Source organism: Paraburkholderia bannensis NBRC 103871, assembly GCF_000685015.1.
In the GTDB taxonomy this organism is placed as follows: Bacteria; Pseudomonadota; Gammaproteobacteria; order Burkholderiales; family Burkholderiaceae; genus Paraburkholderia; species Paraburkholderia bannensis.
The window spans coordinates 57,672-111,503 of the sequence record NZ_BAYA01000030.1 but is presented as its reverse complement, the minus strand read 5'-3'; the positions used below and the strand labels follow the sequence as shown (position 1 = coordinate 111,503).

Here is a 53,832-nt window from a genome sequence, read left to right as displayed (position 1 = left end):
CATCAAAGCCAAACCGCTTAACACGACTGCGTCCGACATCGAGGGATTGAGGAAGCTGTTCGACGGACTCAAGGGATTCCACTGCGCCAATTGGTAACTTCGCCACCCATCCCGGTATCTCAAGGCTATCCCACAGTACCGGCTGTGCCGCGACTGCTGCCGTTGATGTCCGACCAGTTGCGCGGCTGCACCGCGGAACGGGCAGCTGTGTGTATACATTGGAATACGCGCGTTGGCGGTCTCCACGTCAAGATTAAGCCCTGACCGGCGGCTCAGCACGGCAGCCAGCAGCACAACGAAGCTCTCCTTCAAACCCTCAGGCTTTACGTTCGAACTCCCACATCGCCGACTGCGGTCGGTACGCACCACTTCTGTCGGGCGCGAAGACATCCGGCATCACGTCCCCCTGATTCACCAGCACACCGGGTACGTTGTGACCTTGTGCTTTCCAAACGCCGGTTTCCGGGCACGGCTGCCCCGTTCGTACCGTCATTGGTCCACCGTCCCGGCGCGTCCGCGCACCGTCTTTCGCAGCATCGAAGTTGCGCGCAAAATCAGCAAGGTCCTTCGGATACAACAGATGGTCGCGAAAGGCACTGTCGTCGAGCTGCAGCAGGAATGCAACCGCCGCTGCCTCAATAGCCCAATAGCCGACGTAGGTGCCCTTGCCATTCTTCTGGGCTTCCAGATGCCCGTCGTGCCATGGAGCTGCGGCCATTCCCGGATACCACGCTTCGAGGTATTCCGTCATGTCGTCGACAGACTCCTTCTTCGTCTCGCGATAGAGACTGAAAACGAGAGGCCTATACGGCACGTCGTGAAACCAGCTGTCTACGTTGATTCGACCTTCGAGTTCATAAGCCAGCAGGTCCTCATACAAAGTGTCCGTCCCCCGGTAAGACGGGTCGAACATCTCGACAATGCGCGGCAGCAGGTCGCGCCGATGCAACAGGTAGCAAAAGCCGATTAGCTGCATCGCCGTTTCGTACTCGTCAATTACTTCGAAGGCCAACGGCGGTTCGCCGGCATCCTGTCGATTCAGCCGTTGAGCTTGCGCGTACCGTTCAAAGGCTTCGAGAACCGGCTCGAGTTCACCACGCAGCAGCTTGAGGTCCGCTCCGCTCGTGTACTGGAGCAGAAAGCGTCGATAGACATCGGAAACAAGGTAGCGCTGCGTCAGCGCCTTCCGCTCGTTCTCGTTGCTGCCGGTTGGTGCAGTATTTTCGGACCAGTAGGCGATGCCTTCATCCAGGAGGCCCAAACGCCACTTGAAGTAGTCCTCGCCAAGAAAGCGTTGCCGCCGCGTCGAATCGAAGTCTTCGTTCATATCCATAATCTCGTAGCCTCAGGCTATCTTATCCTGCTCGCTTTCAGCTCGACCGCTTCTTCAACCTCTCCTTCCTTGTAGTGATGAGTGAAAGGAAGGTCGTGGTCAGCATGGTCATGTTCAGCGCCCGTAGTTAGCGCTTCGACGTGTTGCACCGCGGACGGAAGATAGAACGGGACGTACAGCAGATGTCGCGAATACCCGGACCTTAATATCGTGTCGACCAGGCCCTGGTCCGAAACGGCTCCAGAGAGTTTGGCTTCAATCCACTCGTGACTCATCTGGACCCGGGCGATTTTTGCACCGCTCGGTCCGGTCGCGGTGGTCTTGTCCTTCGACGTTGTGTCCGCTGTCGGCTGTGCAGCGTCGGCTTGCTGCTTTCTCGCCGGGCTGCTGTCATTGGTGGAGCCACCCGGTGTTGGCTTCCCACCGCCAGGAGCGGGCTTACCGCCACCAGGCTTGCCGCCACCTTTGGTCGGCAACGCTTCTCCCGCGTCGTCCGGCGGCTCTAGCAGGTCCTAGGCTGGGGGGCGCACCGCCTCCTTGATTGTTCCGAGTTTGCTAGCGATATTGTGCTTGGCGTTCGGGTCTTGCAGCTTTCGTGTTGTCGTCGATGATTTCATTTCGACGATAGCGAAATCCTTCATCTGGTTGCTAAACGGGGCGGCACGCCAGACACCATCGATGCCGTGACCACGCGCCTTGAGGTCGAAGAGCTTGTTCAGTCTGCCCTTATCGTTGAGCTTCCCCAAAACCCGCAGCCCTGGCTGCTCTTTCCACTTGCCGCTCAGGCCCTTGTCGTGGCCCATCCATCCGTTTCCCCATTTAAGCTTTTCATAGCAATAGTAGTCGCCGATGTGCTCACCCAGAATGCCCGTGATATTCGTTGTAATGTCGGTGACAGCAAGTTTGGCATTGACGACGCCGCGCGAGGGCGTCGGCACAGGTCGGCCCTGGCCTGCTTTGGCTTCTTCGCCCTTTGCACCTGGCTTGTCAGTCGTTCGGCGCTCCTCGAGCTTGCTGACGGCTGACGAGTTCGGCTGCTTTTTGCGCCAATGAAGCAGCTTCCGCTGGACAAACTGCGCGAGCCAGTATGGCAGGTTCGTTTCTACGAAGGCCAGTGCCTGCATGAACGTGGCTTGAACACTCGCAGGCATCTCGCGATACAGCCAAGACTTCTGGATATGTTCACGAGCCTCCGTGAGGTACGTCTTGACGCCCGTTGCATCGAACAACCTGTCGATGAGTGCATCCGGGCTGGTCTGGATATGCGCACGCTGAAGCACCAGACGCAGAATGTCGTACAGCAGCGGGCCATAAATTTCGGACTTGTGGTTGACCAGGCGAAACGTCCGCTTGACTCCGGCGCCGACGACAGGAACCCAGCCCACGACGGCAAATACCAGGTCGATGCCAGCCTCGATTTTCGTTACCTCGTCCACACTTTCGCGAGCGTTCCAGACAGTCCAGACGCTTTCCGTCGTGTCGTAGACGTTCTGCGCGACGTAGAAAAGCGGGAAGGCGTTAGATGCCATCGACAGCCCAATCTCCTTGGCCGCATCTTCAATTGCCTGCTGGTCGTTTGCGTTCATGTCACGTCCGGTCGGCCAGAGAATTTATTGAACAAGCTGAATAGGTTTTCGTCCGTGATGCCGTCATGGCCGCCTGCGTGGAGTTCCTTGAGGATGTCGTCCTGCTCAAGCGCCTTCGCAGCCTGCACGGGCTGTGGGGTGAAGGGTCGCGTGTCTTCTCCGAAAAAGACCTTGGCAGGCCCGTCTGGCACGTCCCGAAGCAGGGCATGGCCGTTGCCGTCGAGCTTGCCCGCCAATGCTCTTGCGACCTCGGTACCAAATAATGACTCAGGAGTTGCCGGCACGATTCCGGCCCGGCGAATCGTGTCCAACGCCTCCCGGCTATATCGGTGAGCCACAAAAAATTGCAGGCAACGACCAACGCCGCGCTACTGCCGCAACGAGGTGCACTTGTAAACGAACGGGCGGATAACCTCCTACCTTTGAGCGTTCCGACGCTGACGTAAGAGCCGCTTCAAGCGTGTGAAAGCCCGAGGCGAAAGAAGCGTGCCGGGTGGATTTTGGGGAGGTTTGCTGCCAACTGAGGGGAGTCATGCCCCCCTCTTTTTCAGAGACACGCTGTGTGTTTGAGAAGCGTGCCATGCCCTGTTGACAAGGGATTGCGGGCAGGTTGCCCCCTTCCATGTAGCGCTTCTAGAAGGGGCCGCGGCGAGCTTTCATTTCCGGGGAGCAGCACGTTGCGAAGCAACGACCTTGCTTAGTCCACCGTCACCGAGTTCGCCAGATTCCACGTTTTGTCTACACCGCGTAGAAGGACGTCAACGATTGCATTGTTGGACGTCGCAGAAAAGCAAAAGTGTATTTATAAAAACTATTGATATATAAATCATATAATTAATAATTATTGGATTCTCGCGTTATTGAGGCCATTGGCATTCACGCCCAAAACCCGACAGACTTTATCGTCGCCCGACAGACTTAATTGTTTCCTATCATAGCTATCCCCCTATTGCAATCAGTGCCTTCGCCCATATCGTAAAAGCACGATATAAGATTCGGACAGTAACGATGCAAACCCAATGAACTACCCAGGCACTCCAACCATCGACCTCGACGCTATCTATAAGGCGCTAGCCAATCCCGTGCGCCGCGAGATCCTCGCCTGCCTGCGCGAGCCGCAAGCGCATTTTGCCGATCAAGAACTCCCGCTCGACCACGGCGTCTGCGCTGGACGGATCGACGCGCACTGCGGGCTATCGCAATCGACGGTCTCCGCGCATCTGGCCGCGCTCCAGAAAGCGGGACTGGTGACGTCGAAGCGGGTTGGCCAGTGGGTGTTCTTCAAGCGCAACGAACCGGTCATCGAGGCGTTCCTCGCCCACATGCACCGGCAGTTGTGACGGCGCGCATCGTCGGAAACGTCTGTTTCTTCCCCCTTTACGCTTCAACGCTGCGGGCCGCGCCCGCCACAAGGTACTCATATGGCAACGCTTTTCGACCCCATTCAGATCGGCGATCTCACGCTCCCTAACCGCGTCATCATGGCGCCGCTCACGCGCCAGCGTGCAGGCGTTGCGCGCGTGCCCAACGAACTGATGGCGAAGTACTACGCCGAGCGCGCGGGCGCCGGCCTCATCGTCAGCGAAGCGACGTCGGTGACGCCGCAAGGCGTCGGCTACGCCGAAACGCCGGGCATCTGGTCGCAGGAACAGGTCGAAGGCTGGAAGCTCGTGACCGACGCCGTCCACGCAGCAGGCGGCCGCATCTTCCTGCAACTGTGGCACGTCGGCCGCATTTCGGATCCGATGTTCCTCGACGGCGAACTCCCCGTCGCGCCCAGCGCGATTGCTGCGCAAGGTTTCGTGAGCCACGTACGCCCGCAGCGCGCGTTCGTCACGCCGCGCGCGCTCGAACTCGATGAGCTCGCCGGCATCGTCGCCGCCTATCGCCAGGGCGCGCTCAACGCGAAGGCAGCGGGCTTCGACGGCGTCGAAGTTCACGGCGCCAACGGCTACCTGCTCGACCAGTTCCTGCAAGACAGCACCAATCAGCGCACCGACGCCTACGGCGGCCCGATCGAAAACCGCGCGCGCCTGCTGCTCGAAGTGACCGACGCGTGTATCGACGTCTGGGGTGCGAACCGCGTCGGCGTCCATATCGCGCCGCGCGGCGACGCACACACGATGGGCGACTCGGATCCGGCTGCGACGTTCGGCTACGTTGCGCGCGAACTCGGCAAGCGCAAGATCGCTTTCCTGTTTGCACGCGAATCGCTCGGAGAAAATCGCCTTGGCCCGCAATTGAAGGCTGAATTCGGCGGCCCGTACATCGCAAACGAGAAGTTCACGCTGGAAGCGGCGCAAAAGGTGCTGGCCGATGGCGAAGCCGATGCTGTCGCCTGGGGCCAACTGTTCATCGCCAATCCCGATCTGGCACGTCGCTTCGAATTGAACGCGCCGCTCAACGCGCCGAATCCGTCGACTTACTATGCGCGCGGCGAAACGGGCTACACCGATTACCCGTCGCTGGAAAACGTCGCGTAAGAAAAGCGGCGCAATAGGCGGTTTGCCCACTATATAGACAGGGCAACATCGCTCCAGAAAAAGCCCCGGCCCAGGCAATCGCCTTCGCCGGGGCTTTTTTGTCGTGCGGCCGCCGTATTCAGCCGAACTAAGCACAAGCCTCATTTGCAGCAGCCCATTCCCAATAGGGCGTTTCAATTGGCATCGCGCACGCCGATGTCCTTCAATTCGAAATCTGTCTGCCCGCCCAACCCGCTGACCGGAGGACTGTCATGCCGCAAGTCGACGCCGCGCAAATCGTTCACAGCATCGCCGAAGAGACGCACACGCCTGAGGAAACGGTAGCCCGCATCTACGCCGACACACTCGATCACTACCGCGCCGACGCGCGCATTCACGACTATCTCCCGCTTTTCGCCGCCCGCAAGGTACGTGCAACGCTGCGGCAAAATGGCACAGACAAGCACTGAAATCGCGCCACATCCTCACGGATTTCGCACCGTCTGATTTCTTCAGTTCGATTCACCTGGTTGCAGCGCCCCGCACGGATTGACCGTCCGCGCGGGCGCCTGCGCGCGCGAAAGTCCTTGCTGGCAGGCGTCGCACGCGCTGGCGCTCTTAAGGCTCGTTTAATTCTTCGCTGCAACCATACGCTCACCCCTGTTGAGCCGCCGGAACATCGGCGGCGTTTTTTTATGCGGTTAGTCGAGGAGGAGCGAAGCCATGGCTGAAGACAACGACGTGCTGGTGCACCTGCAATCCCTGCTGCGCGACAGCTCGACTACACGCGTGGCGTCGTGCCGGGTCTCGACGCCATTGCAGCATCCGTGGGGCCGCGCCTATCGGCTGGTCGAGTGGACGACGCCGCTCGATGACGGCGCGCGCCGCCAGGTGGTGCCGGCAGAAAGTTCGGCGTTCGAAATTGCGCGCCTCGTCGCCGAACACATTCCCGGCCGCCGCATTCTGCTCAATGGCGAACCCGTGGATGCCGAGCGTCCGCGCACGCGGCGTCGTGCACGCAGCAGCGCGAGCGCACGCGCCCCTCGTTAAGCACGTTCCAGTCGATCGCCGACGATCGAAGCGCGGCGCGTCCCATTCCGGGGCCGCCGCGCTTGAGCATTTCAGGCCACCAGTTTCCCCAGCATCGCGTCCAGTTCGTCGCTCACGCGCGTCATGGGCGCGCGCAATTCGTTGCGCAGCAAGCCTTGTCGCGCGAGTGCGGCCTTCACTGGGCCCGGATTCGGCTCCTCGAACATCGCACGTACGAGCGGCACCAGCGTGTGCCAGATCGCGCGCGCCTCGTTCAGGCGCCCTTCGCGCAACGCACGCTCCATCGCCACGAAGCGCTCGGGCAGCACATGCGCCGATGCCGCGATCGCCCCGCTCGCGCCCGCACACATCATCCCGAACATATCGAGATCCTCGCCGCACAGCACCTGCAAGCGGCCATCGAGGATCAGCGCCAGCGTCTTGTCGAGCGAGCCGCCGCAATCCTTCACGGCGACGATGCGCTCGTGCCCCGCGAGTTCGAGCAGCGTCGGCAGCGCGAGCGTGACGCCGGTGCGCGCGGGAATGTCGTAGAGGATCACGGGCTTGCGGCTTGCGTCGGCGAGCGCCGCGAAGTGGCCGATCACGCCCGCCTGCGACGGCCGGATGTAATACGGCGCGGCCGCCAGCACGCCCGCGACGGGCGTGTCGTTGAGCGCCGCGATGCGTTCGCAGACCGACTGCGTGTGATTGCCGCCCACGCCTGCCACCACCGGCAAAGCGCCAGCACTGGCAAGCACGGTGGCGAGCACGGCATCCTGCTCGCGCTCGTCGAGCGCAGCGGGCTCGCCGGTCGTGCCGAGCGCGACGATACCGGCCACGCCCGCCTGCACGTAGTGACGCACGAGTGCGTCGAGCGCCTCATGATCGACGGCGCCACCGTTGAACGGCGTGACGAGCGGAATCCAGATACCCGAAAACGAAGACATGACTATCCCTTGAACGCGACCGTATGAAGAGTCCGTCGAGCAGTGCGCGGGAGTCAGCGAGCCAGGGAGAAGAGTAAGGCGGGGTGCCGGCAGGCCGTTCCATCGCAACATCCGACGGAACAGCAAGCTCCGGTCAGATGAGCGACTGTTTTTTGGCTTTGGCTTTCGCGCCGACCGGGGCTGCCTGCACGTGCGACGTCACCGCGCGCGATGCAGCGGCGAAGGTCGAGGCGAGGAGGTTCGGTTGGCGTGACATGTCCGGCAGTGTAACCGGAAACCGCCCGAATCACGAAATTGCGAGATAGCGTGGCGCGCGCACGCAGTACGCCGATTCGTCGATAGAAGTACCTCAATCCAGCGCGTGCACATCGACGATCGAACTATCGAGCAACAGGCTCGGCGCATCGGCGGGGTCGCGCCGCGTGAGCTTGCCGTCGACGGTCGCGCCGCACTCCATCTGCAACTGCTGATAGTAGATGTTGCCGACCACATGCGCATTCGCTTGCAGTTCGACGAAATGATCGGCGATCACGTCGCCGACAATGCGACCGTTGACGACGATGTCGTAGCCATGCACGTTGCCGTTCACGACGCTGCGCTCGCTCAGCACGAACAGCGTCTGCGTGCCCGGCTTGCTGCTGACACTGCCCGTGATCTGGCCATCGAGCCTCACGCCGTCGGCGAATTCGACATCGCCCTTGATGCGGATATCTTCGGATATCAACGTCGCGAGCTTGGTTTGCTGGATGCCCGGCTGGGGCTTTTTCTTGTTGAACATGGGAGTAACCGTAGCTTCAGGTAGTGGGATTTCAATCTGCTGCAATGGACTGCTTCAGTAGTGCCTGTTTTCAACGCGCGCCTTCGCGGCCACCGTGGCCGCGCAGGAACAGCACTTCGGTTTGCAGCGCGGCGGCCTGGGCCTGCGCCGACGATGCCGACTTCTGCAACGCATCTCGCGCCGCGCGCTCCTGCTCCAGCGCGAGTTCGGCGTTGGTCAGGCGAATCTGCAAGGCGTCGGGCGCGACGACTGGACAGCGCCCGGCATCGTTGACGTGATGGATCCACGCCACGGCGCCCGCGCCTGCCCCGGCGGCCAGCACCGTCCACACGAGCGCCATGCTCCAGCGCCAGCCGCGCGAGCGCACCGGTTGCAGTTCGAAAGCGCGCTGTGCGTCCATGCGCGCGCGGACGGTACGGCGCGCGTCAGCCATTGTGGTAAGCGCCGAACAGCGCAAGATAGCCGGCCGGATTGACCTGGGTGCCGTTCACGATGACCTCGAAGTGCAGATGCGGCCCGGTGGAACGCCCAGTCGAGCCGACGTCGGCGATATGGTCGCCCGGCAGCACGATCTGCCCGACCTGCACGTCGATCTTCGAAGCGTGCCCATAACGCGTCGCGAAACCATTGCCGTGGTCGATCTCGACGCAATTGCCGTAACCGGACTTCAGCCCGGCGAAAATCACGCGCCCGCCCGCTGCGGCAAGAATCGGCGTGCCGGTGGGCGCGACGATGTCGAGGCCCGGATGGAAGCTCAGGCGCTCGGTAAACGGATCGATACGATTGCCGAATGGCGAGCCAAGGCGGCCCGCCCCGGTCGGCCGCCGGCCCGGAAACGCCTGCCAGGCCGCCTCATGAAGCGCGACGGCCTGCTCAAGCGTGGACAGCGTCGCGGCCATGCAGTCCACCGCGCCGCTCACCGCGTGCGCATTGGTTCGCGATGCCGACGCCTCCACACAGCGGCGCGGCGCAAGCGCCGGGCCGCCCTCGCCGCCCGCCGTCGCGCCGTGGTCGTGGCTCTCTTCGTCGTCATCGCCCGAACGCGTGGTCGGCGCCACGGGCACCACCGCTGCACCGCGCTGCGGCTGTGCGCGCAGGCGCTGGTCGAACTGGCGCAATTCGGCAATCTGGGCGGACAGGCGCTCGATACGCGGATCGAGCAACGAAATCGACGCGCTCATCCGGCCGATCTCGCCGACGACATAGTGATGCGTCGCCACGCCCTCGGCGCCCGGGCCGGTGGGGACATCCACGACACTGCTATAGCGGCCGATGGCGACGCCGCCCGCAAGCGCGGCGACGCCCACGGCGCACGCCGTGCAGACAACCGTGCGGCGCGCGGCGCGATGCGTGACGAAACGGGTGTCGCCGCTCGACAGCTCATCGACCGAGCTCGTCCAGGGCATTTTCATGAGCGGCCCCGGCGGCGGCGTTTCGCGCGCACGAGCGAGGCGCACGAGATCAGGGTGCAAAACAGTGCATACATCGGGCTGCGGCGGCCAGCGCACGCCAGCCCGTCCAGAATCAAAACGGCGATTATCGCGGCGTCTGAAAAATCGCCATCCCGATAAAACGGCTCGCCTGAACAGGAGAATCGGGCCTGCCCGGACGCAGTCACCTGCGCCCGGGCGCTCCGCCCTACAAGGGCGCCAGCCATCGCCTACACTCCGTTCGTCCGGTGCGAGCGCGCGAACGTCGAGGATCCGCGCTGTTGCGCCAGATTGCCGCATGGCATTGCGCCGATGAAACGCAAAACCGCTTGACTTCTCGCGCCACCGAACTAATATACGCACCGCGTATATCAACCAGCTATCACGGGTGCCAGCATGAGCGTTCCGCAACAAGCCTTTCTTCGTGACGCCATGCGGCGTCTGAACATGACCCGCGACGCCTTCGCGAGCCGTATCGGCGTATCGCGCCGGGCGCTCGACACCTGGCTGCTGCCGGAAGAATCGCAGGAATCGCGCGCCATGCCCGAGATCGTCGAGCGTTTTGTCTCGGAGATCGTCGGTAATGTCGAGCCGCGCGAAGGCTATACGCAAAGCGTAGACTCGCACTCGCTGATCAGCCAGATCCAGTTCGAAGGCCGCCCGCAACTGCTGTCGACCAACCAGTTCTCGCGCGACTCCGTGGAAGCGCTGTTCCGCGTCGCCGACATCATGCAGCCCATCGCGCGCCGCCGGAAAATCTCGCGCGTGCTGGAAGGCGCGGTGCTCGGCAACCTGTTTTTCGAAGCCAGCACGCGTACCCGCGTGAGCTTTGGCGCAGCGTTCTGCCGTCTGGGCGGATCGGTGTGCGACACGACCGGCTTCACGTTCTCGTCGATGGCCAAGGGTGAATCGATCTACGACACGAGCCGCGTGATGGCCGGTTACGTGGATGCGATGGTGATTCGGCATCCTGAACAAGGCTCGGTGGCGGAATTCGCGCGCGCCGTCAACATTCCCGTCATCAACGGCGGCGACGGCCCCGGCGAGCACCCGAGCCAGGCGCTGCTCGACCTCTACACGATCCAGCGCGAGTTCTCGCGCCTGGGCAAGATCGTCGACGGCGCGCACATCGCGCTGGTGGGCGACCTCAAGTACGGCCGCACGGTGCACTCGCTCGTGAAGCTGCTCGCGCTCTATCGCGGCATCAAGTTCACGCTCATTTCGCCGCCGATGCTGGAAATGCCGACGTATATCGTCGACCTGATTTCGACCAACGGCCACGTGGTCGAGCAGACGACCGACCTGCGCCAGGGCCTGCGCGGCGCGGACGTCGTGTACGCGACGCGCATCCAGAAGGAGCGCTTCACGGACGAATCGTTCGAAGGCTACACGCCCGACTTCCAGATCAACCAGGCGCTGCTCGACGAATGCTGCAGCCCGGAAACGCTCGTGATGCACCCGCTGCCGCGCGACAGCCGCCCGGGTGCGAACGACCTGTCGACCGACCTGAACCACGATCCGCGCCTGGCGATCTTCCGCCAGACCGACAACGGCATCCCCGTGCGCATGGCGATTTTCGCCGTGCTGCTGGGCGTCGAAAACCTGGTGCAGCATTCGATGCGCGATGCGGCATGGCGTCCGCCTGCGTACCTCGGCCCGGACGATGCGGTGTTCCACGGCATCGACTGATACCGCATCCAGTAAAAAAGCCGGGAATGTCGATTTCCCGGCTTTTTTATTTTCGGCGATTTAATTCGCCATCCTGACGTTATTAAAACAGCGTAAATTTGCCGCCACGCGCCAGAGCGCGCTGATAGGCCGGCCGCGCACGAATACGATCGAGATAGTCGCGAATCGAGGGCAACGATTCCGCGCCCGCGCGCTTCGCTCCCGCTTCGACCGGGAAGCTCATCTGCACATCGGCGGCCGTGAATTCATTGCCCGCGAACCAGCCCGTCGCCTCCAGTTCCTTCGCGATATAGGTGAAATGCAGCTTGAGCTGCGGATCGACGAAATCGCTTTCGAGCGAACCTGCGATCTTGCGCGTGATCGGCTTCACGAAAAACGGCACCTTCGCATTGGCGATGCGGCTCGCGACCAGCTTGAGCAGCAGCGGCGGCATTGCCGAGCCTTCGGCGTAGTGCATCCAGTAGCGATAGCGCAGATATTCCGGCGTATCGCGCGGCGGCACGAAGCGGCCGTTGCCATAGCGCTCGACCAGATATTCGAGGATCGCGCCCGATTCGGCGAGCGTGAGATCGCCGTCCGTGACGACCGGCGACTTGCCGAGCGGATGCACGGCGCGCAGCGCGGGCGGTGCAAGCATCGTGTCCTTGTTGCGTTTGTATTCCACGATCTCGTAGTCGACGCCCAGCTCTTCGAGCATCCAGAGGATGCGCTGCGAGCGCGAGTTGTCGAGGTGGTGAACCGTCAGCATGGGGTCTCCTCCCGGTTGCATGAACCGCAAGCATTGTAGGGTGCGTAGCGCTCCTCAATGACGTGTCCGAGTTAAACCTCTAATGCGTGCGCTTCATGCGGTCATGCTGCCTTCGCCATCAAACTGGCCATTGCGCCAGCCCTGCGACGGCCTCCCGTCAGGCGCCGGACAGCCTGGCGACAGACGGCGCGCTGTCACGAAAGTTTCGCTCGCAACGCCCAGCAAACGCTTTACTTTCGCGCTTGGCGCGCGCAACGTGCAGGTCTGCACAGGCCGCCATGGCATGAAAACTGGCGGCTTCGCGGCACCGGAATTGCTTCAAAGGCATTGCTTCCCAACAAGCTGCTGCAAATCGAGACCCGCACGCTGCGCGACAACGGCTCACGCGGCATCGCGTCATACGCGTGCGCTTGCGAAATCATCGCCATCCCGTCCCTCGATGGAAGCGGATGGCACCAGATGGAGCCTGCGAACGCCATGTCCCCCACTCCCCACGACTCGCCCGCCGACGCTTCAAGCGAACCTGCGGAACCGGCCCGCCGCCGTTTTCTTCAATCGGCGGCGGCGGCTGCCGCGCTCGGCGCCGCGCCGCATCTGCGCGCACAGAACGCGCCCGAACCCACGCCTGCTGCCGATACGGACACGCCAGTGCCCGTCCCCGCCCAACCGGTGCGCCTCACCATCAACGGACGCGAATACGCGCTGCACATCGAGCCGCGCGTGACGCTGCTCGACGCGCTGCGCGACTACGCGGGCCTCACCGGCACGAAGAAAGGCTGCGATCGCGGGCAATGCGGCGCGTGCACGGTGCTGGTCGAAGGACGGCGCATCAATGCCTGCCTCACGCTCGCGATCATGCACGAAGGCCAGCGCATCACCACGGTCGAAGGGCTGGCCAGCGCGAACGCGGCCAGCCCGATCCAGCGCGCCTTCATCGAGCGCGACGCCTTGCAGTGCGGTTTCTGCACGCCTGGCCAGTTGTGTTCGGCGACGGCGTGCCTCACGGAATTCAGCGCGGGCATGGCGAGCGCCGTGACCGCCGATGTGCGAATGCGTCCGCCAGCACTGAGCGACGCGGAAATACGCGAGCGCATGAGCGGCAATCTCTGCCGCTGCGGCGCCTACGCGAACATCGTGGCCGCCGTGCGCGACGCGCACTCGGCCAGCGCATGAACGCGGAGGTGACGACATGGACGCACTCGCCTACCAGCGCGCTACCGATATCGACGCTGCCCTCGCCGCCGCGCAGCAACCGGGCGCGGCCTTCATCGGCGGCGGCACGAATCTGCTCGACCTCATGAAAGGCGGCATCGCGCACCCGCTCAAGCTCATCGATATCACGCGCATCGCGGCGCTCGACGGCATCGAGGCATTGCCCGACGGCGGCCTGCGCATCGGCGCACTCGTGCGCAATAGCGACGCCGCCAACCACACGCTGGTGCGCACGCGCTACCCTCTGCTCACACAGGCGCTGCTTGCGGGCGCGTCGCCGCAATTGCGCAATATGGCGACCGTGGGCGGCAACCTGATGCAGCGCACGCGCTGCGGCTACTTCTACGACACCGCGTTCGCGCAATGCAACAAGCGCGTGCCCGGCAGCGGCTGCGCCGCACGTGAGGGCTTCAACCGCATGCACGCGATCCTCGGCGCGAGCGCGCAATGCGTGGCCGTGAATCCGTCCGATATGAGCGTGGCGCTCGCCGCGCTCGACGCCACGGTGCAGGTGCGCGGCGCGAACGGCGCGCGCGCCATTCCCATCGCGCAGTTTCATCGCCTGCCCGGCGAGCGGCCCGATCTCGACACCACGCTCGCGCGCGGCGAACTCATCACCTCGGTCGACCTGCCGCCGCCCGCGTTCGCCGATCACGCGCACTACCTCAAGCTGCGCGACCGCACGAGCTACGCGTTCGCGCTGGTTTCCGTGGCGGCGGCGCTGCAACTGGACGGCCGTCGCGTGCGGGCCGCGCGCATCGCGCTGGGCGGCGTCGCGCACAAGCCGTGGCGCGCGAGTCTTGCCGAACAGCGGCTCACCGGCCAGACACTCGATACCGCCACGCTGCGCGCCGCAGCCGCCGCCGAACTCGCGCGCGCACAGCCGCTGCAGGACAACGCGTTCAAGGTCGAACTCGCGCAGCGCGCCATCGTGCGGGCCGCAATGCAGGCCGCGGGCGGCAGTGAAAACTTCGCGGGAGAACTCACATGACCGAACCCACGAGCCAACTGATCGGACAGCCCGTCGACCGCATCGACGGCATGCTCAAGGTGACGGGCGCCGCGAGCTACGCGTCGGATTTCCCGGAGGCGCGTCTCGCACACGCCGTCCTCGTCACGAGCACGGTGGCGAGCGGCACCCTCGCGTCGATCGACGCGCGCCGCGCGCAAGCCATGCCCGGCGTGCTGCTGGTGATGACGTGGCAGAACACCATGCGCCTGCCCAACGGCGGCCGCGCGCCGCTCGCGCCGCCTGCGGGCCGACACCTCACGCTGCTCCAGGACAACGTCGTGCGCTACAGCAACGAGCCCGTCGCGGTCGTCGTCGCGGACACGCTAGAGCACGCCATCGACGCCGCCCAGCACGTCAACGTGACCTACGCCGCCACACCGGCCACGCTCGATTTCGCGCGCGCGAAAAGCCAGGCGCACACGCCGCCGGGCCAGCCGGGCAGGCCGATCGATTCGCTGCGCGGCAACGTCGAAGCGGGCCTGCGCGAAGGCGCGGTGCGGCTCGACGCGGTCTACACCACGCCCGTGCAGTTCCACAATCCGATGGAGCCGCACGCGACCATGGCGCGCTGGGACGGCCCCGAACTCACGCTCTACGACTCGACGCAAGGCGTGTCGGGCGCGCGCACGGCGGTAGCCGCCGTGTTCGGCATCCCTGCCGACAACGTGCGCGTGATCGCGCCATTCGTCGGCGGCGGCTTTGGCTGCAAAGGCTCGTCGTGGTCGCACGTGAGCCTGTGCGCGATGGCCGCGAAGCAGACCGGCCGCCCCGTGCGCCTCGCGCTCGCGCGCCCGCAGATGTTCGGCCCGGTCGGCTCGCGTCCGCGCACGGAGCAGCGCTTCTCGCTGGCCGCGCAGCGCGACGGCACGCTGACGGCGATCCGCCACGACACGCTCTCGCACACCTCGACATTCGAGGACTGGACGGAGATGTCGGGCCTCGTCACGCGCATGATGTACGCCACGCCGAACCTCGCCACGAGCCACCGCGTCGTGCCGCTCAACGTCGGCACGCCCACCTTCACGCGCGCACCCGGCGAGACGACGGGGTCGTTCGCGCTCGAATCGGCGCTCGATGAACTCGCGTGGCAGCTCAGGATGGATCCCATCGCGCTGCGTCTGAAGAATTACGCCGAAGTCGAGCCGCAGGACAACAAGCCGTGGTCGTCGAAGGCGCTGCGCGAATGCTATGCGGCGGGCGCGGAGCGCTTCGGCTGGTCGCGCCGCGTGAACACGCCGCGCGCGATGCGCGAAGGCAACACGCTGATCGGCCTGGGCATGGCGGGCGCAACCTATCCGGCCAACCGCAGCGAGGCGGCCGCGCTCGCGCGCATCCTGCCCGACGGCACGGCAATGGTGGCTTCGGGCACCCAGGACATCGGCACCGGCACTTATACGGTGATGACGCAGGTGGCCGCCGACGCGCTGGGCTTCCCGCCGGGGCGCATTCACTTCGCACTCGGCGATTCGAGCCTGCCGCGTGCGCCGGTCTCGGGCGGCTCGCAGTCGGCCGCGAGTGTCTCGCCCGCCGTGCAGGCGGCGGCGAGCGCGGCGCGCGACAAGCTGATCGCGCTGGCCGTGGCCGATCCGGCCTCGCCGGTTCACGGCGCTGCAGCCGCCGATGTCACCGTCGCCGACGGCTGGGTCGTGCTGCGCGCCGATACCTCGCGGCGCGACCCCGCCGCCGCCATCATCGCGCGCGCGGGCGGCCAGCCCATCGAGGCGCAGGCCACGGCGAAACCTGGCGCAGAAAAGCAGCAGTACGCGTTCCACTCGTTCGGCGCGGTGTTTGTGGAAGTCCATGTCGATGCAGACCTCGGCACGCTGCGCGTGGCGCGCATCGTCGGCGCGTACGACGTGGGGCAGGTGCTCAACGCCAAGACCGCGCGCAGCCAGTTGATGGGCGGCATGGTCTGGGGCGTGAGCACGGCACTGCACGAGCAGGGCCTGCTCGATACGCGCACAGGGCGTTTCGCGAACGCGAATTTCGCCGAATACCACGTCCCAGTGAACGCCGATATCGGCGACCTGGACGTGCTGTTCGTGGGCCAGCCCGACCTGCGCTTCAATGCGCTGGGCGTGCGCGGTATCGGCGAAATCGGCATTACGGGCGTGCCCGCGGCCATCGCAAACGCCGTCTATCACGCAACCGGCGTGCGGGTGCGCGACCTGCCGCTTACGCTCGATAAAGTGATGACGCCGATGCGTGCCACGACGTAGCCGCTTCTTAGTCGCTTCGTTTTCGCTTCGTAGCCGCTTTGGTGCGAGGAAAGCGCGCGAGAACCAACGGGTAAGCAACGCTTGCCTCGCGCGCGGTTGCGCCGCACAATCGGCGCGTTCACCTCTTTCGCGCGGTACTCCCCATGGCCTATGCATCGCTTGCCACCGGCGTACTGCTCGCCGCCGGCACCGGTTCGCGCTTCGATCCCGAGGGTCTGCGCAACAAGCTCCTCGCTCCGCTTCCCAACGGCGTCGCCGTCGCCCACGAGGCCGCGCACCGGCTGCTGCTGGTCGTGCCGAGGGTGATCGCGGTCGTGCGCCCCGGCGCCGAAACACTCGCGCACACGCTCAACGAGGCGGGCTGCGACGTGGTGTTCGCGGCCGGTTCGGTGCGCGGCATGGGCGCGAGCCTCGCCGCCGCCATTGAAGCCGATACCGAAGGCGAAAGCTGGATCGTCGCGCTTGCGGACATGCCGCGCATCGCAGTCAGCACCATCGAGGCGGTCGCGCGCGAACTCGACGCAGGCAAGCCGCTGGTCGCGCCGTTTTACGAGGGCCAGCGCGGCCACCCCGTGGGCTTCGGCCTCGGGCACCGCGAAGCGCTGCTCGCGCTGGACGGCGACGCGGGCGCGCGCGCCCTGCTCGCCTCGCAGGCTCCCACGCGCATCGACGTGAACGATCCCGGCATCCTGCGCGACGTCGATACCCCCGCCGATCTCGACGGGCTCTGACGCTGTGCCTGCCCAGAAACTCCGCACACGCGGTTTTTCCATCGCCTACGCTATTAGCACCACCCACACGTCCTGCGCGGCTCACGCAGCCGCACGAGGTAGCCGCGATGATCTGCTCGCACACCAACCCGCTTCCCGATCCGCTTGCCGATCCGACGCGCGATCCCGAACGCGATCCGCTCACGCCCCCGCCGCCGGGGCATGTCGAGGAACCGCAACGCCCTGACGGGCCGCCGAACAAAGATCCGGTCTAGACACCGTCCCCGCCTGTCTCACGCCGCGCCGCAACGCCCTTCGCCGCGCGGCGGCCCTCTCGCACGCCTCCCGTCGTGCGTCAAACGCGCTCCTTGATCCACACCCGTTTAATGCTTTCGCAAAGCTTTCATCGAAGCTTGCGCGCGTTCCATTGACTCCGTAAAATGAAAACGATTCGCATTTGCGATCAATAATTTACGTCCGCATTCACCTCCATCAGACCGCCGAAGCCATCGTGACCGCTTTGACCACCGCGCCGCTTTCCGTCCACCGGCGCAGCCGCCGCCAAGCCGCATGAGACCGCTGCTGGTACGCCTGCATCGCTGGTTTGGCCTGGGCATCGCGGCCTTCCTGTTTCTCGCCGGCCTGACGGGCGCCGTGATCGCGTGGGATCACGAACTCGACGCCGCGCTCAATCCGACCTTCTACACGGCCGCCATGCCCGGCGCGCCGCTCGCGCCGCTGGAACTGGTCAAGCGCTTCGAAGCGGCCAATCCGCACGCTGTCGTGTCGTTCATGCCGCTCGCGGCGCAGCCGGGTGAGACGTTCATCGTGCGCGCGTCGCCGCGCGTCGATCCGCAGACGAACGCGCCCTACGCGCTCGACTACAACCAGGTCGCGCTGAATCCCGTCAATGGCGATGTGCAGAGCCGCCGCATGTGGGGCGCACCGTCGCTCGCGCGCCTGAACCTGATCCCCTTCCTTTACCAGCTCCACTACACGCTGTTCCTGCCGACGAAAATGGGCATCGACTTCAGCGTCTGGACGATGGGCGTCGTGGGGATGGTCTGGCTGCTGGACGGCTTCATCGCGATCGTGCTCGCGTTCCCGAATTTCAAGAGCTGGCGCAAGTCGCTGGCGTTTCGCGTCAAGCGCGGCGGCTATGCGCTCACGTTCGACCTGCACCGCTCGGGCGGCGTCTGGTTGTGGGGCATCCTGACCGTGGTGGCGCTGACGTCGGTGTCGATGAACCTGGGCGCACAGGTCGTGCGACCCGTCGTGTCGGTGTTCTCGACGCTCGCGCCGGATCCGTTCCGCACGGTCGCCCCCGGCCCCGCGCTCACGCTCGACGAAGCGATCCAGGCGCGCGATCGCATCATCGCCGAAGCCGCCGACGCGGGCCGCCGCGAAGGCATCGCCGCGCCGCCGGGCGGACTGTTCGCGGTGCCGTCGCTGGGCTACGTCGGCGTGGGTTATTACGAGCCGGGCAAGGATCACGGCGACGCGGGGCTCGGCAATCCGTGGCTGATTCTGAGCGCGCGCACCGGCCAGGTGCTGGCGAAGCAGATTCCCGGCGAAGGCAGCGCGGGCGACATCTTTATCCAGGCGCAGTTTCCGCTGCACTCGGGCCGTATCGCCGGTTTGCCGGGACGCATCGCGATCAGCTTCACGGGCCTCATGGTTGCGGTGCTCAGCGTGACGGGCGTGCTGATCTGGCTGAAGAAAGCGCGCGCGCGGCGCAAGTCGGCGAAAAGCGCGAAGCCGTCGAAGCAGGCGGCAACCGTGCGTGCCAATGAACGCGTGACGAGCTAGCAACAAAAGAGCGTCGCAGAAACACAAAGGGCCTTGCAGCGATTGCTCGCTGCAAGGCCCTTTTTCATGGCTCCGATGAGCCAGCAAGATTACTTCGCGATTTCGTCGAACGATGCGAGCAGGCGCTCGACGTCGGCGGCATGAATGTCGCCCATCGTCGAGATACGGAACAGCTCCTTCGACAGACCGCCCTGGCCTGCGTAGATCACGAAGCCGCGCGCCTTGAGCGCGTCATGCAGCTTCGGATAGTCGATGCCCGCAGGCAGACGGAACGCGCGCAGCACCACCGACGATTCTTCCTTCGGCAGCGCGCTGTCCATGCCGCGCGCGGCGAGACCTGCACGCACCTGCTCGGAAAGCGCTGCATAGCGCGCGTGACGCGCCTTCCAGCCGCCTTCGTCGGCGAGTTCGCGCAGCGCCTCGACCAGCGCGTAATACGCGTGCACCGACGGCGTGAACGGCGTGTTGCGCTGATCCTGCAAGGTCGCGAGACGCTTGAGGTCGAGGTAGTACGTGCGGCTCGCAGCCGTTGTGAGCGCCGCGCGGCGCACCACCACAAAGGCCGCGCCGGGCACGCCGTGCAGGCACTTGTTCGCGGTCGCGGCCACGGCGGCGATGCTCGTATCGTCGAAATCGATCGCTTCCGAACCGAAGCTGCTCACGCCATCGACGAGCATCTGCACGCCGCGCGCACGGCACGCTTCGCCCAGCGCGCGCAGATCGTTCAGGCGGCCCGTGGTGGTCTCGTGATGAATGATCGCCACGTGCGTGATCGACTTGTCGGCGTCGAGCGCGGCGGTGATGCGCGCGAGATCCGGCGCGTCCATCCACTCATGCTTCACGACTTCGTGCGCGATGCCGTACTGCGTGGCGATCGCGGTGATGCGCTCGCCGTACACGCCGTTTTCGACGATCAGCAGCTTGCCGTTCGCGGGCACGAGCGAAGCGATCATGCTTTCGACCGCGGCCGTGCCGGAGCCGGTCATCAGTACGGCCTGCCACTGCGCGGGGTCGAGATCGTAGACGCCGACGAGACGCGTGCGCGCCTCTTCCTGCACGTCGAAGAACTCGCTTTCGCGATGGCAGAGGTCTTCCTGCAACAGGCTGCGGCGCACGCGTTCGGTGAGCGTGACCGGGCCGGGATTGAGCAACAGCATCGGCGTTTCCTTGATCGTTTTTAGTTGGCGGCGGCGTGCACATCGGCGCCGATGTGGCGCATGAGGCGCGTCTTGACGTCCGGCGGCGTGATGGTCGGGCGCGGCAGGCCGTCGGGCGTGCCGCGCTTGATCGTCAGGCGTACGAAACGCGTGCCGGCGACACCGCTTGCGCCCGTCGCGCGATCCTGCGCAGCCTTCAGGACAGCGTCGAGCGTGGCGAGATCGTCGCCTTCCACGGCATCGGCGTAACCACACGCGGCGGCCACGTTCGCGAACGAGACCTGCTGCGAGACGGTGGCCTGGCCGCCCGTCGAATCGTGCGCGCCATTGTCCAGCAGCACGTGCGTGAGGTTCGACGGGCCATACGCGCCAAGCGTCGCGAACGCGCCCATGCGCATGAGCGCCGCGCCGTCGCCGTCGAGGGCGACCACGTTGAGGTCAGGACGCGCGAGCGCGAGGCCCAGCGCGAACGGCGTCACGCAGCCCATCGAGCCGACCATGTAGAGCTGGTTCGAACGATCGTCGATGGCGTAAAGCTCGCGGCCGCAAAAGCCCGTCGATGCCACCACGACCGTCGATTCAGCGGGCGTCGCCGCGATCACGCGTTCGAGCGCCTGCTGGCGCGTCGGCAGTTCGTCGTAGCCGCGGCCCGTGAAGTTCGACTGCGCGAGCGGCAGCGCGTGCTTCGCAGGCATGGCGCCGCCGCCCTTGAGTTCGTACGACGCAACACTGCCCTTCTGCATCACGAGCGCATACGGGCGGCCCGTTTCGTCCATGTGCTTGATGGCGCGTTCGAGCACGGGCGCGATCTGGTCGGCTTCCGTGGGGAACAGCTCCCAGGGAATTTCCATCGTGTCGAGCATCTGCGGCGTGACCGGGCCCATCAGCGCGTGCTGCGGCTCGTCGGCGACGCCGGGCTGGCCGCGCCACGTCACGATCAGCAATTGCGGCAGGCGGAACGTCCACGTGAGCGAGGTAAGCGGGCTCACTGCGTTGCCCAGCCCCGAGTTCTGCATCATCGCGATGCCGCGCTTGCCCGCGAGCGCCACGCCCGCGATCAGCGCGACCGCGTCGCCCTCATTGGCCGCCGACACGTAATGCAGCGAATCGTCCTGCAGCACGTAGTTGATGAACGGCGTGAGGTACGAGCACGGCACGCCCGCATACCATTCGAAGCCTTGCTTGCGCGCCGCTTCGACAAACTGTGCGGCTTCGATCATGCCTTGGCCTCCGGCTTCGCGCCTGCCGTGCCGCCGCCGATAGGCGTCTGCGCGTGAGCGAAGTCACCCGCACGACGGAAGTCTTCGAGGTCGTTCACGCCGCGCCAGTGGCCGCGCACGTATTGCACTTCGATCTTCTCGCCGTCTTCGATCAGCGCGTTGAGCAGCGCCGGCATGTCGAGCGTGTCGAAATCGGCGCGCGTCTGCAGTTGCGCGAGCTTCGCCTTGAGCTTGTCGCGGCCCGCGCCGCGCACGCTCGTGAGGCCGATCCAGCGGCCATTGGCCGGCATGTCCTGCGATGCCTGATCCGACGACACGCGTTGCAGGTACGCCTTGTTGCCGAACAGGCCGCGATCGTCGCCCGCCGAGCACCACGCGAAATCGCGCACGCTGGCGTTTTCCGATTCCGGCGACGAATCGATCACGACGCTGAATTCGGCATCGCTTTCCACGAGGTCGCGCAGGATATAGCTGCGGAACAGCAAATCGCCGTAGGAAATCACCGTGTCGTTATCGAGCGCATTGACGGCGCACGCGAGCGAGGCGAGTTCGTTGGTCTGCGCGTAGCGCTCGTTGCGCGCGAGCTTGATGCCCGCGCTATCGATCGCTTCGGCCTTGTAGCCGCCGACGACGGTAATGTCGTTGATCGCTTCCTTCTTGAACGCATCGACGAGCCAGCGCAGCAGCGGCTTGCCCGCGACCGGCAGCATGACCTTGGGCTTGTCTTCGGTGACGGCGTCGAGACCCGATCCGCGGCTCGCCGCCAGCACGATCGCCGAGCCTGCCGAACGCGAGTTCGACAGATAGCGGTTTTCGGCTTCCGAATATTCGTCGGCGTCCTGCAGGCGAAAAATTTCGTTGACCGTAGCAATGCGGTCTTCGACATCGACGAGCGTCTGCGTGTCGTGGATCGTCTTCGTCACCGCCTGCATGGCCGAAACGGCCGCGCGGATCTGGTGGTTCGCCCAGATGATCGTGCTGATGCCCGCCTTGCGGAACACGTCCGTCGGCGTGCTGTAGTACTTGGTCGGCACGATCACGAGCGGGCCGCGGCCTGCCCATTCGCGCGCGAACGTGAGGATCTCGTCGGCTTTCGACAGCTTGCTGTGAATCAGGATCGCGTCCGCACCGGCCTGGCGATAGGCTTCGGCGCGCTTGAGCGCTTCGTCCATGCCCCAGCCTGCGATCAGCGCCTCGACGCGCGCGACGATCGAGAAGTTCTCGTCGGTCTGCGAGTCCTTGCCCGCCTTGATCTTGCCGCAGAATTCGTCGATGTCCGCGAGCGGCTGCGCTTCGCCGCCGATGAAGCTGTTGGTCTTCGGGAACACCTTGTCTTCGATGCAGACGCCCGCGATGCCGCGCTGTTCCAGCTTGCGCACGAGGCGGCGCACGTTGTTAAAGTTGCCGTAGCCGGTGTCGCCGTCGAGCAGGATCGGCAGGTCGCTTGCGTCGGCCATGAATTCGAGGTTGTCGACCACCTGCGTCCAGCTCGCTTCGTTGTTGTCACGCACGCCGAACTGCGCGGAAATCGACAGGCCCGAGCCCCAGATCGCCTTGAAACCCGCTTCGCGCGCGATGCGTGCGGACAGGCCGTTGTGCGCTTCCATCAGGAATTCGAGCTCGTTGCTCAGCAGCATCTGACGCAGACGTGCGCTGCGCGAAGTCGGAAGTGCGGTGGAAACCAGTGCGGGTTCGCGTGCGTTCATTTTTCTTGCTCCAGTGGACGTCGTCGCGCCGCGCTTTTGAAGGCTGCGTCGCGTGCGTCGCATCGTTGGTTGAATCGGTTTCTGGCCCGTGGGTCGCCGAACCGTGAAGTCCGGTTGCGCGTGATCGATGTGCGGATCGACTTTGAAAACCGGCTTTAAAGCCAGCTTTTAAAGGTCGCTGGAAGCGGAAGCCGGCAGCGGCAATCGATACGGGGACTCGCAGAAACGAGCCTGAAAACAGCGCTGGCTTGGGGCCGAAGCCGCGACTATAGCGGAAATGATTCGCATATGCCTTCAATCACCACGAGAAGTGGCAAATCATGGTGTTGCAGTGAAATTTGTGGCTTTTAAGGGCTTTTTTCGCCACTTTTTGTGCACTTTCGCGGCATAGCGTTATTCGCTTGCGGGGCTTTTATTGCATGCGGCTTCCTTACAGTTTCCTCTGAGGAAACAGGGTTCGTCCCAGGTCGCGTGCAGATTGGCGCGGGCCGTAAACACAGGAAGGCGAACCCTGCCATTCGCCGGATTTTTGTTGCCACACGCCCCTCTGACCGACCAAGCAGACAATGACCCTCAACAAGAAACTCCGCTCGATGATCGCGATTCTCTGGATCGGCCTGCTCCTGATCGTCGCTTTCGGCGCCTGGCAAAGTCGCGACGGCATGATCCGCGAACGGCGAGCGCAACTCATCACGCTCGTTGACGAAGCCACCAGCATCGCCAACTACTACTACGGTCTCTCGCAGAAAAGCGTCATGCCGGAAGCCGATGCGCAAAAGCAGGCGCTCGCCGTGATCGGTTCGATCCGCTACGGCAAGGACGGCTACCTGAGCATCAACAACTCGCAGGCCGTGATGCTGATGCACCCGATCAAGCCCGAACTGAACGGCAAGGCGCTCAGCGACTTCACCGATCCCGCGGGCAAGCACGTCTTCACGGCGCTCTCGGCGGCGGCCAACCAGCCGGGCGGCGGTTTCGTCGACTACCTGTGGAGCAAGCCCGGCCATAGCGAGCCGGTGCCGAAGCTGAGTTTCGGCAACCGCTTCGCGCCGTGGGACTGGGTGATCGTCACCGGCATGTATATGGACGACGTGAGCGCGGCGTTTTACAGCAGCCTGCTGCGCTGGCTGCTCGTCACCTTCGTGCTGGGCAGCGCCGCGACCGTCGTGATGGTGTTCGTGGTGAAGAGCGTGCGCGGCAGCATCGGCGGCGAGCTCGAAGTCGCGGTCGATACCGCCAACCGCATCGCCGAGGGCGACTTGACCTCGCGCGTGGACGTGCACGGCACGAACGCGCACAGCCTGATGCGCGCGCTCGCCACCATGCAGGGCGCGCTCGTGCAGACGGTTGCACGCGTGCGCAGCGGCGCGGAAAACATCAACGTGGGCGCCAACGAGATCGCGGCGGGCAACACCGATCTCTCGCAGCGCACCGAGGAACAGGCCGCCGCGCTGGTGCAGACGGCGTCGAGCATGGATCAGATGACCGCCAATGTGCGCCAGAACGCGGACAGCGCCCAGCACGCGGCGACGCTCGCCAGCCAGGCCGCCGACGTGGCCACGCGCGGCAGCGTCGTGGTGGACGACGTGGTGCGCACGATGGGCGACATCACGCACAGCTCGCAGCAGATCGGCGACATCATCGGCGTGATCGACGGCATTGCCTTCCAGACCAATATCCTCGCCCTCAACGCAGCGGTGGAAGCGGCGCGCGCGGGCGAACAGGGACGCGGCTTCGCGGTGGTCGCGGCGGAGGTGCGCAGCCTCGCGCAACGCTCGGCGGCGGCGGCCAAGGAAATCAAGGCGCTGATCGAAAAGTCGACGGGCACGGTGACCGAAGGCCAGCAGCTCGTGACCAACGCGGGCACGACGATGAGCGAAATCGTGCAGTCGGTGCGGCGCGTGCACGAGATTCTCGAAGAGATCAGCAATGCGTCGCGCGAACAGAGCGCGGGCATCGAGCAGGTCAATCGCGCGGTCGGCGAGATGGATCAGGTCACGCAGCAGAACGCGGCGCTGGTGGAACAGGCCGCAGCGGCGGCGCATTCGCTGAAGGATCAGGTGTCGGGTCTGCGCGAGTCGATCGCGAGCTTCCGGCTGCCAGCGATGGCGTGAGGGCGGTGTAGTAAGGACTGTGTTGTGAGGGCTGTGTAGTGAGGGAGCGCGGACGCCACGGGTCGGGGGGCCTGTGGCGCTGCTTTTATTTGATGGCAGCACCGTCTCCTCGCCACCTAAAATTTCAATTTAATTACTCTATGTTTACAATAATATTCTGACCATCCCCCTGCACCACCCCGATGAACCGTTCCAGGAAACCGCCGCGTGATCCGCACGCCGCCGCGACACGTCATCCGATGTTGACGCCGCAGTTGCCCGCGTGGCGCTCGAAACTTGTCGTGTTCATCACCTTCGCGGCCTTTGCCGCACTCGCGGGCCGCGCGCTCTGGGTGCAGGTCGTCAATCACGGTTTCTACGTCAAACAGGGGCAGAAGCGCTATCAGCGCACGCTCGAACTCGACGCCATGCGCGGGCGCATCGTCGATCGCAACGGCGCCCTGCTCGCCGTGAGCCTCGAAACCTTCGAGATCTGGGCCAATCCCAAACTGCTCGACGAAGCCGCGCACGGGCCGCTCGCCAGGCTGCTCGACATGCCGGTCGCCGAACTGCGCCGCCGCCTGCCGCCCGAGCGCTCGTTCGTGCTGCTCAAGCGCCAGGTGGACGCCGAAACCGCCGCCCATATCGACGAAATGGCCACGGGCGGCATCACGCTGATCGCCGACTCGAAGCGCTTTTATCCCGAGGGCGAATCGGCCGCGCACGTCGTCGGCTTCACCGATGTCGAGGACAAAGGCCAGGAAGGCGTCGAGCTGGCCGCCGACACGCGCCTGCACGGCACGCCCGGTCATCGCGAAGTGATCCGCGACCGGCTGGGCCGCGTGATTTCAGAGCCGAGCGAGCGCATTCAGCCTCGCAACGGCGACACGGTGCAGCTCACCATCGACCGCCGCGTGCAGCAGCTTGCCTATTCGCAGCTCAAGGCCGCCGTCGCGAAGAATCATGCGGAAGCGGGCAGCGTCGTGGTGCTCGACGCACAGAACGGCGACATTCTCGCGCTCGCCAACTGGCCGTCGTTCGATCCCAACAACCGCTCGCGCCTCACGGGCCGGCAACTGCGCAATCGCGCCGTGATCGACACGTTCGAGCCGGGCTCGACGATCAAGCCAGTGGTCGCCGCGCTGTCGATGGATCTGCGCAAGGTCAACGCCAACACGATTATCGATACGGCGCCGGGCACCTTCCGCATCGGGCCCGCCGTGATCCACGACACCTCGAACCACGGCCGCATGACGGTCGCTGAAGCGATCCAGAAGTCGAGCAATATCGCGCTCGCGAAAATGGCGCTCAACCTGCCCGCGCAGACGATCTGGAACAAGTATCAGGACTACGGCCTGGGCCTGCGGCCCGAGGTGACGTTTCCCGGCGCGGCAGCGGGGCGCGTGCGGCCGTGGGCGCGCTGGCGTCCGATCGAACAGGCGACGATGGCGTATGGGTACGGTTTGTCGGCGTCGCTGCTGCAGATCGCGCAGGTCTACACCGCTTACGCGGGCGACGGCACGATGTATCCCGCCAAGCTGCTGCACGAGAGCACGGCGGGCGGCGGCCCCGTATCGGCGGCTGCCCAGCCGCGCACGGTCACGACGCCGGCTTCCGCGGCGGCCTTGCGCGGCATGCTGGAATCCGCGACGCGCGAGGGCGGCACGGGCCGCGCGGCGAACGTCGAAGGCTATCGCGTGGGCGGCAAGACCGGCACCGCGCGCAAGCAGGTCGGCGCGGGCTACGCAAAAAACCGCTATCGCGCGCTGTTCGTCGGCATGGCGCCCATGAGCGCGCCGCGCGTGATCGTCGCCGTGATGATCGACGATCCGGCGGGCGGGTCGTTTTATGGCGGCACCGTCGCTGGGCCGGTTTTCTCGGGCGTGATGCAGGGCACGCTGCAAATGATGGGCGTGCCGCCCGACGCATAAAAACTGGCGCGGCTGTTACGCCGCGCCAGTCAGTTTCCGCCTGGTTCTGCCAATCGTTCTGCCAATCAACCGCGCGGCTTAGTGATGCTGGTACGCAGCCGGTTCCGCGCTGCGCACTGCCGCCGACGGGCCGCCCGATTCGACTGCCTGCACCGGCTGTGCACCGTAGCCCGATTGCGCCACGTCCTGCTGCGCCACGCGTGCTTCGTTGGCGCGCTTCGCTTCAAGGCGGCGCATGGCGGCCTGCACATCGTCCGGATAATTGACGTCGTTGCCCGAGGCCGGGCTATAGCCGACCGATTCGAGGTCGACCAGTTCCTGCACCACCTGTGCACGCGTCAGCGGGCCGTTCTGGATGGATTGGGCAAACGACATCGCCGGAATGACTGCGATCATCGAAACCAGCGCCGTGCGTAGCATTGCGTTCTTCACCGTACTCTCCTGTGGTCTGAACGGACTCGCTGCGCTGGCGTTCTGCCGTGCGAGCGGCGAGTCGATGCGACAAGTCTACGCAGCGCTCGCGCACCTAAAAACCGGCCGACAAGGGGAGGACTGTTCCAGTCCATGGAACATTGGTCAGGACTTCTGCACAGGGCGCACTGCCCCGGCCAATGCGTGCACCTAGATCTGGTCGCGCCCGAACGCCCTCAGCGCGTCGAGATCGGCGACATCCACACGGTTATACGAAAGCGTGACGAGACCCTCGCGCTCCAGCGTCTGCAAGGCCTGATTGACGCGCTGACGCGACGCGCCCGCCAGCATCCCGATCTCCTCCTGCGAGATCTCCAGCGCGCGCCCGGTCTCGGGATAGAGGTCAGGATTGAACATCTGCGCGAGCGCCTGCGCCACGCGCGCATCGACGTCGAGCAAGCGGCTGTTCTGGATCAGGCCGATGAACTCGCCCATGCGATTGTTGAGCTGATGGATCACGAAGCGGTTGAACGGCAGGCTGCTGTCCATGAGCCGATGAAACGTATCGGCGGGCACGGCCATGACGAGCGAGGGTTGCAGCGCGATCACATCGTATTTGCGCGGCTCGCGCTTGATGACGCTACCCTCGCCGAACCAGCCGCCATGCGGCACGCCCGAGAACGTGCAGCCGCGCCCCGAGGCGTTGAAAATCGCGAGCTTCACCAGCCCGCTGCTCACGCCAAGCCAATACGCCGATGGCGCTTCGCGCGCGGCCACCGTCGCGCCCGCCGCATACGACTGCGCGTGCGACGTATCGAGCACCCACGCGCGATGCTCGGGCGCGAGCGCGCGAAACCACGCGCAGCGCTCGAACAGCGCAGCAAGACGCGCGGCCGCGTCGTTTTCCGGGGGCATAATCGATGGGTCGTTGGGCTGCATCGCGGCTAACCTCAGAGTCAAAAAATGCGGCGCAGCGGCTCTGTCGCGCCAACGACAGACGCGCGCGCGCGATCCTGCTACGTTAGTGCGCATCATACCGGCACATATCGATAAAGCCAGACAGGAGACAGCACCATGCCGCACCCGTTCGAACAGGGACTTGCACAGCGCGAAGCCAACTACGTACCGCTCACGCCCATCGACTTCATCGCGCGCGCCGCCGAAGTCTATGGCGAGCGTCTCGCGATGGTTCACGGCGACGTGCGCCGCAACTGGCGCGAGACCTACGCGCGCACGCGGCGTCTTGCGAGCGCGCTCGAACGCGCAGGCGTCCAGCGGGGCGATACGGTCGCGGTGCTGCTACCCAACATCCCGGCGATGGTCGAAGCGCACTTCGGCGTGCCGATGCTCGGCGCGGTGCTCAACACGCTCAACACGCGCCTGGACGTGGCGACGATGCTGTTCATGCTGCGTCATGGCGAAGCCAAAGTGCTGATCGTCGATACGGAATACGCCGCGCTCGCGCAACGCGCGGCGCTGGAATTTCCCGACCTGAAAATCGTCAGCGTTGCCGATATCGCGCCCGCCGACGCGGAACACTTTCCGCGCCACACCGAATACGAAGCCTTCCTCGAACGGGGCGACCCCGACTACGCCTGGCAGCCGCCCGAAAACGAGTGGGACGCCATTGCGCTCAACTACACCTCGGGCACGACCGGCGACCCGAAGGGCGTCGTCTATCACCATCGTGGCGCGTACCTGAACGCGGTGAGCAACATCCTCGAATGGGATCTGCCCAAGCATGCGGTCTATCTCTGGACGCTGCCGCTCTTTCACTGCAACGGCTGGTGTTTCGCGTGGACGGTGGCGGCGCGCGCGGGCGTGAACGTGTGCCTGCGCAAGTTCGACGCGAAGCTCGTCTTCGACCTGATCCGCGACGAAGGCGTCACGCATTATTGCGGCGCGCCCATCGTGCAAGGCGCGCTCGCCGACGCGGCCGCCGCGTATCGCGAAGGCATCGCGCATACGGTGCGCACGATGGTGGCGGGCGCGCCGCCCGCGCCGGCCGTGATCGCCAAGATGAAACACATCGGCATCGAACTCACGCACGTCTACGGTCTCACCGAGGTCTATGGCCCGGCTTCCGTGTGCGCCGTGCAGGAAAGCTGGAAGACGCTGCCCGACGACGAGCAGGCGCGACTCGCCGCGCGCCAGGGTGTGCGTTACCACCTGCAAAGCGGCATCAGCGTGCGCAACCCGACGACGATGGAAGCCGTGCCCAACGACGGCGAGACGCTCGGCGAAATCATGTTCCGCGGCAACATCTGCATGAAGGGCTATCTGAAGAACGAGCGCGCCACCGAGGACGCGTTTCGCGGCGGCTGGTTCCATACGGGCGACCTGGGCGTGATGACGCCCGACGGTTACGTGCGCATCACCGACCGCAGCAAGGACATCATCATCTCGGGCGGCGAAAACATTTCGAGCATCGAAGTCGAAGACGCGCTGTACCGGCACCCCGCCGTGGCGCTCGCCGCCGTCGTGGCCATGCCCGACGCGAAATGGGGAGAAGTGCCGTGCGCATTCGTCGAGTTACGCCAGGGCGAGAACGCCACGGCGGAAGACCTGATCGCGCATTGCCGGGGATTGCTTGCGCATTTTAAGGTGCCGCGCGTGGTGAAGTTCGGCGAGTTGCCGCGCACGGCCACGGGCAAGATCCAGAAGTACGAGTTGCGCGCGCAGGTGGGATCGCAGGCGGCAATCGATGTCGGCAAGACCCCCGAAGCCGGTAAATCCGGCAAATGAAGGGCATTTGAATCGCAAATGAAATACTAATGAAATGTTGCGGGCGCAACGGTTGTTGCGCTTTGGGGTCGGGTAAGGGCCGAATGTAACGCCTCTTGACAACCCGACCCTTTGAAATCGAATGGCAAGGTTCAGAAACAGCCTGTAATCCTTTTTGCATCAAGGCCCAATCGTTAAATCAGCCTTTTCGTGTGACGGTTGGCTCGAAATGAAAGCTTACAAGTGCTCACGTATTCACCGACTTCCGCCCGATAAGCTCTGTTCCACGGTCGAACGCAACGCAGCGCGTCAAGCGCAGCAAGAAGCGAACGACAGACTTCGATGAGGAGGAAAGAACATGAATACGAAGAGCTGGAAGACCCCCGCACGCGCTCTCGCAGCCGCGCTGCTGGCAGGCGGTGCGCTGATGGGTGCCTCGAGCGCCTTCGCCCAGTCCGCGCCTTACGGTCTGCGCGCCGACTCGGCGCCGCACTACGGTGAAGCGCATATGATGCCGGTGGGCGTGCAAGTATCGATCGGCTGGCACGACAACCGTTACTGGGACGGCCACCGCTACTGGGAACACGACGAATGGATGCACCATCATCCGCACGATCCGGGTCCCCCGCGCTGGCACGACGACGACCATCGTCCGCCGCCCCCGCCGCGCTACTGATCGATCGATAATCGTCTGATCGATCAAGCGTGACACCGCCGAGGCCGGTCGCTCCTGAACGGGAGTGACCGGCCTCGGCGCATTGGCATTTGCAAACCTGCGATAAGCCGCTCATTTCACTTGCTTACTCGCCCCGCCCTGAAGAATCGGTCGCAACCCCAATTAATTGATTCGACATCCGAATCAAAAATTATGAAAACAGGCTGTAAATGCAGGGTTGTTAGTTCTGTACAGAAGCGAAAAAAAGCGCATCAGCAAACGTTTTCGCGATGCTCAAGGCGCGTCAGCGGTAATGCAGGGTAATGCTCTCGCGTTGCTTCGTTCGCGCTGTGACGGTAACGTTGTTGGGCGTTTCGTTCCCCGGAGCGCACGGTGTATTCTCATTGCCCCGACCTCCGTTGGTTGGGGCTTTTTTTTGGCCGCCGCAAACGTGACCGAATCTGGTCAGTCGATGAGTTTGTTCAGCGTGGCGAACTCGATCAGCGCCGCCAGCGACGACACGCCCAGCTTGTCGAGCACACGCGTCTTGTAAGTGCTCACGGTCTTGTCGGAGAGCCCCAGGCGCGCTGCGACGCCTTTGTTGCTCATGCCGCGCGCGAGATACTGAAGCACTTCGACCTCGCGCGGCGACAGTCCATTGAGCGCCACGTCGCGCCCGCCGCCGCAACTGCCCGCCGGAAAGCAGTCGTAGCCCAGCAGAACCGCCTTCACCACGCCGCATAGTTCCTCCACGCCGCGGCTCTTGCTCACATAACCGTTCGCGCCCGCGATGCGCGTGTGATTGGCCATGACCTGCTCGGGCTTGGCCGACAGCACCAGCACGCGCGTGCCGGCCTGACGGCTGCGAATGCCGCGAATGACCGACAGGCCATCGAGCTTCGGCAATTCGAGATCGAGAATCACGAGATCCGGCTGCAAGGCGTGGACAAGACGCAGACCCTCTTCGCCGTCGCCGCATTCGCCCACCAGTTCATATTCGGTATGCAGGACGTTGGCGAGCATCTTGAGGACGATCGGGTGATCGTCGATAACCACGATGCGCTTCATTTTTTGTTCCATATTTTCGGGGCGTGAATTCGTAACGCCTCTCGGCGCGAAAACTACAGCCTGAACGACACACTCCGCTTTTTGCATAGGAAAAATCTGAAACGCTGCCAGCCAAGTCCCAGGGGTAACCCCGATCAACGTAAAGCGCCAGGCGGCAACCGCTGATTCACGCGGCAACCAGCCGTTCCCTTTCGCTTGCGAGTTCGACGCGCGACAATAAACCTCCCCCCTGTTTTATTCGCAACCATTCGTCAACGAGAGTCACGTATGAATCAGGCATCGCCCTCCTTCGCTTTTACCTCGCCTTCCACGCCCGCCGACATCGTTGCCGCCGACGCCCTCGAACTGTCGCAATGGATTCGCCTGCGCAAGGTCTCGTGCCGCGAAGTCATGACCGCCTTCCTCGATCACATCGCGCGCGTGAACACGCCGGCCAATGCGATCGTGTCGCTGCGCGAGCGCGCGGCGCTCCTCAAGGAAGCCGGCGAACGCGACGCACAGCTCGCACGCGGCGAATATCTCGGCTGGCTGCATGGCATTCCGCAGGCGCCGAAGGATCTCACGGCGACTGCGGGTATTGCCTCGACGCAAGGCTCGCCGATCTTCCGCGACGAAGTGCCGAAGGCCGACGCCCTCATGGCCGCACGCATGCGCGCGCAGGGCGCCATCTTTATCGGCAAGACCAATTCGCCGGAATTCGGCCTTGGCTCGCACACCTACAACACGGTGTTCGGTACCACGCTCAATGCTTACGACGCCACGCGCAGCGCGGGCGGCAGCAGCGGCGGCACGGCTGTGGCGCTCGCGCTGCGCATGCTGCCGGTGGCCGACGGCAGCGACATGATGGGTTCGCTGCGCAATCCGGCGGGCTGGAACAACGTATTCGGTTTCCGGCCATCGCAGGGGCGCGTGCCCTCGGTGCCGTCCGTCGACCTGTTCTACAACCAGCTCGGCTATGCAGGGCCGATGGGCCGCAGCGTGCCCGACCTCGCCATGCTGCTGTCGACGCAAGCGGGCTACGATGCACGCGCACCCTTGTCGATTGCGCAGGACGCAGCGCAGTTCGCGCAGCCGCTCGCACGCGACTTCGGCAGCGCGCGCATTGGCTGGCTGGGCGACTACAACGGCTACCTGCCGATGGAAGACGGCGTGCTCGCGCTGTGCGAAACGGCGCTCGGGGATTTCGGCGCGATTGGCTGCAAGGTCGAGGCCGCGCGTCCCGACTATCCGATGGAAAAGCTCTGGGAATGCTGGCGCACGCTGCGCCACTTCTCGGTGGCCGGTTCTCTGGGCGCGCTCTATCGCGATCCGGCGAAGCGCGAACTGCTCAAGCCCGAGGCGCAGTGGGAAGTGGAAGGCGGCTTCGCGTTGTCGGGCGAGGATGTGTGGAATGCGTCAGTGGCGCGCAGCCAGTGGTACAACGCGCTGCTCGCGCTGTTCGAGCAATACGACTACCTGGCGCTGCCGAGCGCGCAACTCTTTGCGTTCGATGCAGCCCAGCACTGGCCCAAGTCGATCGCGGGCCGCGAGATGGACACGTACCATCGCTGGATGGAAGTGGTGATCGGCGCGAGCCTCGCTGGCTTGCCGGTCGTCAGCGTGCCAGCGGGCTTCAACGCACAGGGGCTGCCAATGGGCTTGCAGGTGATCGGCAAGCCGCAGGCCGACCTGTCCGTACTGCAAATCGCGCACGCCTACGATCAGGCGACGCAGTGGGTCAAGCGCCGCGTGCCGCCGCTGCTCGCGGCATAAGGTTGCGTTGACAACGAGGCGCGCGATTCAACGCGCCTCGTCTTGCAAGCCTCGCTTCACCCCTCACTTCACTTCAAGCCGAAATCCACCCGCGTCGTCGCGCCCTTGTCGTCGATACCCTTGGCATCGAGCTTGGGCGCCACCACAAACACGCGGCTCGGGTCGACCTTGCCTTCGAAGTACTGCTGCACCGCCTGCGCACGCTGTTGCGCAAGGTCGCGCAGCGTGGCGTCATCGACGGGCGCATGTTCGGCGAGCGCCTGCTTCATGTCGTCCACGGGCATCGACTTCGTGAAGCCGATCATGTTGTGCGGCTTCTTGAAGTCCCCCGCCTTGTAGGCCTTGGTCAGATACTTTTCGTATTCCTTCTGATCGACCTTCACCTCGGACGTATCGACGCTTTCGCCGTTGCCCACCGTGTCCTTGACCTTCTGCAGACGCACGAGGCGGTCAACGTACTGCTCGCGCAGCGCGGGCGTGTCCACGGCCGGATCGACACGGCCGATCAGGTCGATCTTGATCGACGGCTTGTCGTCGAGCGCCTTGGCGATGGTGTCGAGCTTCTGGTCGTCGGCGTCGGTGAGCTTCGCCGAGCCCGCCGCGAACTCCACATAGCCCAGTTCCTGCCCGCCGCCGCCAAACGCATTCGCGAGCAGCGAAAACGGCGCGGTCACGGCCTTGGCGACCAGGTTGAGCACCGCCTTCCAGATCAGGCCGCCCAGGCTGAACTCGGGATTCGAGAGCGAGCCGGAGACCGGGATGTTCACGTCGATCTCGCCGCGCCGGTTCTTCAGCAGCGAAATCGCGAGGCGCACCGGCAGCTTCGTGGCCGTATCGTTATCGACGTGATCGCCAAAGGTCAGCTGGTCAATGAAGATATGGTTGTTCGCCGAGAGCTGGTCGTCGGCAAGCTGGTAGTGCAGGTCGACATTGAGCTTGCCCTTCGTGATCGGATAGCCCGCGTACTTGGTCGAGTACGGCGTGAGATTGGTCAGCTCGATATCGTGCGCGCTGGCGGTCAGGTCGAGCGAGGGCTTCTCGATCAGCGGATTCACCGAGCCCTTGATCGAGATGGGCCCGTTCGCCGCCAGCTTCGCCGATACATCGACGGGCGCGGGCGTGGTCGATTCAGTGCCGAACGCGCCCACCGTACCCTGGATCTGCACGAGATCGGCGGTGTAGTTCGGCTTGATGAAGTTGTCGGTGTAGTTGACGCGGCCGCCCTGCAGCACCAGCTGGCCGAAATGCAGGCGCACCGGCTTCGAAGGCGGCTGCGCGGCCGTCACCGTCTTCGATGCACCCGATGCAGGCACCGGCGCGGGCACCGGCGCCGAAGCCAGTTCAGGCGCACTCGCGGCCTGCGGCGTGAGCGGCACCGGCTCGCGGCCACGCTCGGCGGCGCTGGTGTCGCGCGTGAGCGACTGCGCTTCGCCGCTCTGGTGCGCCACCACGTCCTTGAGGTTGAGCTTGCCCTGCGCGTCCAGCAGCACGCGGCCATAGAAGCCCGCGAAGGTCACGCGGCTTGCGTCCACGTCGGTGCCGCGCGCGTCGTCGTAGCTGACCTTCATGTTCGACAGCGCGAGCGAGCGCCAGCCCGCGAATGGATCCGAAGTCGCCTTGTCGAGCATGCGCACGTCCACGAGCGCCGCGTCGCCGCGATAGTTCGCCTTGAGCGCCTTGCCCTGCTCCAGCGCCAGTTGGCCCTTCATGTTGAGCAGCGCGCTGGCGATCGTGGCGTTGAGCTGATTGCCGAAGTACGGCTCGAACGCCGCGGCGTCGAGCCGGTTCGCGTCGATCTTCAGTTGCGCCTTGAGCGGCGTCGGGTTCACGTCGCCGTTGAGCGCCAGCGTGCCCTTGCGGTTGACGGTCGCCTTGAGGTCGATCGGCAGCGCGTGGCGCATGTCGTCGCTGACCTGCTGGATCTTGAGGTCAAGCGGTGTGATCGACAGCTTCACGGGACGCGGCGTCGTGCTGTCCGTGAAGTTGACCGTGCCGCCGCTCACGCTGACGTTATCGATCTTGTAGTGCCACGCCGGGCCCTCCTTCACCGACTTCTGCGCGGCATGGATCGCCGTGCGCTGCGGCGCGGCTTCGTGGCCGCCCGCCAGCTTCATGAGATCGATGTCGCCGTTCTTCATGCGCTCGGCGTTCACGGCGAGGCCGTTCGCGTCCACCGATGCGATCTGCACCGTGCGCGCGGCGAGATCGACCTGGGTCAACTGCACCGTGCCCCTGGCGAGCGCCAGCGCAGGCGTCTTCGCGCCCCGCGCGGCGATCTTGATCGATTCCAGGCCGAGCGTGCTCGCACCCACCTGCACGGCGGCGGGCGACTTCGACCAGTCCGCCGTGACGGTCGAATCGAGCGTGAGCTTGCCGTCCAGGATCTGCGCGGCGGTCACGCTGTCGATATACGGCTGCCAGACCGGCAGCGCCAGCGCGTTGACGGCGATCTTCGCGTCGGCATGTTTGGCGGCCATGCCGAAGTTGCCCGAGACCTGCGCCGTCGCGCCGTCGCGGTCGGCGAACGCGAGCGTGTACGGCGCGGGAGCCTTTGCCCTGGTCGAGAAGTTCGACAACGTCGCGGCGACGTTGCTCAAGTCTTGCTCGACGGGCCGCGACGCGGCTTCGTCATGCACATGCACCGCGCCGCCCGTGATCGCGAACTGGCGGATCGAGAGATCGAGCGGCAGCGCCTTTTCCGCTTCCGTTACTGGGGCGTTCGCGCCTGATGCCGCTGCGGGTGCGCTCGCGGCCTTCGCCTCGGCGATCGTCTTGTCGTTGACTTCGCCCTTCGCTTCGGCCTTCGCCGCCGGTGCGCCGACGAGCTTCTCCACGCTCAACACGCCCGCCTTGTCGCGCGACAGCCAGACCGACGGCGCATCGAGCCGGATCGCGTCGAAGCGATAGACGTTGCCAAACGGTTCGAGCGAATTCGCCGCCACATGCAGCCCATGCGCGCCGAAGAGCGGCGCGTTGGCGTTGTCCGTCGCATCGATATCGTTCAGGTCGGCCGTGCCGGAAACACGCAGCGTGGGCTTCTCGCCCGTCATCACGAAATCGAGTTTGAGATTGGTCGAAAGCAGGCCGCTCTTCACCGTGACCGGGAGCTTCGTCGGCGAATAGGTCAGCAGCTTCGGCACATCGAGATCGGTCAGGCGCAGCTCGACTTCCGACTCGCGCGAGGCCGCGAACGGCTTGGTCTTGCCGTCGATGGCAAGCGTGCTAGCGCCGTCGATGCGAGCGCGCAGCAGCGGCTCGACGAAGATATCGGTTTTCGACGCCAGCGTGGCGATAAACGGAATGCCGAGCGTCCAGCGGTCGATCACATGCTTCTCGTTGAGCAGGCGGTCGTCGAAGGTAATCTGGCCGTTCTCGACGCGGATATTCGACACCGAGAACTGCGCGGGCTTGCTGCTGGGCTTTTCGGACGGCTTCGAGAACTTGTCGACCAGGTCGGAGAAGTTAAAGCGCTGCGCGTCCAGGCGCACGATCGTCACGCGCGGCGAATCGAGCCGCACTTCATCGACGATGGGCGCCGCGCGAAAGATCGACGACCACGACGGCTTCACCACGAGCCGTTCGACATCGACGAAATCGCCCTGGCCGCCGCGCTCGCCAATATGCACGCGATCCGCTTCGAGCCGCAACGTGTACGGATTGAGCGCGATGCGCGCGATCGTGACGGGACGATCGAGTTGCTTGCTCAACTGCTGCTCGGCGATATGGCGGATCAGCGGCGGCGCGGCGAAGAAACCGAGCAGGCCGAACACCACGAGGAAGATCACGAGACCCGTGAAGATCTTGCGGGTACGCGGCGCACGCGCGACGGCGCGCACCGATTGCAGGGAGGTAGTCAGCGATGCTTTGTTGAGACTTGCCATGCTTGCTGGCCAGTGACGCGGCGACAGGCGCACCGCGGGTAGTGAAATGGCTTGGGCCATACCCGGCCGAACGGGCCACACACAGGCGGCATTCGGCAGACGGATCGGCCCGACAGCCGGAAGTATAGGCCCGATGGCGCCATGCGCGGCTGTAAAACGCCGGGGCGCGCAAGCGCGATGCAGAGGGGACGTGCGCGCCGCTGGACGCGGCTTGCAAAGAAAAAAGCGGCGCTATGGCCGCTTTTTTTCACAGATGCAGCGGCGTTCATGCCGCTGCGCTGACACTCTTTAACGAATCACTGGCGCTCGATCGCAGGCGGCTGCCAGCTGCCGTCGGTGGCCTGCGGCTTCGGGGCATACATGCGCAGCACGAGGCGGAAATCGCCCTTCGGCACCGGTACCCAGTTACTGCCGCCGCGCGGACGATCAGCGCTCACATGCACGTCGATCGAACCGTCGCGATTGCGATGCGCGCCATTGCGATCGCCGAACGCGATGCGCACGGGCGCGTCGCCGTCGAGCGCGCCGTCGGTCGTGTAGGCCGTGATCGACCAGAAGCCGCGCACCGGCGGCACCTGCTTCGCGTCGAAATGGATCACGTAGCGATTCGCGCCGTTGAGCGCATGGCCATCGGCATCCTGCGCGACGCGCGCGCGCACTTCGTCGCGGCTCGTCGGCAGGCCCGGCGACGTCCACGCCGCATAGGCGCGCAGCGCGTAGTCCGGGCCGTAGTTGCCCGCGTCGTCGCCGACCCAGGTCCAGCCGTTGCCGGCCAGCAGATTCGACGGCGGCGTCGCGACACGCGTGCGCCCATCGTCGAGGCCCGCCTTGACCATCGCCATGTCCTTGCTGCCCGACGGCAGTTGCGCGTCGCCCGCCTGCACGCCGAGATCGCCGAGAATCTTGAGCGCATGCTGGTCGTCGGGCACCGGCGCGTTGTCCTCCAGCGCCAGCGCGAGACGGTTGAAGAAGCCATTGGCGTCGAGCGCGGCGACCTGCGAAGCGGGCGTGCCCGTCGCCACCGGATCGCCGCTCAGGCCCGCGCCCGCTTGTGCGTCCGCCTGCGCGGCGCGCTTGCCGTGCGCGTCCCACGCGGACAGCGGCGCCACGCGCAGTCCGCGCTGGAGACGGCGCACCGCGTTCAGGTCGGCGCCGCCGTGCGTCTGGATGCGCGCGATGAACCACGCATAACGCGTGCTCACGTCGATCCGCTTCACGCGCGCGGGCAGCGTGCCCTTCCAGCCTGCGGGCACGAACGCAATCGTTTGCGCCTTCAGACCGTTCACGCGCTCATTGGGCTGCGCCGCCGTCGACCAGAGCACGTTCGTCCACATGTCGAGCGCGCGCGCGTCCATGTAGCGGCCATGCGTATCGGGCAGCGAAATCAGCACGGGTTCCTTGCCCAGATCGAGCCAGCCGGACGAGACCAGCGTGTCGAGATTGGGTTCGGGCGGGCTGGAGGCGCCGACGGGCGGCAGCGACTGCGCATGGCGCAGCGTATTCGGCGCGGCCTGGCCGGGCGCGCTGCCGGTCGCGGCGGCACGCGACACGTCCATCAGCACGAGCGGATAGCCGAAGACGTAGGAATCGGAAACCTCGTCCTTGACCCAGCCATTGCTTTTGGGCGCGACGCTTTCAGGCGTGGAGGCACATCCGGCGATGAGTGCTACGCCCGCCAAAGCGGCGCAGGCGCGAAAAAAAGGAGTAGTGCGACGTGTTGTTGTCATTTGTTGGTTGTGTACGAAGCGGGCGGTCCATGAAGTGACGTCGACCGGTCACCCGCGCCGCGCGCCGGCCCCCCCAAGGGCCGTTGGTCCAGTGCGCGCAGCGCTCGCCAATGCCGCCGGATGGTATCGTATCGCCCGCGCCAACCCAAGAAAAGTCTGGTGGGAGCAATTGTGCGTTACGCCGACGACGCATGATCCCAGACTTCGGCGAAGAGGACATCGAAGCACGCAGCGACGCAAAAATTAAAGGGGCAAAACACACAGCCCTTGACCTTCCCATGATGGGAACGTAGATACTGGTTCACATTGAATCAGACCGCATTTGCGTTTGCCCATCATGAACGAACCCCTCGTTGCCGAAAAAGCCCGCCAGGCCGAGCTCGACATCCGTGGCATGACCTGCGCGTCGTGCGCGATGCGCGTGGAAAAGGCACTGGCGAAGGTGCCAGGCGTCACGCGCGCCACCGTCAATCTCGCCACCGACCGCGCGACGGTCGAAGCCACGGCCGATGCGCCCGACGCCGCCGCGCTCGCCCAGCAACTCGTCGCCGCCGTCGAAAAGGCCGGCTATGAGGCCACACCGATCGCCACACCCGTCGCCGCGCCGGAAGACACCGCCAGCTTCGCCATCGGCGGCATGACCTGTTCCGCGTGCTCGAACCGTGTCGAAAAAGTGCTCGCACGCGTGCCAGGCGTGAGCGCCGCCAGCGTCAACCTCGCGACCGAGGAGGCGTCGGTGCGCCTCGCCGCGCCGCTCGATGCGGCCATGCGCGAGCGCCTCGTCGCCGCCGTGCAGAAGGCGGGCTACGAAGCCACGCCAATCGAAAAGCACGCGCCAGCCGCCGCCGAGCACACCAGCGACACCCCCGCCCCGCCCTCGCGCGCCGCTCTCGCCGAAATCGCCGCGCGCCGCGAATTGCGCGCCGTGCTGGCCGCCGCCGTGCTCACCGCGCCGCTCGTCGTGCCGATGTTCGGCCACTGGCTCGGCGTGCACTGGATGCTGCCCGCCGTCGCGCAGCTCGTGCTCGCATCGATCGTGCAGTTCGGCTTCGGCGCGCGCTTCTATCGCGCCGCCTGGAAAGCCGTGCGCGCGTTCTCGGGAAACATGGATCTGCTCGTCGCGCTCGGCACCTCGGCGGCCTGGGGCGTGAGCGTCTACGCGATGCTCGCGCATCCCGGCGAGACCGCGCATCTGTACTTCGAGGCCTCGGCGGTCGTCATCACGCTGGTGCGCTTCGGCAAGTGGCTCGAAGCGCGCGCGAAGCGCCAGACCACCGACGCGATCCGCGCCCTCAACGCGCTGCGCCCCGACCACGCGCGCATTCGCGAACACGGCGCGGAGCGCGACGTGCCGCTCGCGCAGGTGCGCGTGGGCGACGTGGTGGTCGTGCGTCCCGGCGAGCGCCTGCCGACCGACGGCGTCGTGCTCGAAGGCCGCAGCCATATCGACGAATCGCTGATCACCGGCGAAAGCCTGCCGGTGCCGAAGTCGCCCGACGACGCCGTCACCGCCGGCTCGATCAACGGCGAAGGGCTGCTGGCCGTGCGCACGACCGCCATCGGCGCGGAAACGACGCTCGCGCGCATCATCCGTCTGGTCGAAAACGCGCAAGCAGAAAAAGCGCCGATCCAGCGTCTCGTCGATCGCGTGAGCGCCGTGTTCGTCCCGGCGATCCTCGTGATCGCGGCGCTCACGCTGGGCGGCTGGCTGCTCGCGGGCGCGTCCGCCGAAACCGCGATTCTCAACGCCGTGGCCGTGCTGGTGATCGCCTGCCCGTGCGCGCTCGGCCTCGCCACGCCTGCCGCGATCATGGCGGGCACCGGCGTGGCCGCACGCCACGGCGTACTCATCAAGGACGCCGAAGCACTCGAAACCGCGCACGACGTAAGCGTGGTGGCCTTCGACAAGACCGGCACGCTCACGCTCGGCCAGCCGTCGCTCGCGGCCTTCGAGGCAGCGGATGGCATCGCGCGCGCCGAAGCGCTCGCGCTCGCCGCCGCCGTCCAGCAGCACAGCGACCACCCGCTTGCGAAGGCGGTCGTGAACGCGTTTGCCGCGCAGGCGCAAGGTGCGTCGCTGCCCGCGGCGGGGCAAGCGCGTGCGGTGCCGGGACGCGGCGTGCAAGCCGATGTCGATGGCCGCAGCGTGGCGATCGGCAGCGCGCGCTGGCTCGCGGAACTGCAGCTCGCCGTGCCGCCCGCGCTCGCCGAACGCGCAAAGGCACTCGAAGCGCAAGGCAACACCGTGTCCTGGCTGATGGACATAAGTGACGCAGGCGCCGATGGACATAAAAACGCCGTGCTCGCCCTGCTCGCCTTCGGCGACACGCTCAAGCCGGGCGCCCGCGACGCCATCGCGCGCCTCAAGTCGATGGGCATTCGCAGCGTGCTCGTGACCGGCGACAACGCGGGCAGCGCGCAGGCGGTCGCGGCACAGCTCGGCATCGACGAAGTCCACGCGCAGGTGCTCCCCGACGACAAGGCGCGCACGGTGCGCGACCTGAAGATCCGCACGGGCGCCATCGTCGCGATGGCCGGCGACGGCATCAACGACGCCCCCGCGCTGGCCGCCGCCGACATCGGCATCGCCATGGCCACCGGCACCGACGTCGCCATGCAGGCCGCTGGCATCACGCTCATGCGCGGCGACCCGGCGCTCGTGGCCGCCGCCATCGACATCTCGCGGCGCACCTGGCGCAAGATCCAGCAGAACCTCTTCTGGGCCTTCGTCTACAACCTGATCGGGATTCCGCTGGCAGCCTTCGGCCTGCTCAATCCGATGATCGCGGGCGCGGCGATGGCGTTTTCCAGCGTCAGCGTCGTGACCAACGCGCTGCTGCTGCGCACGTGGCGCGAGCGGCGCTAAAGCGGTTTCGCGAAGCGCGCTTTCCTGAAGCGCGGCGTCGCCCACGCCGCGCGGCCCCTTTTCCTTTATTGCGCACACAACAAAAAAATATTTCAGCGTGCGAAATATCTGACAGGTTATAACGCTTTTTCAGCGCACATTCCTGCCAATCCCCCTCCTGTCCTTGCGCTGCGGCGTCCCGCATTCGCGCCCCATATAGACGCTTGCCTCTATCTCGACGCAAACGTTCGCGCTTTTTGCGCGTCACCCCTCAAGGAACGCTCAAGCTGGCCGTAATCCGTATGCCAGCGCTTCGAAAGCGCCAGTTCCCAGCATCGTTTTTTCAGGAACCGCTCCAATGATTTCATTCGTCCAGCGACGCACCAGTGTGGGTGTGCGCCTCGCGCTGCTCTCGTGCGTGATCGTCGCGATTATTTTTATCGCCTTCACGTTGGCGCTCACTAACAGCGCCGCCACGCAGGTCGGCGAACAGGTGCGCGCGCGCATTGCCGAAAAAGACCGCTCGGTCGCCTCGACGATTGCGCTGATCGACAGCGCGCTCGACGCCGAAGTCGATCGCGCAATGACGCTCTTCGCGAGCTTCCTGCCCGGCGACTTCGCGCTCGACGCGACGCAGACCGTCGATATCGGCGGCAAGGCCACGCCCACGTTCAAGGTGGGCGACCATGTGCTGAACCTCGATTTTTCGATTCCCGACCAGTTTCTTTCGCGCAGCGGCGCGATCGCGACCGTGTTCGCGCGCAGCGGCGACGACTTCGTACGCGTGACGACCTCGCTCAAGAAGCAGGACGGCTCGCGCGCGATCGGCACGCTGCTCGACCGCAAGGGCCCGGCTTACGAGCCGATCATGGGCGGGCGCACGTACGCGGGCCTCGCGCAACTGTTCGGCAAGCAGTACATCACCGAATACAAGCCCATCACCGATGCAAGCGGCAAGGTGATCGGCGCGCTCTTCGTGGGCGTGGACGTGGACAAGCAGATCGAGGCGATCAAGAGCGAAATCGGCAAGCTGAAGCTGGGCGACACGGGCTACTACTTCGTGATGGACGCCTCCAGCGGCGCGGCGCGCGGCACCTTCCTCGTGCATCCGGCGGCGGCGGGCAAGCATTTCGACGATAGCAACGCGCCCTACACGCGCATGCTCGACGCGCACGAAGGCACCTTCGACTACACCAGCGCCGACGCCACGCTCGGCGAGCGCGACCCGCGCGCGAAGCTCGTCTCGTTCGTCAGCGCCCCGCAATGGCAGTGGCTCGTGGGCGGCGTGGTGCCGCGCGACGAGATCATGGCCGAGGTGAGCGCCACGCGTAACCGCTTTGCGGCGATTGGCTTCGCGCTGGTGGTGCTGTTCGCGGCGCTGGCGATCTACGCGGCACGCCGCATGGTCAGCCAGCCGCTCGACGCCGCCGCGCACGCAGCGGGCCGCCTCGCGGCGGGCGACTTGACCGTGCGTATCGGCGCGGCGCAGAACGTGCGTACTGCGCACGATTCGCTCGGTGGGACTGAGGCCGCCACACAAGGCGCCGATGAAATCGGCCGTCTGACCCAGGCCATCGACGGCATCGGCGTGGGTCTCGCGCAGATCGTCGCGCAGGTGCGCGGCGCGAGCGCGCAGATGAGCGACGACACCGGGCGCATCGCCGCCAGCAGCGGCGAGATCGCCGAACGTATCGCCAGCCAGGCGAGCAGCCTCGAAGAAACGGCCGCGAGCATGGAGGAAATCACCTCGACGGTGCAGCAGAACGCCGATCACGCGCAGCGCGCCAACGCCGTGGTGACGGGCGCCGCCGACGCGGCGCTCGACGGCGGCCGCGCAGTCGAGCGCGTGGTCGCGACGATGCAGGACATCAGCCGCGCCTCGCAGAAGATCACCGACATCACCAGCGTGATCGACGGCATCGCGTTCCAGACCAACATCCTCGCGCTGAACGCCGCCGTGGAAGCAGCGCGCGCGGGCGAGCACGGCAAGGGTTTCGCGGTGGTCGCGAGCGAAGTGCGCGCGCTCGCGCAGCGCAGCGCGGCAGCAGCGCGCGAGATCGCGGTGCTGATTTCGGAATCGTCGGAGACGGTCGATACGGGCTACCGCATCGCGGGCGAAGCGAGCACGACGATGCGCGACATCGTCACGCGCGTGGAGGAAGTGCGCTCGATCATCGCCGAAATCAGCGTGGCGTCGCGCGAACAGTCGGGCGGCATCGAGCAGGTGAACATCGCCGTGTCGCAGATCGGCGAGGCGACGCAGCAAAACGCCATCCTCGTGGGCGACGCCGAGCGCGCCGCCGCGGCGCTGTCGGAACAGGCCGCCACGCTCGCGCAGCTCGTCAGCGTGTTCAAGCTGCGCGGCGAGCGCTGATCTTGCCGGGGGCGCTTGCCGCGTTGCGCAAGCGCTCTCGATATCAGCGCGACTTTGTTACTGCGCTTTTTACCGCGCTTTTTACCGCGCTTGTTACTGCGCTTACTGCGCCTTACTGCACGATCGTCGCGCTCTGCACCAGCGACTTCACGAGCTTCGCCGCACCGGCGTCCATGGCTTCGGCGGTCAGCTCGCGGCGGATTTCCTCCTTCACGTCGCTGAACGGCTGCACCTTCATCGCACGCTTGTCCTCAAGCTTCACGACCACCCAGGCCTGGTTCGAGCGCACCGGTTGCGGCGCGACCGCGCCCACCTTCAACTGCGCAAGCGCGCGAGCGAAGTCCACCGGCACGCCGTGCGTCTCCCCTTCCTTCACCGGCGTCTTGAAGCTGACCCACGGCATTTCGCCGCCATTCGCCTTCGACGGCACCATGCTGAAGTCGCGCGCGAGCGCATCGAACGGCGTGCCGGACTTCGCCTTCGCGATCACGGCCTGCGCGAGCTTCTGGTCGGCGACCACGATCACCTGCGGCTTGAACTCGAATTTGCCGAGCTCGACGTTGGTGCTGTCGTAGCGCGCGCGGATTTCGCGCTCGGTCGGCGCGGGCACGTGCACGTTGTCCTGCATCCACGCGCGGATTTCGAGGTCGGTCTTGCCGGAATCGGTGGCCTGAACGACTTCGGGGCGCTGGTCGTAGTGCGCCTTCACGGCTGCCTGGCGCAGCACTTCGCGCACGATCAGCTGCTGCTTGAGCGCCTTGCGCAATTGCGGCGTGTCCGTGGCGTCCGGGTTGTGGCTCATCACCGTCTGCACGCCGTTATCGAGCGCCGACTGCGGAATCTGCACGCCATTGACCACGGCGACCACACCGGCAGGCAAGCCCGACGTCGTGCTCGCGCCGCTCGAACTGGCGGCGCTGGCGGCGTCGGCCTGGCTGGGCAGCGCCTGCGCGAAGGTGGAAAGCGAAGTAGCGAGCACGGCACACGCGCCGAGCGCACGCAAGAGAGGGGACAGACGGAACATCGTGTTGAACTCCAATGGTGGGTGGGCCATCGGCCCGCGCCCGGCATTATCGCCCGCGCGGGGTGCCGCCGACGAAATGGGCTGGATCGGCCTGCATTGCGCGGTGCGGGCGCGCTTCGTGGCCTCTCGGGGAATGTCCCATCGGATCAAGGGCTTGAGTGGGATGCGGACAGGTTTTCCACAAGGCTGTGAACAAAAACTGTGGAAAACCTGGCCTCGAAAAGTCACAAGAGACTAACTTTTCAGACGTATCTGAGGGCGCCATTGACTTGTTTAGGCGAAAGTTCACCCATGCCAATTACGTCGCCAAAAGCCGCCTTCGCCGCGCGCCTGCTGTGCGCCATGCTGCGCAAATCCGCGTCGCTGAAAGGCGCTACGGGGCTTGCGAGGCTCGTCAACCAGCAAGCCGGTGCAAAGCCCGTGAGCCCGCAGACGGTTCACAAATGGCTCTCGGGCCGCACGATTCCTGAACAGGCGCGACTGGAGCAGCTTGCGCACCTGCTCGAAGTCGACCTCCACTGGCTGCACCACGGGCCATCGCCAACCACAGGCGCAGCGCCCCCGCCCGCGACGCCGCGCGACCTGTCCGCGCTCACCGCACCGATGATCGAACTGCTCTGGAACATCGCCGCCCTGGCTCCGCACGACCAGGATCTGGTCGAGAGGCTGGTTTCGCGTCTGTCCGGGCTGGCTGAACCCCAATAGTCCGCCTGAAGCCCGCCCCGCGGCGGCAACATAAGGCAAGGTTTTCGCGCAACAGCACACGCCCCGCCAGCGCCCGAAGGTTCGCACGCAGCCTCGCTCCGGGCCGCCGCTTCGCTTGCGCAGGATCAATAGCCCTCCCGCCGCGTCCTGGCCGGCTTGCGAGATGCTGCTAACTTTCGCGCTCATTTGGCGCAGCAAATCCGAGCGCCTTGTCCAGGACGCCATGCCTCGATTCACGCACCTCGCCCACCTCATACGCCCGGCCGTCGAAGCCACGCGCACGCCGCCGCGCCTGCGCGCCGCCGTGCGCCTGCCCGCGCGCATCGTGTGCGCCGAAGGTCTGGTCGCGCAAGCCGTGACGCGTCATGGCGCGTGCGCACTCGACCTCGCGCGCACGGGGACGTTGTCTGCTGGCACGTGGGTGCTCGCAGCGGGCAGCGCGGCGCACGCAGTGATCGACGCACGCCGCGCCCGCGAAATCGACGCCGCGATCGATGTGCTCGACGCCATCGCAAGCGGCGAGCTCGACGCGATCCATGCTCATGGCAGCCTGACGCGATATTTCGCCGTCCTGCGCCGGCACATCGACGTCACGCGTCCCGAATAAAACAGGAAGCCCGCCCCCGCCCCAAGTTCGCGCACCCGAGCGATTCCTGCCAGGCCGTCCCCTTATGAAACGCACCGACGACATCCACCACCACGCCCTCGCACGCGGTCTTTGCGCGCGCATCCATGACGCCGTCGAACTGCGCCGCCGCTATCGCCTGATGAGTTTCTGTCGCAGCCATGCGCTGGCGATCGCGCGCCACGGTCTAGCCGCGCTGCTCCCGCCGCAGGTCGAGTTGATCCATGGCCCGGGCTGTCCCGAGTGCGTACTGCCGGCCAGCCACATCGACCGCATGATCGAACTCACGCGCATGCACAACGTCACGCTCTGCGTGAGCGACGCCATGCTGCGCGTGCCGGGAACGAACCACGCGAATCTGCTCGACGCTCGCAAGGCGGGCGCGGACATCGTGGCGCTCGACGCGGCCGGCGATGCGCTCGCGCTTGCACGTGCCAATCCGCAGCGCGAAGTCGTCTACGTCGCCACCGGCTTCGAGACCGCCGCACCCGCGACCGCCGAAGCCCTGATGCGCGCTCGCGCCCTCGCCTGCAGCAATTTCAGCGTGCTCTGCCATCATGTGCTGACACCCGCGGCCATGCGCCACCTGGTCGCCGACGATGCGATCGGCGAGCGCACGCAGCTCAACGGTTTTATCGCGCCCTCGCACGTGAGCGAGGTGATCGGCGTATCGCCGTATCGGTCGATTTCGCGCGATTTCGTCAAGCCGGTCGTGATCGCGGGGCCCGAGGCGACCGACGTGCTGCAGGCCGTGTTGATGCTCGTCGGCCAGATCAACGAATGCCGCGCCGATACGGAAAACCAGTACACGCGCGCCGTGACGGAAGCCGGCGACATTGGCGCCCAGCGGCTAGTGGATGAGGTGTTCGAGGTGCGCGACTCGTTCGTCTGGCGCGGACTGGGCAACGTGCGGCACGGCGCGCTGGCGCTGCGCCCCGCGTTCGCGCAATGGGACACCGGGCGGCGCTATGCGCTCGCGTGGGACGAGCGCGGAGATGAGACCACATCGGACGCAACATCGCACGCCAGTTTGGACGCCACATTGCTGGCGTCCGGTGCGACGACCTGCACGCCTTTCACGCCGCTGGGCCTGCGCCCCGGCGGCGCGTACGTCAGCGCATGCGGAGGATACGGGCAGGTGCTGGCGCGGGCGTCCTGATGGGCGCCCGCGCGCGCTTCACCCGGCGCCTCAGTTGCCCTGCGCCGGGGTGTACTGCGCTGGCGCGCCGCCGCTCGAATCGGCGTCATCGGGTGTCGGCGTGGGCGCAAGCGACGGTTCCTGCGAGGGATACGGCGGTTCCTGCGACGAAGGCTGCGCAGGCCCATGCTGCGAAGCGCCCGACGGCCCGAGAATCGGCGGCACGTTCGATGCGGGCGGCGTCACGCCGTTCAGGATCGCCGACGCCGCAGCCGCCTCGGACGCTGCCGCTGCCTCCGAAGCCGTTGAAGCCGCCGGCGTCGCCGCCTGCACGCCGCTCGACGGCGGCACTTCCGACGGCTCCGCCACCGGCGCGCGCTTGATCGGCGTCACCGGGCGCGGCGCTTCGGCCTGCTTCGACGCGAACAGCGAATCCATCCACGTCTTCAGGCGGTCGCGGAACTGCTCGAACGCACCCGGCGTGACTTCGGTATCGAAGCGCGCGCGCGGATCGACGATGCGCTGGCGCAGCGCGCGCTGGAAGAAGTCGCCGACGATCGGCAACGCGCTGCGCGCGCCCTGCCCCCAGTAGTCGCTATTGAGCGTGACGCGGCCATCGTCGAAGCCCACCCACGCGCCCGCGACCAGTTGCGGATCCATCAGGATGAACCAGCCGTCGGCGTTGTCCTGGGTCGTGCCGGTCTTGCCCGCCACATCGGCGCGAATGCCAAAGCGCGTGCGGATGCTCGAACCCGTGCCGCGATTCACCACGTCGCGCATCGTGTCGAGCAGCGTGCGATCCGCGTCGGCGGACAGCGCGCGCTCGGGCGAGGCGCTGCCGAATTCGGCGAGCACTTCGCCCTTGCTGTCTTCGATGCGCGTGACCATGCGCGGCTCCAGATAGACGCCGTCGTTGGCAATCGTGCTGTACGCCGACACCATTTCCTTGAGCGTGACCGGGCTCGTGCCGAGCGCAAGCGAGGGCACCGGGTTGAGCTGGCTGTCGCGCACGCCCATCGCACGCGCAAGACGCGCGACCTTGTCCGGGCCGACCGCCTGCATCACCTGCGCGGTGATGCGGTTGCGCGAAAACGCCAACGCGTCACGCAGCGACATCGGCTTGTTGCTGGGCGGAACATCATCGTTAGGACGCCAGATTTCCCCGCCTTCGAGCGGCATTTCCACGGCCTGGTCGATGATCGTGTCGGTTGGCTTCGCACCGTTCGCAAAAGCCGCGCCGTACACAAAGGCCTTGAACGTCGAACCCGGCTGGCGGCGCGCCTGCTGCACGTGATCGAACGGCTCGTCCTGGAAGTCGCGGCTGCCCACCCACGCCTTGATCTGGCCGTCACGCGGATCGATGGCGATAAAGCCTGCCTGCACGTCGGTTTTCGCCTTGCACAGTCCGCGCATGAAGTTGCGGTCGGCCGCGAGCTTCTTGAGCGCGTCCGCGTCGCTTGCGCCTGCATCGCGCGCCGCCTTGAAATCGGGCGTTTCGCGCATGAAGCTCTTGAACAGGTCATTGTCCGCCGAGCAGCCGCTGCGGCCGCTCCAGGCGCCATTCGCAATGCCCTGCAACTGATTGGCATGCTGCTTGAGCGAGGCCGTGGCCATCGACTGCAAACGCGAATCGATGGTTGTTCGCACAACCAGACCGTCGGAGTAGATGTTGTAGTCGTTGCGGTCGGCCCACGCAATCAGCCACTTGCGCAGCTGCTGCGCGAAATGCGGCGCCGGGCCGGGCGGCTCGGTCTGGCGCTCGAAGTCGAGGCGCAGCGGCTTTTTGGAGAGCGTCGCGAACTGCGCGGGCGTGAGCTTGCCGTACTTCACCATCTGCGAGAGCACGGTGTTGCGGCGCGCGAGCGCGCGCTCGGGATTGATCACCGGGTTGTAGTAGGCGTTGCCCTTGAGCATGCCGGTGAGCGTCGCGGCCTGCAGCACCGTGAGCTGGTCGGCCGATACGCCGAAGTACGTGCGCGCCGCCATCTCGATGCCGAACGCGTTGTACAGGAACGGCACCGTGTTCAGATAGGTTTCGAGGATCTGCGGCTTGCTGTAGACAGCCTCGATCTTGAAGGCCGTTATCGCCTCCTTGATCTTGCGCGTGAGCGTGGGCGCGCGGCCGATCTCGTCGGGATACAGATTGCGCGCGAGCTGCTGCGTGATGGTCGAGCCGCCCTGGCGCGCGCCCGAGAACGTGTGCAGCGCCGCGCCCGCCGTGCGCTTGAAGTCAATGCCGTGGTGCTCGTAGAAGCGGTGATCCTCGGTCGAGATCAGCGCATCGACCATATGCGGCGAAATCTGCGCGAGCGGCACCCATTCGCGGTTCGACGGCTTGAATTCGGCGAGCACCTTGCCGTCCGCCGACACGATCTGCGCCGGCTGGTCGACGCGCGCCTTGCGGATGTCGCCGATGCTGGGCGTAAACGGAATCAGCACCAGCACGTAGAGCACGACGGCCGCGGGCACCGCCGCGACGGCGATCAGCACGCCACGCCGGGTCGGATGACGCAGATGATGGAGGCCCTGCGCGAGCCGCGGGCGCACGAGTGCGCAGGCTCGCGACATCAGGGGCTTCAGGCAGGAGAACCACTTCGCCGCTTGGGCGAGGATAAACGACACAGGACGCTTCACGCGGGCAACGGGATGGCTGGCAAAGCGTGCATCGTACCAAAACTGCGCGGGCCGCCTTTCGGCAAGCCTGGCGGCCCTAGAGAATCAGCGAAAGCGTGATCGACAGCCACACCGCGGCGGCGCCCGCCACGAACAGGCGGCGCGCGAGCAGGAAGCGCCGCTCGTCGCCGGGCGGCGCGGGCGAAGTGGCCAGCCACGGCACGCTGCCAAGGCACGCGAAGCCCGCGAGTGCGAGCACCACGATCACGCGGTCGCCGAAATGCCATGGCGCGGCCTCGTGCAGGCCCCAGTAGCCAAGAAAGATCATGCCGATCGAAAACATCGTCGAGGCCGCCGAGCTGAGCGCCACGACCGAGCCGGTCGGTGATTGCATGGACTGTCTCCCCCGCGCGACGCGCGATGTGGGGCCATTATCGGCGCGTGCGGCGCGGCGGGCAACGGGGCGCCGGATGCACCCCTCGGGGGGCTCAGGCAGTCGGCCGATACATCTGGAACATCTCGCCGATCTGGGCGTAATCCGCGCGGTAACCGGCGCGCATGATGGGCTGCGCGGCGTGGGTATCGAACAGGCCATCCTTCAGGTATTCCTGGCGGATATGCACGCCGACCACCTGGCCGAGCGCGAGCCAGTTGTCCATCGGCGTGCCGTCGAGCGCGTTCAGGCGCACGATCTGCAGCAGCTTGCATTCGAGCGCGGCGGGCGCTTCAGCCACGTGCGGAACCGCGACATTGCGGCCCGGCGCGGGCGTAAGACCGGACAGCGCGAACTCGTCGACATCGGCGGCAACGGGCGCGGAGCTGCGGTTCATCTGCTCCGCGAGCGGGCGCGTGGCGAGGTTCCAGACGAACTCGCCGGTCGCTTCGATATTGCTGATGCTGTCCTTGCGGCCTTCGCTGCAAAAACCGATCACGGCCGGAAACGTCGCGAAGGCGCCGAAGAAGCTGTACGGCGCGAGGTTGAGCACGCCTTCGGGCGAGCGGCTTGAGATCCAGCCGATCAGGCGCGGCGCGACGATGGCCTTGAAGGGATCGTGCGGCAGGCCGTGGCCGGCGGCCGGGTCATAGAAGTAAGTGGCGGAGCTAGCAGCGGTATCGGAGGTTTCGGACATGAGCTTGCGGATTCGGGTTTGACGCGGCTCACACTATGACATGGGGTACGCGAACGTGCAGGGCACCGCAATCCAGGATGGGACGTGTAGCGGCCACGGTATACTTTTGCGTTCTTTTTCGCCGCTTTTCTCAGCCGTTAGCATCAAGGATCCCATCATGAGCACCCTTCCCGCCTGCCCGCAGTGCAATTCCGAATTCACCTATGAGGACGGCGACAACTTCGTCTGCCCGGAATGCGCGCACGAATGGCCGCGCCAGGCGGCCGAGCCCGCGGAAGCGGCGGCGAAGGTCTACCGCGACTCGGCTGGCAACGTCCTTCAGGACGGCGACACGGTGACGGTCATCAAGGATCTCAAGCTCAAGGGCTCGTCCGGGGTCGTGAAGATGGGCACAAAGGTAAAGAACATCCGCCTCGTGGACAGCGACCACGATATCGACTGCAAGATCGACGGTTTTGGCGCGATGAGCCTGAAGACGGAATTCGTGCGCAAGGTGTGAGACTGGGGAGTATTTGGCGCGGGGTTATCCACAGAATTTCTGGACAGCCTTGTGGGTAACACCGGGAAATCCGCGCCAACCCCATGAAACCAAACAACAAATCGCCAAATCCCACATCGCAGGCGCTGGACAGCCCCAAAAACTTTTCCACAGAAATTGTTGAGAGGCCTGTTGATAACCTTTGGGTCGTTTACGCAAGTGTCTGAAGAAAAAGGTAAACCGCTTCGTGCATCGCCACGTCGCCGCGCGGCCTGAAATCAGCGAAAGTAAGCTTTCGTGTTCTCGTGGACGTCGTCGCGCGCGAGCAGCGTATCCGGCAACAGCCAGTCGTATTCGCTGTGCTGCTCGGGCCGTCCGACGCTGCGCGCATCCTCCACCGCCATGATGTGCGCGAGCACGACATAGTGCGTCGGCACGCCCTCGCGGCCCGCGAAGTTATCGGGGTAGTGATGCTCGTAAAGCCCATAGAACGAGGCCTGCTTGCGCGTGAAACCGGCCATCCCCAGTTCGGCCTCGACGATGCGCGTGAACGCCGCATCGAGCGTCTCGTTCTTGCGGATCCGCCCGCCCGGCACGAACCAGCAGCCCCGCGCGGGCCGGTTGCGACGAAAGCCCACCAGCACGCGGCCGGCTGCGTCGGTGACGATCAGGTCGATCGCCACCAGCGGCGTGAGCCGCACTGCCGAGAGAAACTCGCCTTCGTCGAGCGCGGGCGAGCCATCGGTTTCCATATCGGCGTCATGCGAGCGCACCAGCGTCAGCGGCGCGGTGCTCATGCGACTTTCGCCCGCTGCGCGGCCGCCTCCGTTTCGAACGCCCGTTCTTCGAGGTAGCGCTCGAAGCCCTCGCCCACTTCGGGATGGCGCAGCGCGAATTCGACCGTCGCCTTCAGGTAGCCGATCTTGCTGCCGCAGTCGTAGCGCTTGCCGCGAAAGCGATACGCGAGCACCTGCTCACGCGCGAGCAGCGCCAGGATCGCGTCGGTCAACTGGATTTCGCCGCCCGCGCCCGGGCTCACGCGACGCAAGTGCTCGAAGATGCCCGGCGTGAACACATAGCGCCCCACCACGCCCAGCCGCGAGGGCGCATCGGCCGGTTCCGGCTTTTCGACGATGCCGTTCATGCGGAAGATGCGGTCGTCCCACGCGCGCCCGTCGATCACGCCATACGAGCGGCTTTCGTGCGGCTCGATCTGGTCGACGCCCACCACGGAGCAGGCGTAATGGCCGAACACGTCGGCCATCTGCGACAGCACCGGCGGCTGGCCGTCGAGCAGGTCGTCGGCGAGGATCACGGCGAACGGCTCGTTATCGACGATCTTTTCCGCACACAGCACCGCATGCCCAAGGCCGAGCGCCTCCGCCTGACGCACGAACAGACAGGTCACGTGACGCGGCTTGATGCTCTGCACGACGCGCAGCAGTTCGGTCTTGCCGCGGCTCATGAGCTCGGCTTCGATTTCATACGACTTGTCGAAATGGTCTTCGATGGCGCGCTTGCTGCGCCCCGTCACGAAGATCATTTCTGTCACGCCCGCCGCCGCGGCTTCCTCCACGGCGTACTGGATCAAGGGCTTGTCCACGATCGGCA

44 protein-coding genes and 1 pseudogene (1 of these 45 cut by a window edge) are annotated in these 53,832 nt (G+C 65.5%); 22 read left to right on the top strand and 23 right to left on the bottom strand.

The genetic code is table 11. The features are described from left to right. Window positions 1-316: 316 nt before the first annotated feature. From BBA01S_RS31815 to BBA01S_RS31805, 4 genes are read right to left on the bottom strand one after another with little or no spacing between them, the layout of a single operon-like run. Window positions 317-1,327 (bottom strand): PoNe immunity protein domain-containing protein, encoded by a 1,011-nt coding sequence (locus BBA01S_RS31815; protein WP_042298253.1) that lies wholly within the window; start codon window positions 1,325-1,327, stop codon window positions 317-319. Window positions 1,328-1,350: 23 nt separating this feature from the next. Continuing rightward, entirely contained in the window at window positions 1,351-1,809 is a 459-nt protein-coding gene (locus tag BBA01S_RS48225) for a hypothetical protein (protein WP_245641643.1), read from the bottom strand. Between the two features lie 36 nt (window positions 1,810-1,845). Then, complete coding sequence (locus tag BBA01S_RS43705; RefSeq protein WP_245641642.1) at window positions 1,846-2,919, bottom strand: hypothetical protein; 1,074 nt, start codon at window positions 2,917-2,919, stop codon at window positions 1,846-1,848. Next, window positions 2,916-3,230: a hypothetical protein gene (locus BBA01S_RS31805; RefSeq protein WP_174479191.1), complete on the bottom strand. Its 315-nt coding sequence runs from the start codon at window positions 3,228-3,230 to the stop codon at window positions 2,916-2,918. Before BBA01S_RS31805 ends, BBA01S_RS43705 begins: the two co-directional genes overlap by 4 nt. Before the next feature lie 708 nt (window positions 3,231-3,938). Between BBA01S_RS31805 and BBA01S_RS31800 the strand changes: the two genes are divergently transcribed. The 4 genes and pseudogenes from BBA01S_RS31800 to BBA01S_RS43700 form a co-directional block, all read left to right on the top strand. After that, window positions 3,939-4,259, top strand: a complete 321-nt coding sequence (locus BBA01S_RS31800; RefSeq protein ID WP_027819962.1) for an ArsR/SmtB family transcription factor — start codon at window positions 3,939-3,941, stop codon at window positions 4,257-4,259. Between the two features lie 81 nt (window positions 4,260-4,340). Then, complete coding sequence (locus BBA01S_RS31795; protein ID WP_027819961.1) at window positions 4,341-5,402, top strand: alkene reductase; 1,062 nt, start codon at window positions 4,341-4,343, stop codon at window positions 5,400-5,402. A 251-nt stretch (window positions 5,403-5,653) separates the two neighbouring features. Further along, on the top strand, window positions 5,654-5,851 hold the full coding sequence (locus BBA01S_RS31790; RefSeq protein WP_027819960.1) for a DUF3562 domain-containing protein: 198 nt from the start codon (window positions 5,654-5,656) through the stop codon (window positions 5,849-5,851). Window positions 5,852-6,104: 253 nt separating this feature from the next. Beyond that, window positions 6,105-6,338 (top strand): annotated as a pseudogene (locus tag BBA01S_RS43700) (DUF2866 domain-containing protein); the annotation flags it as partial. A 164-nt stretch (window positions 6,339-6,502) separates the two neighbouring features. On the opposite strand, the gene dapA reads toward BBA01S_RS43700, so the two are convergent. From dapA to BBA01S_RS31760, 4 genes are all read right to left on the bottom strand, one after another. After that, on the bottom strand, window positions 6,503-7,357 hold the full coding sequence (gene dapA, locus BBA01S_RS31780; protein ID WP_027819959.1) for a 4-hydroxy-tetrahydrodipicolinate synthase: 855 nt from the start codon (window positions 7,355-7,357) through the stop codon (window positions 6,503-6,505). A gap of 349 nt (window positions 7,358-7,706) precedes the next feature. Next, window positions 7,707-8,135, bottom strand: a complete 429-nt coding sequence (locus BBA01S_RS31770; RefSeq protein ID WP_027819958.1) for a bactofilin family protein — start codon at window positions 8,133-8,135, stop codon at window positions 7,707-7,709. Window positions 8,136-8,205: 70 nt separating this feature from the next. Continuing rightward, window positions 8,206-8,535, bottom strand: a complete 330-nt coding sequence (locus tag BBA01S_RS31765; RefSeq protein WP_156966148.1) for a hypothetical protein — start codon at window positions 8,533-8,535, stop codon at window positions 8,206-8,208. Between the two features lie 25 nt (window positions 8,536-8,560). After that, complete coding sequence (locus BBA01S_RS31760; RefSeq protein WP_042298251.1) at window positions 8,561-9,547, bottom strand: M23 family metallopeptidase; 987 nt, start codon at window positions 9,545-9,547, stop codon at window positions 8,561-8,563. 414 nt (window positions 9,548-9,961) lie between these two features. Here BBA01S_RS31760 and BBA01S_RS31755 point away from each other — a divergent pair, with 414 nt between their 5' ends. Next, window positions 9,962-11,254 (top strand): aspartate carbamoyltransferase, encoded by a 1,293-nt coding sequence (locus BBA01S_RS31755; protein WP_027819955.1) that lies wholly within the window; start codon window positions 9,962-9,964, stop codon window positions 11,252-11,254. 82 nt (window positions 11,255-11,336) lie between these two features. Here the strand turns inward: BBA01S_RS31755 and BBA01S_RS31750 are convergent, their stop codons facing one another. Further along, window positions 11,337-12,002 (bottom strand): glutathione S-transferase family protein, encoded by a 666-nt coding sequence (locus BBA01S_RS31750; protein ID WP_027819954.1) that lies wholly within the window; start codon window positions 12,000-12,002, stop codon window positions 11,337-11,339. 477 nt (window positions 12,003-12,479) lie between these two features. Between BBA01S_RS31750 and BBA01S_RS43695 the strand changes: the two genes are divergently transcribed. The 6 genes from BBA01S_RS43695 (at window position 12,480) to BBA01S_RS31715 (ending at window position 18,964) form a co-directional block, all read left to right on the top strand. After that, a complete protein-coding gene (locus tag BBA01S_RS43695) occupies window positions 12,480-13,175 on the top strand; it encodes a (2Fe-2S)-binding protein (protein WP_042298250.1) in 696 nt (231 codons plus the stop codon). Window positions 13,176-13,191: 16 nt separating this feature from the next. After that, window positions 13,192-14,205 carry an FAD binding domain-containing protein gene (locus tag BBA01S_RS31735; protein ID WP_027819953.1) on the top strand — a complete coding sequence of 338 codons (1,014 nt, stop codon included), beginning with the start codon at window positions 13,192-13,194 and terminating at the stop codon, window positions 14,203-14,205. Continuing rightward, entirely contained in the window at window positions 14,202-16,445 is a 2,244-nt protein-coding gene (locus tag BBA01S_RS31730; protein WP_027819952.1) for a xanthine dehydrogenase family protein molybdopterin-binding subunit, read from the top strand. Before BBA01S_RS31735 ends, BBA01S_RS31730 begins: the two co-directional genes overlap by 4 nt. A gap of 143 nt (window positions 16,446-16,588) precedes the next feature. Beyond that, window positions 16,589-17,176 carry a nucleotidyltransferase family protein gene (locus tag BBA01S_RS31725; RefSeq protein WP_027819951.1) on the top strand — a complete coding sequence of 196 codons (588 nt, stop codon included), beginning with the start codon at window positions 16,589-16,591 and terminating at the stop codon, window positions 17,174-17,176. Between the two features lie 107 nt (window positions 17,177-17,283). Next, window positions 17,284-17,430 carry a hypothetical protein gene (locus BBA01S_RS47690; protein WP_167068403.1) on the top strand — a complete coding sequence of 49 codons (147 nt, stop codon included), beginning with the start codon at window positions 17,284-17,286 and terminating at the stop codon, window positions 17,428-17,430. Window positions 17,431-17,725: 295 nt separating this feature from the next. Continuing rightward, entirely contained in the window at window positions 17,726-18,964 is a 1,239-nt protein-coding gene (locus tag BBA01S_RS31715; RefSeq protein ID WP_027819950.1) for a PepSY-associated TM helix domain-containing protein, read from the top strand. 89 nt (window positions 18,965-19,053) lie between these two features. Here BBA01S_RS31715 and BBA01S_RS31710 read toward each other — a convergent pair whose 3' ends face one another. From BBA01S_RS31710 to aepX, 3 genes are read right to left on the bottom strand one after another with little or no spacing between them, the layout of a single operon-like run. After that, window positions 19,054-20,121 carry a 2-aminoethylphosphonate aminotransferase gene (locus tag BBA01S_RS31710; protein WP_027819949.1) on the bottom strand — a complete coding sequence of 356 codons (1,068 nt, stop codon included), beginning with the start codon at window positions 20,119-20,121 and terminating at the stop codon, window positions 19,054-19,056. A 20-nt stretch (window positions 20,122-20,141) separates the two neighbouring features. After that, window positions 20,142-21,341 carry a phosphonopyruvate decarboxylase gene (aepY, locus tag BBA01S_RS31705; RefSeq protein WP_027819948.1) on the bottom strand — a complete coding sequence of 400 codons (1,200 nt, stop codon included), beginning with the start codon at window positions 21,339-21,341 and terminating at the stop codon, window positions 20,142-20,144. Continuing rightward, the gene (aepX, locus tag BBA01S_RS31700) at window positions 21,338-23,047 is read right to left on the bottom strand and encodes a phosphoenolpyruvate mutase (RefSeq protein WP_027819947.1); all 1,710 of its coding nucleotides are present in this window, start codon (window positions 23,045-23,047) and stop codon (window positions 21,338-21,340) included. The genes aepY and aepX overlap by 4 nt, the downstream gene beginning before the upstream one ends. Before the next feature lie 566 nt (window positions 23,048-23,613). Here aepX and BBA01S_RS31695 point away from each other — a divergent pair. After that, complete coding sequence (locus BBA01S_RS31695; RefSeq protein ID WP_027819946.1) at window positions 23,614-25,161, top strand: methyl-accepting chemotaxis protein; 1,548 nt, start codon at window positions 23,614-23,616, stop codon at window positions 25,159-25,161. A gap of 182 nt (window positions 25,162-25,343) precedes the next feature. Next, window positions 25,344-27,071 (top strand): peptidoglycan D,D-transpeptidase FtsI family protein, encoded by a 1,728-nt coding sequence (locus BBA01S_RS31690; RefSeq protein ID WP_027819945.1) that lies wholly within the window; start codon window positions 25,344-25,346, stop codon window positions 27,069-27,071. Between the two features lie 78 nt (window positions 27,072-27,149). On the opposite strand, the gene BBA01S_RS31685 is transcribed toward BBA01S_RS31690, so the two are convergent. Continuing rightward, complete coding sequence (locus tag BBA01S_RS31685) at window positions 27,150-27,491, bottom strand: DUF4148 domain-containing protein (RefSeq protein ID WP_042298249.1); 342 nt, start codon at window positions 27,489-27,491, stop codon at window positions 27,150-27,152. 201 nt (window positions 27,492-27,692) lie between these two features. Next, window positions 27,693-28,421 carry a Crp/Fnr family transcriptional regulator gene (locus tag BBA01S_RS31680; protein WP_027819943.1) on the bottom strand — a complete coding sequence of 243 codons (729 nt, stop codon included), beginning with the start codon at window positions 28,419-28,421 and terminating at the stop codon, window positions 27,693-27,695. Window positions 28,422-28,556: 135 nt separating this feature from the next. Here BBA01S_RS31680 and BBA01S_RS31675 point away from each other — a divergent pair, with 135 nt between their 5' ends. Continuing rightward, window positions 28,557-30,227: an acyl-CoA synthetase gene (locus BBA01S_RS31675; protein WP_027819942.1), complete on the top strand. Its 1,671-nt coding sequence runs from the start codon at window positions 28,557-28,559 to the stop codon at window positions 30,225-30,227. A gap of 337 nt (window positions 30,228-30,564) precedes the next feature. Next, window positions 30,565-30,882: a hypothetical protein gene (locus BBA01S_RS31670; protein ID WP_027819941.1), complete on the top strand. Its 318-nt coding sequence runs from the start codon at window positions 30,565-30,567 to the stop codon at window positions 30,880-30,882. A gap of 444 nt (window positions 30,883-31,326) precedes the next feature. Here the strand turns inward: BBA01S_RS31670 and BBA01S_RS31665 are convergent, their stop codons facing one another. Continuing rightward, window positions 31,327-31,929, bottom strand: a complete 603-nt coding sequence (locus BBA01S_RS31665; RefSeq protein WP_027819940.1) for a response regulator transcription factor — start codon at window positions 31,927-31,929, stop codon at window positions 31,327-31,329. 267 nt (window positions 31,930-32,196) lie between these two features. Here BBA01S_RS31665 and BBA01S_RS31660 point away from each other — a divergent pair, with 267 nt between their 5' ends. After that, window positions 32,197-33,681, top strand: coding sequence for an amidase (locus tag BBA01S_RS31660; RefSeq protein WP_042298237.1), 1,485 nt, complete (start codon window positions 32,197-32,199; stop codon window positions 33,679-33,681). Window positions 33,682-33,749: 68 nt separating this feature from the next. Here the strand turns inward: BBA01S_RS31660 and BBA01S_RS31655 are convergent, their stop codons facing one another. Together BBA01S_RS31655 and BBA01S_RS31650 are read right to left on the bottom strand one after the other, a co-directional pair. Continuing rightward, window positions 33,750-37,562, bottom strand: a complete 3,813-nt coding sequence (locus BBA01S_RS31655) for a DUF748 domain-containing protein (RefSeq protein ID WP_027819938.1) — start codon at window positions 37,560-37,562, stop codon at window positions 33,750-33,752. A gap of 296 nt (window positions 37,563-37,858) precedes the next feature. Continuing rightward, window positions 37,859-39,289: a DUF1254 domain-containing protein gene (locus BBA01S_RS31650; RefSeq protein ID WP_027819937.1), complete on the bottom strand. Its 1,431-nt coding sequence runs from the start codon at window positions 39,287-39,289 to the stop codon at window positions 37,859-37,861. A 337-nt stretch (window positions 39,290-39,626) separates the two neighbouring features. On the opposite strand from BBA01S_RS31650, the gene BBA01S_RS31645 reads away from it, so the two are divergent. Both BBA01S_RS31645 and BBA01S_RS31640 read left to right on the top strand, forming a co-directional pair. Then, window positions 39,627-42,155, top strand: coding sequence for a heavy metal translocating P-type ATPase (locus BBA01S_RS31645; RefSeq protein ID WP_042298236.1), 2,529 nt, complete (start codon window positions 39,627-39,629; stop codon window positions 42,153-42,155). Between the two features lie 337 nt (window positions 42,156-42,492). Continuing rightward, window positions 42,493-44,508 (top strand): methyl-accepting chemotaxis protein, encoded by a 2,016-nt coding sequence (locus BBA01S_RS31640; protein ID WP_174479190.1) that lies wholly within the window; start codon window positions 42,493-42,495, stop codon window positions 44,506-44,508. Window positions 44,509-44,620: 112 nt separating this feature from the next. Here the strand turns inward: BBA01S_RS31640 and BBA01S_RS43690 are convergent, their stop codons facing one another. Continuing rightward, window positions 44,621-45,532 carry a peptidylprolyl isomerase gene (locus BBA01S_RS43690; protein WP_167336064.1) on the bottom strand — a complete coding sequence of 304 codons (912 nt, stop codon included), beginning with the start codon at window positions 45,530-45,532 and terminating at the stop codon, window positions 44,621-44,623. A gap of 291 nt (window positions 45,533-45,823) precedes the next feature. Between BBA01S_RS43690 and BBA01S_RS31630 the strand changes: the two genes are divergently transcribed. From BBA01S_RS31630 to hypD, 3 genes are all read left to right on the top strand, one after another. Continuing rightward, on the top strand, window positions 45,824-46,237 hold the full coding sequence (locus tag BBA01S_RS31630; protein WP_027819934.1) for a helix-turn-helix domain-containing protein: 414 nt from the start codon (window positions 45,824-45,826) through the stop codon (window positions 46,235-46,237). A gap of 223 nt (window positions 46,238-46,460) precedes the next feature. Then, window positions 46,461-46,844: a hypothetical protein gene (locus BBA01S_RS45340; RefSeq protein WP_156966147.1), complete on the top strand. Its 384-nt coding sequence runs from the start codon at window positions 46,461-46,463 to the stop codon at window positions 46,842-46,844. Between the two features lie 64 nt (window positions 46,845-46,908). After that, window positions 46,909-48,021 (top strand): hydrogenase formation protein HypD, encoded by a 1,113-nt coding sequence (gene hypD / locus BBA01S_RS43680; protein WP_052391985.1) that lies wholly within the window; start codon window positions 46,909-46,911, stop codon window positions 48,019-48,021. A 30-nt stretch (window positions 48,022-48,051) separates the two neighbouring features. On the opposite strand, the gene BBA01S_RS43675 is transcribed toward hypD, so the two are convergent. The 3 genes from BBA01S_RS43675 to BBA01S_RS31605 form a co-directional block, all read right to left on the bottom strand. Further along, complete coding sequence (locus BBA01S_RS43675; RefSeq protein WP_084162675.1) at window positions 48,052-50,568, bottom strand: penicillin-binding protein 1A; 2,517 nt, start codon at window positions 50,566-50,568, stop codon at window positions 48,052-48,054. Between the two features lie 142 nt (window positions 50,569-50,710). After that, complete coding sequence (locus BBA01S_RS31610) at window positions 50,711-51,007, bottom strand: hypothetical protein (protein WP_027819933.1); 297 nt, start codon at window positions 51,005-51,007, stop codon at window positions 50,711-50,713. Between the two features lie 94 nt (window positions 51,008-51,101). After that, the gene (locus BBA01S_RS31605; protein WP_027819932.1) at window positions 51,102-51,743 is read right to left on the bottom strand and encodes a flavin reductase family protein; all 642 of its coding nucleotides are present in this window, start codon (window positions 51,741-51,743) and stop codon (window positions 51,102-51,104) included. Window positions 51,744-51,900: 157 nt separating this feature from the next. Here BBA01S_RS31605 and BBA01S_RS31600 point away from each other — a divergent pair, with 157 nt between their 5' ends. After that, window positions 51,901-52,242 (top strand): zinc ribbon domain-containing protein YjdM, encoded by a 342-nt coding sequence (locus BBA01S_RS31600; RefSeq protein ID WP_027819931.1) that lies wholly within the window; start codon window positions 51,901-51,903, stop codon window positions 52,240-52,242. Window positions 52,243-52,499: 257 nt separating this feature from the next. Here BBA01S_RS31600 and BBA01S_RS31595 read toward each other — a convergent pair whose 3' ends face one another. Together BBA01S_RS31595 and galU are read right to left on the bottom strand one after the other, a co-directional pair. After that, the gene (locus tag BBA01S_RS31595; protein WP_027819930.1) at window positions 52,500-52,973 is read right to left on the bottom strand and encodes a GDP-mannose mannosyl hydrolase; all 474 of its coding nucleotides are present in this window, start codon (window positions 52,971-52,973) and stop codon (window positions 52,500-52,502) included. A gap of 41 nt (window positions 52,974-53,014) precedes the next feature. Continuing rightward, on the bottom strand, window positions 53,015-53,832 hold the 3' portion of the coding sequence (galU, locus tag BBA01S_RS31590) for a UTP--glucose-1-phosphate uridylyltransferase GalU (RefSeq protein ID WP_027819929.1). It continues 88 nt past the right edge of the window; 818 of the gene's 906 nt are visible here — the last part of the coding sequence; the start codon falls outside the window, past its right edge; its stop codon occupies window positions 53,015-53,017.

Excerpts from the sequence above, each read along its gene's own strand:
- BBA01S_RS31640 (WP_174479190.1), top strand. The coding sequence starts at position 42,493 with ATGATTTCATTCGTCCAGCGACGCACCAGTGTGGGTGTGCGCCTCGCG.
- BBA01S_RS45340 (WP_156966147.1), top strand. The coding sequence starts at position 46,461 with ATGCCTCGATTCACGCACCTCGCCCACCTCATACGCCCGGCCGTCGAA.
- BBA01S_RS31600 (WP_027819931.1), top strand. The coding sequence starts at position 51,901 with ATGAGCACCCTTCCCGCCTGCCCGCAGTGCAATTCCGAATTCACCTAT.
- hypD (WP_052391985.1), top strand. The coding sequence starts at position 46,909 with ATGAAACGCACCGACGACATCCACCACCACGCCCTCGCACGCGGTCTT.
- dapA (WP_027819959.1), bottom strand. The coding sequence starts at position 7,357 with ATGTCTTCGTTTTCGGGTATCTGGATTCCGCTCGTCACGCCGTTCAAC.
- BBA01S_RS31595 (WP_027819930.1), bottom strand. The coding sequence starts at position 52,973 with ATGGAAACCGATGGCTCGCCCGCGCTCGACGAAGGCGAGTTTCTCTCG.
- BBA01S_RS31690 (WP_027819945.1), top strand. The coding sequence starts at position 25,344 with ATGAACCGTTCCAGGAAACCGCCGCGTGATCCGCACGCCGCCGCGACA.
- BBA01S_RS31795 (WP_027819961.1), top strand. The coding sequence starts at position 4,341 with ATGGCAACGCTTTTCGACCCCATTCAGATCGGCGATCTCACGCTCCCT.
- BBA01S_RS31725 (WP_027819951.1), top strand. The coding sequence starts at position 16,589 with ATGGCCTATGCATCGCTTGCCACCGGCGTACTGCTCGCCGCCGGCACC.
- BBA01S_RS43675 (WP_084162675.1), bottom strand. The coding sequence starts at position 50,568 with ATGTCGCGAGCCTGCGCACTCGTGCGCCCGCGGCTCGCGCAGGGCCTC.
- BBA01S_RS31670 (WP_027819941.1), top strand. The coding sequence starts at position 30,565 with ATGAATACGAAGAGCTGGAAGACCCCCGCACGCGCTCTCGCAGCCGCG.
- BBA01S_RS31715 (WP_027819950.1), top strand. The coding sequence starts at position 17,726 with ATGAGACCGCTGCTGGTACGCCTGCATCGCTGGTTTGGCCTGGGCATC.
- BBA01S_RS31665 (WP_027819940.1), bottom strand. The coding sequence starts at position 31,929 with ATGAAGCGCATCGTGGTTATCGACGATCACCCGATCGTCCTCAAGATG.
- BBA01S_RS31730 (WP_027819952.1), top strand. The coding sequence starts at position 14,202 with ATGACCGAACCCACGAGCCAACTGATCGGACAGCCCGTCGACCGCATC.
- BBA01S_RS31790 (WP_027819960.1), top strand. The coding sequence starts at position 5,654 with ATGCCGCAAGTCGACGCCGCGCAAATCGTTCACAGCATCGCCGAAGAG.
- BBA01S_RS31755 (WP_027819955.1), top strand. The coding sequence starts at position 9,962 with ATGAGCGTTCCGCAACAAGCCTTTCTTCGTGACGCCATGCGGCGTCTG.
- BBA01S_RS31760 (WP_042298251.1), bottom strand. The coding sequence starts at position 9,547 with ATGAAAATGCCCTGGACGAGCTCGGTCGATGAGCTGTCGAGCGGCGAC.
- BBA01S_RS31650 (WP_027819937.1), bottom strand. The coding sequence starts at position 39,289 with ATGACAACAACACGTCGCACTACTCCTTTTTTTCGCGCCTGCGCCGCT.
- BBA01S_RS31750 (WP_027819954.1), bottom strand. The coding sequence starts at position 12,002 with ATGCTGACGGTTCACCACCTCGACAACTCGCGCTCGCAGCGCATCCTC.
- BBA01S_RS31655 (WP_027819938.1), bottom strand. The coding sequence starts at position 37,562 with ATGGCAAGTCTCAACAAAGCATCGCTGACTACCTCCCTGCAATCGGTG.
- BBA01S_RS31735 (WP_027819953.1), top strand. The coding sequence starts at position 13,192 with ATGGACGCACTCGCCTACCAGCGCGCTACCGATATCGACGCTGCCCTC.
- BBA01S_RS31645 (WP_042298236.1), top strand. The coding sequence starts at position 39,627 with ATGAACGAACCCCTCGTTGCCGAAAAAGCCCGCCAGGCCGAGCTCGAC.
- BBA01S_RS47690 (WP_167068403.1), top strand. The coding sequence starts at position 17,284 with ATGATCTGCTCGCACACCAACCCGCTTCCCGATCCGCTTGCCGATCCG.
- BBA01S_RS43690 (WP_167336064.1), bottom strand. The coding sequence starts at position 45,532 with ATGTTCCGTCTGTCCCCTCTCTTGCGTGCGCTCGGCGCGTGTGCCGTG.
- BBA01S_RS31695 (WP_027819946.1), top strand. The coding sequence starts at position 23,614 with ATGACCCTCAACAAGAAACTCCGCTCGATGATCGCGATTCTCTGGATC.
- BBA01S_RS31710 (WP_027819949.1), bottom strand. The coding sequence starts at position 20,121 with ATGCTGTTGCTCAATCCCGGCCCGGTCACGCTCACCGAACGCGTGCGC.
- BBA01S_RS43695 (WP_042298250.1), top strand. The coding sequence starts at position 12,480 with ATGTCCCCCACTCCCCACGACTCGCCCGCCGACGCTTCAAGCGAACCT.
- BBA01S_RS31800 (WP_027819962.1), top strand. The coding sequence starts at position 3,939 with ATGAACTACCCAGGCACTCCAACCATCGACCTCGACGCTATCTATAAG.
- BBA01S_RS31630 (WP_027819934.1), top strand. The coding sequence starts at position 45,824 with ATGCCAATTACGTCGCCAAAAGCCGCCTTCGCCGCGCGCCTGCTGTGC.
- BBA01S_RS31605 (WP_027819932.1), bottom strand. The coding sequence starts at position 51,743 with ATGTCCGAAACCTCCGATACCGCTGCTAGCTCCGCCACTTACTTCTAT.
- BBA01S_RS43705 (WP_245641642.1), bottom strand. The coding sequence starts at position 2,919 with ATGAACGCAAACGACCAGCAGGCAATTGAAGATGCGGCCAAGGAGATT.
- aepY (WP_027819948.1), bottom strand. The coding sequence starts at position 21,341 with ATGATCGAAGCCGCACAGTTTGTCGAAGCGGCGCGCAAGCAAGGCTTC.
- aepX (WP_027819947.1), bottom strand. The coding sequence starts at position 23,047 with ATGAACGCACGCGAACCCGCACTGGTTTCCACCGCACTTCCGACTTCG.
- BBA01S_RS31675 (WP_027819942.1), top strand. The coding sequence starts at position 28,557 with ATGCCGCACCCGTTCGAACAGGGACTTGCACAGCGCGAAGCCAACTAC.
- BBA01S_RS31685 (WP_042298249.1), bottom strand. The coding sequence starts at position 27,491 with ATGCTACGCACGGCGCTGGTTTCGATGATCGCAGTCATTCCGGCGATG.
- BBA01S_RS31765 (WP_156966148.1), bottom strand. The coding sequence starts at position 8,535 with ATGGACGCACAGCGCGCTTTCGAACTGCAACCGGTGCGCTCGCGCGGC.
- BBA01S_RS31770 (WP_027819958.1), bottom strand. The coding sequence starts at position 8,135 with ATGTTCAACAAGAAAAAGCCCCAGCCGGGCATCCAGCAAACCAAGCTC.
- BBA01S_RS31660 (WP_042298237.1), top strand. The coding sequence starts at position 32,197 with ATGAATCAGGCATCGCCCTCCTTCGCTTTTACCTCGCCTTCCACGCCC.
- BBA01S_RS31815 (WP_042298253.1), bottom strand. The coding sequence starts at position 1,327 with ATGAACGAAGACTTCGATTCGACGCGGCGGCAACGCTTTCTTGGCGAG.
- BBA01S_RS31610 (WP_027819933.1), bottom strand. The coding sequence starts at position 51,007 with ATGCAATCACCGACCGGCTCGGTCGTGGCGCTCAGCTCGGCGGCCTCG.
- BBA01S_RS31680 (WP_027819943.1), bottom strand. The coding sequence starts at position 28,421 with ATGCAGCCCAACGACCCATCGATTATGCCCCCGGAAAACGACGCGGCC.